The following is a 57,671-nucleotide window of genomic DNA, read 5'->3' as shown; positions in this document are numbered from 1 at the left end:
CGCTTGATGGTCGGCCATCGCGATGTCGCTGACACACGCCAGGCCAAAACCACCGCCGAGCACCGCGCCTTGCAGCACCGTGATCACCACTTGCGGGGCATGTTGGGTTTCTTCGAGCAAGGCACCGAACGCGCGGTTCAACTCACGGTAAGCCGTTGCACCTTGAGCCCGAGCACCGGCCATATCCTTGATGTCACCTCCGGCGCAAAAGTGCCCACCGGCACCGCCGATGACCAACGCCCGAGTCGCCCGGTCATCACGCACCGCCGCCAGTACCGCGCGAAGTTCACTGACCATCTGCAAACTCATGGCGTTGCGACTTTCCGGCCGATTGAGGGTGATGTGCAGCACGCCGTTATGCGGTTCGAGCAACAAGGTCTGGCACACCGGCAGGCTGCTCATTTCTTTTTCCCCGGCAGGATGCCCATGAGTTTGCAGATGATCCCCAGCATGATTTCGTCGGCGCCGCCGCCAATCGACACCAGCCGTACATCGCGGTAGGCGCGGGCCACCGGGTTGTCCCACATGAAACCCATGCCGCCCCAATATTGCAGGCAACTGTCACTGACCTCGCGACCCAATCGGCCGGCCTTGAGCTTGGCCATCGACGCCAGGCGGGTGACATCCTGACCTCTGACGTATTGCTCGGTGGCCTGGTAGACCAGCGCCCGCAGGCATTCGATTTCGGTTTGCAATTCGGCCAGGCGAAAGTGAATGACCTGGTTGTCGATCAATGCACTGCCGAAGGTTTTGCGTTCCTTGCAGTACTCGATCGTGCTGTCGACGCAGTTCTCCAGCCCTTTGATCATGTTTGCCGCGCCGAACAGGCGTTCCTCCTGGAATTGCAGCATCTGCATCATGAACCCGGCGCCTTCATGGCCGATGCGGTTGCGTTGCGGCACGCGCACGTTATCGAAAAACACCTGGGCGGTTTCCGAACTGCGCATGCCGAGTTTGTCCAGGTGCGAACTGAGGCTGATGCCCGGCGTGTTCATCGGCACCATGATCAGCGACTTGTTGATGTGCGGTTTGTCGTCCGAGGTGTTGGCCAGCAGGCAAATGAAATCGGCGCTCGGCGAGTTGGTGATCCACATCTTGCTGCCGTTGATCACGTAGTCGTCGCCGTCCTTGCGCGCGCGGGTCTTCAAACCGGCGACGTCGGAACCGGCACCGACTTCGGAAACCCCGATGCAACCGACCTGTTCGCCGGTGATCGCCGGGCGCAGGAATTCGTCGCGCAATTCATCGGAGCCAAAACGCGCCAGGGCCGGGGTGCACATGTCGGTCTGCACGCCGATCGACATCGGGATGCCGCCGCAATGAATGGTGCCGAACTCTTCGGCGGCGACGATCGAGTAGCTGTAATCGAGCCCCATGCCGCCGAATTTTTCCGGTTTGGAAATCCCCAGCAGGCCAAGGTCGCCGGCCTTGCGGAAGACCTCGTGGATCGGAAAGCGTCCGGCCTTTTCCCACTCCTCGACGTGCGGATTGATCTCGTGATCGACGAATTGGCGGACGGTGCGGCGCAGTGCTTCATGTTCCTGGGTGAAGATCATTTTTTATTATTCTCCTGATCGCCCTTAGAAGCGGGCGGCACCAAAACTGTTGGCTTGCAAAAGCCGCACCTCGGCCTCGTGACAGATGTCCAGCAGGTAACCGAGCAAGGTCCGGGTATCGCGCGGATCAATCAACCCGTCGTCCCACAGATTGGCACTGCCGTAAAGCGCCGTGGACTGGCTGTCGAGTTTCTGCGCGGTGACCTGTTCCAGCATGTCGAGCATTTTCGGGTCAGGCACCAGGCCGTCCTTGGCCTGCTTCGCCTCGGTAACGATCCGCAGCACCTTACCGGCTTGCGCGCCGCCCATCACGGCGGTGCGGCTGTTGGGCCAGGCGAAGATGAAGCGCGGGTCGAGACCACGGCCACACATCGCGTAGTTGCCGGCGCCATAGGAGCCGCCGACGACGATGGTCAATTTCGGTACTCGGGCGTTGGCCACCGCTTGAATCATTTTGGCGCCGTGCTTGATCACCCCTTGCTGCTCCGACTCGGTGCCAACCATGAACCCGGTGGTGTTGTGGAAAAACAGCAGCGGCGTCTGGCTCTGGTCGCACAGCTGAATGAACTGCGCAGCCTTGCTCGCACCTTTGGGGGTTATCGGGCCGTTGTTGCCGATGAAGCCACAGGCGCGGCCCTGGATTTTCAGGTGACCGCAGACGGTTTGCTGGTCGAACTCGGATTTGAATTCAAGGAAGTTCGAGCCGTCGGCAATGCGCGCGATGATTTCGCGCACGTCGTAGGGCTTTTTCGGATCGTCCGGGATCAGGCCCAACAGTTCATCGATGGGGTAGAGCGGTTCTTCCCGGTGGCGGTCGGGGCGCGGGGGCAGTTGTTCGTTCCACGGCAGCAGGCTGACGATTTCGCGTACCTTACGCACGCCGTCGGCATCGTTTTCGGCCAGGTATTCGGCGGTGCCGGCAGTTTGCGCGTGCATTTCGGCGCCGCCCAGCTCTTCGTCGGTGGCGACTTCACCGGTTGCTGCTTTTAACAGCGGGGGACCGGCGAGAAACAACTTGGCCTTGCCGCGCACCACCACCACGTAGTCCGACAGCCCCGGTTGATAAGCGCCGCCCGCGGTTGCCGAGCCGTGGACCACGGTGATCTGCGGCAGGCCCATGGCCGACATCCGCGCCTGGTTGGCAAAACTGCGCGCACCTTCGACGAAAATGTCGGCTGCGTAATTGAGGTTGGCGCCACCGCTTTCAGCCAGCGTGATCACCGGCAGTTTGTTTTCCATGGCGATCTGTTGCAGGCGCAGGGATTTTTTCAAGCCACTGGGGGAAATGGTCCCGCCCTTGATCGCACTGTTGTTCGCCACTACCAGCACTCGCACGCCGGACACGTAACCGATCCCGGCGATCAAGCCGCCACCGGCCGAGTTGCCATCCTTGTCGTCGTGCAATTTGTACCCGGCCAGGCTGGCCAGTTCGAGGAACGGTGCGCCGGGGTCCAGCAGCAAATTGAGGCGCTCGCGGGGCAGCAGTTGACCACGCTTGTCGAACTTGGGTTTGGCTTCGGCGGCCTTGTTCAACAGATTCTGTTCGAGCTGGCGGACCTGTTCGATACCCACCAGCATCGCCGCGCGATTTTGTGCGAATGCTTGGCTGTGGGGATCGAGTTGCGACTGAATCACCGGCATGGGTTATTCCTTATCCTTGAGGACATCCGGCAAGTACGCACGATGAAAGCCGTTGTACGACTCACTGTTGGTCGCCTTGTGAATCGGCCACGCACGCCCGCCGAGACTGGCGGCGCCATCGATGCGCAAGGTGCTGCCGCTGACAAACGCCGCTGCCGGGCTGAGCAGGAACACAATCGCCGCGCTGACTTCCGATTCGGTGCCGATGCGCTTGAGCGGTACGTGTTCGCGCAAGGTCGGAATCACTGCCTTGAACGCGCCTTCGTAAGTGTCCATGCCGCTGGAGGCGATCCAGCCTGGTGCTACGGCGTTGACCCGCACCCCGGCGTAACCCCACTCGAACGCGGCGGTTTTGGTCAGGTTGTCCATCCCTGAACGTGCCGCGCCAGAGTGGCCCATGCCGGGCATGCCGCCCCACATATCGGCGAGCATGTTGACGATGGCACCGCCGTGCTTGCTCATGGACTGGTTGAACACTTCCCGGGCCATCAGAAAGCCGCCGACAAGATTGGTGCGCATCACGGTTTCGAAGCCCTTCTGATTGATCGAGGCCAGGGGCGACGGGTATTGCCCGCCGGCATTGTTGACCAGACCGTGAATCGGCCCGTGCTTGCGGATCAGCTCGCTGACCAGATGTGACACCGCTTCTTCTTCGCGAATATCGCAGGTGCTCCAGTCCGCCATGCCGCCGTCTTCGGCAATTTCGGCGGCGACTGCTTTGAGCTTGTCGGCCTTGCGCCCCACCAGCAGCACATGGGCGCCGAGGGCCGCCAGTTCGTGCGCGGTGCAGCGCCCGATGCCACTGCCGCCTCCGGTGACGATGATGGTTTGCCCTGCAAACAGGTCGGCTTTGAAAATCGAATCGTAGGCCATGGCGGCAGTCCCCTAGTTAACCTGGTCGGCGATGCGCTGCGGCACCGGAATCTGGATGTCCAGCAGTTGCTGGGCGAACGCCTTGCCTTGCGGATCGATTCGCAGGCTGGCGACACCGCCGCCGCCAAGGGCGTTCTCCAGGAGGAAATTCAGGCTGTGGGTGGCGGGCAAATACCAGCGCTCTACACGTCCATGGACCGGGTCGAGAACATGGCTCATCCAGTCGACGAGCACGGCCGGGGTCAGGGCTTCGGCGATCCATGGCAGATATTCGGGCTCGCGGGGCATGACGCCAATGTTGCTGTGGTTGCCCTTGTCCCCCGAACGCGCGACCGCGAGTTTGACCAAAGCCACGCTGGCATCGGCCAGTCCCTTGGGTTTGGGTGGTTCGAACGGCACCGGCAAGTCGGCGGTATCGAGCACATCCAGCGTGGGCAGGGCGCACGGGTGGCGTTGCCCCATGAAATCAATTTCCAGCGTGCAAGCGGTTTTGTCGATCAGGAACGAGAACAGCCGGATGAGCGGATAAACCGTTGGCCGGCCGCCGACAATGCCGGTCAGCCCTGGTGCCATGCCAGTAGCGGCCTGGGCGATTTCCCGGGAGAACACGATCAGTGCCTGTTTATTCGGATGCCGTACCGCGAGTTTTATCACCACTTCGCGGGTGTCCTGACGTTGGCCGTGAGGGCCGTAGGTGGCTTCGCTACCGAGCAATTCGATGCTGACGTCGCTGTAGGGCGCCCAACCGCGTTGGCTGAAGATTTCGGAGGTTTTGTTGATGATTGCTTCACTGACCCGGCGAGCCTTGTCGACCGCGTCGATGCCGGCGATCAGGCAACTGGCGGTGCAACGGAAACCGTCCGGGTGGGTGGCGCTGACCTTGTACTGATCGGTCGGTGGCAAACCTTTCGCGCCGTGCACCTGCACCGCGTTTTTACCTTGCTGTATGAGTTTGACTTGCGTGAAATCGCAGACCACGTCGGGCAGCAGATAGGCCCGCGGATCGCCGATTTCGTAGAGCATCTGCTCGCCCACCGTCAGCGGCGTGACCAGGCCGCCGGAACCCTCGGGTTTGCTGACAATGAACTGGCTGTCGGCGCTGACTTCGACGATGGGGAACCCGATGTGTTCGTAGTCGGGCACTTCGCGCCAATCGGTGAAATTGCCACCGGTGCATTGGGCGCCGCATTCGATGATGTGACCGGCCAGCGCCGCCTGGGCCAACTTGTCATAGTCGTGCCACGACCAGCCGAACTCATGCACCAGCGCGGCGCTGACCACGGCGCTGTCGACCACGCGCCCGGTGATCACGATGTCCGCCCCCAGTCGCAGGGATTCGACGATGCCCGGTGCGCCGAGGTAGGCGTTGGTCGAGACGCACATTACAGGTAACGACGTACCGTTGAACATTTCGTGGAGGCCAAGCGAACTCAGTCGCTTGAATTGCGGTTGCAGGTCGTCCCCGAGCAGCACGGCAATTTTCAGGGCGACGCCGGCCTTGTCACATGCTGCTTGCAACGCGGCAGCGCAGGCCCGTGGATTGACCCCGCCGGCATTGCTGATCACGCGGATTTTTTGTTCTGAAAGTTGGTTGAGCAGGGGACTGAGGACTTCGATGAAGTCATTGGCGTAGCCGGCCTGGGGATCTTTCATCCGTGCGCCGGCCATGATCGACAGGGTGATTTCCGCCAGGTAATCGAAGACCAGGTAGTCCAGGCGTCCGCCTTCCACCAGTTGCGCGGCGGCGGTCGAGGTGTCGCCCCAGAACGCGCTGGCGCAACCGATGCGAATAGTTTTTGGCGCAGTCAACGGCATAACCACCTCCGACAGAAGTGCATCGAGACTACCAAGCAAGCGCTTGGTCTGTAAATGGCTGAAATATCTTCTGCCCGAGCGCTTGCTTGGTTGCTGGCAGCAGCTTAAATTGCCCGCGCTAGCTCACGAAATTGCAGGAGCGACCCTGCTCGCTCCTGCATGAGTGGCGTATTGGATTGATCGACTGTAGGAGAGATCGGGTGGACGAGCAAAAAGCCCTGAAGGTCATGCGCGAATTGGTCGACAACGGGCAATTGACCGATCCGGACAGCGCCCGTGGCAAGCTGCTGCAGGTCGCGGCTCACCTGTTTCGCAACAAGGGCTATGAACGCACCACCGTGCGCGATCTGGCGGGTGCCGTGGGCATTCAGTCGGGAAGCATTTTTCATCACTTCAAAAGCAAGGACGAGATCCTGCGGGCAGTGATGGAAGAGACCATTCGCTATAACACCGCGCTGATGCGTGCGGCCATTGCCGACGCCGCCAACGTGCGCGAGCGGGTGCTGGCGCTGATCCGCTGCGAATTGCAGTCAATCATGGGCGGCAGCGGCGAGGCCATGGCGGTGCTGGTCTACGAATGGCGCTCGCTGTCCGAAGATGGTCAGGCCAAGGTCCTGGCGTTGCGCGATATCTATGAAGACATTTGGCTGCAAGTACTGGGCGAAGCCAAGAGCGCAGGTTTCATTCGTGGCGATGTGTTCGTCACTCGACGTTTCCTTACCGGGGCACTGTCCTGGACTACCACCTGGTTCCGAGCCGGTGGCAGCATGAGCCTCGACCAGTTGGCCGATGAGGCGCTGGTTCTGGTGCTGGAGGAAAAATAAAGCGTGTGTGTTGGTCGGCAGGAAACTGGCTAACTGGGCGAAACCGCCTAGCTTGAATGGATTGATGCCGTACTTTGGGGAGTGGGTTGTTTCATGTCTTTGCCAATTCGGACGGCTACGCGTTTTTTGCTGGCGGCGCTTGTAGCGTTATGGATGCTGCCGTCCCAGGCTGCACAACGGGTGCGCATTGGTGCCGCACACTTTCCGCCGTATACGGTGCGCCCGGAAAACGGTGCGGACACGGGCTTGCTGCCGCAGTTGGTCGAGGCGCTCAATGCCCTGCAAAGCGACTATCAATTCGTGTTGGTGCCCACCTCCATTCCTCGACGTTTTGGTGACTTCAAGCAGGGTCGAATCGACATGGCGATCTTCGAAAATCCTGCCTGGGGTTGGGAGAACGTGCCTCACAGCATTGTCGACATGGGGCTTGAAGACGCCGAGATTTTTGTCGCGCAACGTCAGCGCGAAGGCGAGCCGATTCGTCAGCAAGGCTATTTTGATGACCTCAAGGGCAAACGCCTGGCGCTGTTCAGTGGCTATCACTACGAATTTGCCAACTTCAACGCCGATCCAAAATTCCTCGCGCAGAACTTCAACGCCACACTGACGTATTCCCACGACAGCAACCTGCTGATGGTGCTGCGCGGGCGCGCTGATATCGCCCTGGTTACGCGCTCGTACCTGAGCGATTACTTTCTGCGCAACTTGAAAGTCGCCGATGAGCTGCTGGTGTCCGAGCGTATCGATCAGGTCTACCACCATTACGCGATCTTGCGCCCGGCCTCGCCAATCAGCAGCGAGGTTTTCGGCAAGTTGCTGAAGGGGTTGCGGGATAATGGCCAGATGCTGAAGATTTTCGATCCTTACAAAATCGCGGTGGTGCCGGTCGCCGGTAGCTGAGATTGCACCGCAGATCGCGTATTGACTGACTTCTCTTAAATTTCCCGCCTCGGCTCACGTCACTTCGTTGAACTGTCGATTGATTCTCGTGAGCCCGACCCATGCCCAATCTGAATGAACTGGCTGCCCTTGTCTTGCCGACAGGCAGCAGTCTTGTCGCTGATGAAACCGAAACCCGGCTGAGCCTTAGCCTTGACGACCAACTGCTGATCCAGCTGCGGCTGACCCGCGATCCCGAGTTGGCTGTGCAATTGGAGGCGCGTTTCAATCGCCCCGACAGCCGTGCTCTCTGGGCCGCTTGTTATTGGTTGTTTGCCCGTGACCCTGCGTGCCGGCGCCTGACCTGGCAGCTCGATGAGTACCCGACCGAGGCACTACTCAGCGGGTTGCTGATCCTCACGCAGGTGCGCGGCCAGTTTTACTGTGAGCGCAGCTTGTTCTGGCAATTGCCGCAACCCTGGTTGAGCCAGCCGCTGACCAACAGTTATCCGCAGCACAGGGTCATCAGTGGCGGCAAGCGTCATCCGTTACGAGCGATCAAGCCGCGAGGTGAGGTTTATCGGCGTTTCGATGTGCAACTGGGCGCCTGGATTTCCCTGCGCACGCTGGATATCGATCTGGACCTGGCACGTTTCAATCGCTGGCAGAACAGTCCGCGAGTGGCGAGTTTCTGGCAGGAAGAGGGCAGTCTCGAACAGCATCGCGAGTACCTGAGCAAGCTCGAAGCGGACCCGCATACGGTCACGCTGATCGGTTGTTTCGATGATCAGCCGTTCGCTTATTTCGAAGCCTACTGGGCCAAGGAAGACCGCATCGCGCCGTTCTACGAGGCGGGCGATTATGACCGCGGCATTCACATGCTGGTGGGTGAAGAAAATCACCGTGGCCCGCACAAAGTGGCGAGCTGGTTATCGGCGCTGGTGCATTACCTGTTTCTCGATGATCCACGCACTCAGCGAGTGGTTGCCGAGCCGCGTGCCGACAACGCCAAGATGATCGGGTATATGCAGGACCAGCGATTCCACTGCGAGAAAGAGTTCGACTTCCCGCACAAGCGCGCCGCGCTGATGGTGTTGGGGCGTGAGCGGTTTTTCGAGCGGTGCAGTCTGGCCTGAAAAGCAAAGATCGTCCGAACGCGGCCCGAGCCTTCGGACGATCTTTTTTATGGAACCGACGCCGTCTCAGCGGCGGGCCACGCTATCCGCACGATTGCCCGACACCTTGCGGCAATGCACCAGCGCATCACGAATCATGAAGTTCACCAGGGTCGGCGAGACGCCGAGTTCCTTGGCGATGTCCTTCTGCGGCACGCCGTGCAGGCGATACATCTCGAAGGCATAGCGGGTTCGGCTCGGCAGTTCGGTCAGTGCATCGGCGATGTTTTCCAGCGTCGAAAAATTGATGTGCGACGTTTCTGGCGATGCGCCCTGAATCACCACATTCAGGCCTTCCTCTTCAGGGCCGGAATACTTCTGCTCGAGTGCTTGCTTGCGGTAGTGATCGATCGCCAGGTTGCGCACGATCTGGAACAGATAGCTGAGCTGCGCCTTGAACGAGGAGGTGATCTGCGGCGCTGATTGCAGACGGAAAAACGCGTCCTGCACCACATCTTCAGCACGCGAGCGGCAGCCGGTGATGCGGGCTGCAATCTTGACCAGAATCAGTCGATTGTCGACGAAGGCCTGAAGTAGCGGCGAATCGCACCTGCTTGTGGAGACTTGTTCCGTCATGGAAATCACCTTGCTGCCAATAGGTTGGTGGGACGACAAAGGGATCGGGGCCGTCCTACACATCGAGCGACAAATTATGTTGAATGATAATGATTGTCAATTGAGAAAGAGAAGTAATGCGCCGCAAAGGTGCAGAGTGAGAACTGCGACACGCTGACACACCCCGGCCTGGTTGGCGTTCAAGCCTGCCGACTAATTATTTCAAGACGTCATCCGTTCTCATTGGTGAATGGATCCGGGCTGCAGCCCCGGACACAACTGCATTGCCAATGCCTTGCGCGGTCGGCGAAGACCGCGTCCTGCGCGCCCTTGAATGGGGCGTGACGTCACAAAAATCGATTCCATTTGCAAGCCGAATTCAGGCAGGAAACCTCATGACTGACGCGTTCGAACTCCCCAGCACACTGGTCCAAGCCCTCCAGCGCCGCGCGGCCCTGACGCCGGACCGGGTGGCCTTGCGTTTTCTCGCCGAAACCCAGGATCAGGCTGTGGTGCTCAGTTATCGCGAGCTGGATCAGCGGGCGCGGACCATTGCCGGTGCATTGCAGGCCGAGGCCGATTTTGGCGATCGCGCGGTGTTGCTGTTTCCGAGTGGCCCGGATTACGTCGCGGCGTTTTTCGGTTGCCTGTATGCCGGCGTGATCGCCGTGCCGGCCTACCCGCCGGAATCGACGCGCCGTCATCATCAGGAGCGTTTGCTGTCGATCATCAGCGATGCCGAGCCGCGCCTGTTACTGACCAGCGCCGGCCTGCACGATGCGTTGCAGCAAATTGAAGGAGCGCCGCCGCTGCTGTGTGTCGATACCCTCGACAGCACAATGGCCGAACGCTGGGTCGCGCCGGACCTGCAAGATGATCACATCGCCTTCTTGCAATACACCTCGGGTTCCACCGCGTTGCCGAAAGGCGTGCAAGTCAGCCACGGCAACCTGGTGGCCAACGAGTTGCTGATCCGTCACGGTTTCGGCATCGATCTGAACCCGGACGACGTCATCGTCAGCTGGCTACCGCTGTACCACGACATGGGCCTGATTGGCGGGCTGTTGCAACCGATTTTCAGCGGCGTGCCGTGCGTGTTGATGTCGCCGGCGTACTTCCTGGGTCGGCCGCTGCGTTGGCTGGAAGCCATCAGCGAATACGGCGGCACCATCAGCGGCGGGCCGGATTTTGCCTACCGTTTGTGCAGCGAGCGAGTCAGCGATTCGGTATTGGAGCGGCTTGATCTGAGCGGTTGGCGCGTGGCTTATTCCGGGTCCGAGCCGATTCGTCTCGACACCCTTGAGCGTTTCGCCGAGAAGTTCGCCCCAAGCGGTTTCACAACGGACAGCTTCATGGCGTCCTATGGCCTGGCAGAAGCCACACTGTTTGTGACCGGTACTCCGTGTGGTCAAGGCATTGGCAACCTGCGCGTAGACGATCAGGCCCTGGCGCACAATCGTGCCGAGCCGGGCGACGGCAGCGCAATCATGAGCTGCGGCATCAGTCAGCCAGATCATGCGGTGTTGATCATCGAACCCGCATCGCTCACCGAACTGGCGGACAACGCGGTCGGCGAAATCTGGGCCACCGGGCCGAGTATCGCCCACGGTTACTGGCGCAACCCCGAGGCGTCCGCCAAGACGTTCGTTCAACACGCCGGCCGCACCTGGCTGCGCACCGGTGACCTGGGCTTCCTGCGCGACGGCGAACTGTTCATCACCGGGCGCCTGAAAGACATGCTGATCGTGCGCGGGCATAACCTTTATCCACAGGACATCGAGCAGACTGTCGAGCGTGAAGTGGAGGTGGTGCGCAAAGGCCGCGTGGCCGCGTTCGCGGTCAATATCGAGGGTCAGGAAGGCATCGGTATCGCAGCGGAAATCAGCCGCAGCGTGCAAAAAATCCTGCCACCTGACGCCTTGATCAAAGCCATTCGCCAAGCCGTGGCCGAGGCGTACCAGGAAGCGCCGAGTGTCGTGTTGTTGCTCAATCCCGGCGCGTTGCCCAAGACCTCCAGCGGCAAACTGCAACGCTCGGCGTGCCGCAATCGCCTGGCGGATGGCAGCCTCGACAGCTATGCGCTGTTCCCGTCGTCCACTGGCGGGAGTGAAGGCAAGACTGAATCCGCTTCAGACCTGCAAAACCTGATCGGCCAGATCTGGTGCGAGCAATTGCAGGTCAAGCAGGTCGGCTTTGATGATCACTTTTTCCTGCTCGGCGGTAACTCCATCGCGGCCACCCAAGTGGTGGCACGTCTGCGTGAAGAACTCGGTCTGGAGTTGAACCTGCGCCTGTTGTTCGAAGCGCCGACTCTCGGTGCATTCGCTGCCGCCGTGGCCCGGCAACAACAGGATGGCGGCCTCGCCCAAGGTGCGATCACCGCGTTATCGCGTCATGAAGCGATGCCGCAATCCCTGGCACAAAACCGTCTGTGGATCACCTGGCAACTCGACCCACAGAGCAGCGCCTACAACATTCCCGGTGCCTTGCGCCTGCGCGGCGAGCTGGACGAAGACGCGTTGCGCGGCAGTTTCCAGCAACTCATCGAGCGCCACGAGTCCCTGCGCACGCGGTTTTTCGAGCGTGATGGCGTGGCGCTGCAACAGGTCGATGCGGCTGGCGCATTCAACCTGCAAATGATCGACATCAGTGGCTTGCCTTTGGCCGAGCGTGAGGCTCGCGCGTGGCAGATCCGCGAGGACGAAGCTCGCACCCGGTTCGATCTGGAAAACGGTCCGCTGCTGTGGGTGATGTTGGTTCGCCTTGATGACGAGGACCATCAACTGCTGGTGACGATGCACCACATCATCGCCGATGGCTGGTCGCTGAACGTGTTGATCGACGAGTTCTCTCGACTGTATGCGGCGGCGTCCCAAGGCCAGTCAGCGACGCTGGCACCATTGCCGACGCAATACGCCGATTACGGCAGCTGGCAGCGCCAATGGCTGGCGCAAGGGGAGGGTGAGCGACAACTGGCTTACTGGAAAACCCAGTTGGGTGACGACCATCCGACGTTGAACCTGGCCACCGATCACCCGCGTGCGGCGCAACAAATGCACAGTGCCGCCCGCCACACCGTGCGCCTCGACGCGAATCTCAGCGACGCGATTCGCCAGACCGCCCAGGCCCACGAAGCCACGTCGTTCATGCTGTTGCTCACCGCGTTCCAAACGCTGTTGCATCGCTACAGCGGTCAGCGCGACATCCGCATCGGTGTGCCGAATGCCAACCGTCCGCGCCTGGAGACCCAAGGCCTGATCGGCTTTTTCATCAACACCCAGGTGCTGCGCGCCGAGGTCGATTCGCGGCTGCCATTCGTTGAGTTGCTGGCGCAAACCCGTCAAGCGGCGTTGGGCGCACAAGCCCATCAGGACTTGCCGTTCGAACAACTGCTGGAGGCCTTTCCGCAGGCTCGGGAACAGGGACTGTTCCAGGTCATGTTCAACCACCAGCAACGCGACCTCGGCGCATTGAAACGCCTGCCGGGCCTGCTCGCCGAAGAGTTGCCGTGGCACAGTCGCGAGGCCAAGTTCGACCTGCAATTGCACAGCGAAGAAGATCGTAACGGTCGCTTGAGCCTGTCGTTCGACTACGCCAGCGAACTGTTCGACGCCGCGACCGTCGAGCGTCTGGCCGAGCATTTCAGCAACCTGCTGCGAGCCATTAGCGCGCAACCGCAAACCGCTGTCGGCGACCTGCAACTGCTGACCGGGTCTGAATTCAACCAGCAAGCTGACTGGGCCGTTGCACCGTGCACACCCGCCAGCCAATGGCTGCCGGAGCGGCTCAACGAACAAGCGCGCCAGACCCCGGAACGCATCGCACTGCTGTGGGACGGCGGCAGCCTGGACTTCGCCGAACTGCACACCCGGGCCAATCGCCTGGCTCACTACCTGCGTGACAAAGGCGTCGGTCCGGATGTCTGCGTGGCCATCGCAGCGGAGCGTTCGCCGCAACTGCTGATCGGCCTGCTGGCGATCATCAAGGCCGGTGGCGCCTACGTGCCGTTGGACCCGGACTATCCAGCCGAGCGCCTGGCCTACATGCTCAGTGACAGCGGCGTCGAGTTGCTGTTGACGCAAACCCAACTGCTTGATCGCCTGCCCGCCACCGACGGCGTCAGCGTGATCGCCATGGACGCGCTGCATCTGGAGAGCTGGCCCAGCCATGCGCCGGGCCTGCATTTGCACGGCGACAACCTCGCGTATGTGATTTACACCTCCGGTTCCACCGGCCAACCCAAAGGCGTCGGCAACACCCATGCGGCCCTCGCAGAGCGGCTGCAATGGATGCAGGACACCTATCGCCTGAACGACAGCGACGTGCTGATGCAAAAGGCACCGATCAGTTTCGACGTGTCCGTGTGGGAATGCTTCTGGCCGTTGATTACCGGCGCACGCCTGCTGATTGCCGGGCCCGGTGAACACCGCGACCCGCACCGCATCGCGCAGTTGGTCCAGCAATACGGCGTGACCACGTTGCACTTCGTGCCGCCACTGCTTTCGTTGTTCATCGACGAGCCGCTGACCGCCGAAAGCACCAGCCTGCGCCGCGTGTTTTCCGGTGGCGAAGCCTTGCCCGCCGAGCTGCGTAACCGTGTGCTGGCGCAACTGCCGGCGGTGCAGTTGCACAACCGCTACGGCCCGACCGAAACCGCGATCAACGTTACCCATTGGCACTGCACCACAGCCGATGGCGAGCGCTCGCCGATTGGCCGGCCACTGGGTAACGTGATCTGCCGCGTGCTCGATAGCGATCTGAATCCGGTTCCGCTCGGTGTGCCGGGTGAACTGTGCATCAGTGGCATCGGTCTGGCCCGGGGTTATCTGGGCCGTCCAGGCCTGACCGCCGAACGTTTCGTGGTCGATCCATTGGGCGATCAGGGCACGCGCCTGTATCGAACCGGCGACCGTGCGCGATGGAGCGCCGATGGCGTGATCGAATACCTCGGTCGCCTCGATCAGCAGGTCAAATTGCGTGGTTTCCGCGTTGAACCGGAAGAAATCGAAGCGCGACTGCTGGCCCAGCAGGGCGTTGCCCAGGCCATTGTGCTAGTGCGCGAAACCTCGGCCGGTGGGCAGTTGATCGGCTACTACACCGCCACCGATTCCACCGAAACTGAAGAAGCGCAAACCCTAAGACTGAAAACTGCGCTGGCAGCCGAGCTACCGGAATACATGGTCCCGGCGCAGCTGATGCGCCTGGAACAAATGCCCCTCGGCCCAAGTGGCAAACTCGACCGCCGCGCCTTGCCGGAACCGCAGTGGCAGGTGCGTGAACACGTCGAACCAGTGACTGGATTGGAGCAGCAAATCGCCGGCATCTGGCGCGAAGTGCTGGGCCTGGCGCAAGTCGGCTTGCGCGATGACTTCTTCGCCCTCGGCGGTCATTCGCTGTTGGCCACGCAAATCATTTCCCGCACCCGTCAGGCCTGCGACGTCGAGTTACCGCTGCGTGCACTGTTCGAGAACAGTGAACTGGGCGCGTTTGCCGAACAGGTTCAGCTGATCCAGCTCAGCGGCAAAACCAACCAGCAGCCACCCATCGAGAAAGTCGACCGCAGCCAAGCGGTGCCGCTGTCCTATTCCCAGCAGCGCATGTGGTTCCTCTGGCAGATGGAACCGGACAGCCCGGCCTACAACGTCGGCGGCATGGCGCGGCTGCGCGGGGTGCTGGATGTCGGGCGATTTGAAGCGGCGCTGCAAGCGCTGATCCTGCGTCACGAAACCCTGCGCACCACGTTCCCGAGTATCGACGGTGTGGCCCGGCAACAGGTGCGTCCGGATGCCGGAATGCAGATGGAATGGAAAGACTTCTCGGCGCTGGACGTCGCAACCCGCGAACAACGGGTGCAACAACTGGCCGACTTTGAGGCGCACCAGCCGTTCGATCTGGAAAGCGGCCCGCTGCTGCGCGCCTGTCTGGTCAAGACCGCCGAGCAAGAGCATTACCTGGTACTGACCCTGCATCACATCGTCACCGAAGGTTGGGCGATGGACATCTTCGCCCGGGAGCTCAGCGCACTCTACGAAGCGTTCGTCGATGATCGAGAATCGCCGCTGGCACCGCTGCCGGTGCAGTACCTCGATTACAGCGTCTGGCAGCGCAACTGGCTGGAGTCCGGTGAGCGTCAGCGCCAGCTCGATTACTGGACCGCGCAACTGGGCCGCGAACACCCGTTGCTCGAATTGCCCAGTGATCGTCCGCGTCCAGCGGTGCAAAGCCATCAGGGCGAGTTGTTCCGTTTCGACCTCAGCGATGAACTCGCTGCGCGAGTACGCGCCTTCAATGCACAAAACGGCCTGACCCTGTTCATGACCATGACCGCCGCGCTGGCCGTGTTGCTTTACCGCTACAGCGGCCAGACCGACCTGCGCATCGGCGCACCCGTGGCCAACCGGATTCGCCCGGAAAGCGAAGGACTGATCGGCGCGTTCCTCAATACCCAGGTGCTGCGTTGCCAGCTCGACGGGCAGATGTCCGTCGGCCAATTGCTGGAGCAGGTGCGCCACACGGTCATCGAAGGCCAGTCTCATCAGGACTTGCCCTTCGACCATTTGGTGGAAGCCTTGCAGCCGCCACGCAGCGCCGCCTACAACCCATTGTTCCAGGTGATGTGCAACGTGCAGCGCTGGGAATTCCAGCAGAGCCGCACCCTGGCCGGCATGACCGTCGAGTACCTGGCCAACGATGCCCGTGCGACCAAGTTCGACCTCAACCTGGAAGTCACCGACCTCGACCATCGCCTGGGTTGCTGCCTGACCTACAGCACCGATCTGTTCGACGAACCGCGCATTGCGCGCATGGCCGCGCATTGGCGTAACGTGCTGGAAGCGTTACTGGCCGATCCGCAACAGCGCCTGAGTGAGTTGCCGTTGCTGGAGGCCAGCGAGCAGCAAACCCTGCTCGACAGTCTCGGGGTCGAGCCGGGCGAACATCGTCTGGATCAGTGCATTCATCAGCTGTTCAGCGAACAGGCTCTGGCGCGTAAAGAGGCACCGGCGCTGACCTTCGCCGGGCAAACCCTGAGTTATGCCGAACTCGACAGCCGCGCCAATCGCCTCGCTTGGATGCTGCGCGAACGCGGTGTCGGGCCGCAGGTTCGCGTCGGTCTGGCACTGGAGCGTTCGCTGGAGATGGTCGTCGGCCTGCTGGCGATCCTCAAGGCCGGCGGCGCTTACGTGCCGCTGGACCCGGAGTACCCGCTCGACCGCTTGCATTACATGATCGAAGACAGCGGCATCGGCTTACTGCTCAGCGATGCGGCGATGTTCGAAGCGCTGGGTGAACTGCCAGCGAGCGTAGCGCGCTGGTGCCGGGAAGACGATGCCGCCGAACTGGCCAATTACCCGGCCACCGAGTTGCCGTTTATCAGCCTGCCGCAACATCAGGCGTACTTGATCTACACCTCGGGCTCCACCGGTAAACCGAAAGGTGTGGTGGTGTCCCACGGTGAAATTGCCATGCACTGCCGTGCGGTGATCGAGCGTTTCGGCATGCGCGCGGACGACTGCGAGTTGCATTTCTATTCGATCAACTTCGACGCCGCCACTGAGCGTTTGCTGGTGCCGCTGTTGAGTGGCGCGCAAGTTGTCCTGCGTGCCCAGGGCCAATGGGACGCTGAAGAAATCTGCGGTCTTATCCGCCGTCACCACATCAATATCCTGGGGTTCACTCCGAGTTACGGCAGCCAGTTGGCGCAATGGCTGGCGACGAAAAATGAAACCCTCCCGGTGCGCATGATCATCACCGGCGGCGAAGCGCTGACCGGCGAGCACCTGCAGCGGATTCGCGCGGCGTTTAAACCGGACCTGTTCTTCAACGCCTACGGCCCGACCGAAACCGTGGTCATGCCGCTGGCCAGCCTGGCCCCAGATGTATTGGAAGAAGGCGTGGGCAGCGTGCCGATTGGCAGCGTGATCGGCGACCGCGTGGCCTACATTCTTGATGCCGATCTGGCCTTGGTGCCACAGGGTGCGACTGGCGAGTTGTATGTCGGCGGTGCCGGTCTGGCCCAGGGTTATCACCAGCGTCCGGGAATGACGGCCGAGCGTTTTGTCGCCGACCCGTTTGCCGCCCATGGCGGACGTCTGTACCGCACCGGCGACCTGGTGCGCCAGCGCGCCGATGGGTTGGTTGAATACCTCGGGCGCATCGACCATCAAGTGAAGATTCGCGGTTTCCGCATCGAATTGGGCGAAATCGAAACCCGTCTGCTGGAACACGAATCGGTGCGCGAAGCCGTTGTCTTGGCCCTCGATGCACCGAGCGGCAAGCAATTGGTTGGTTATCTGGTCACCAACGTTGCGGAACAGGACGAAGCGCAGCAAAACGCATTGCGCGAAGCGCTCAAGTCGCACCTGAAAACGCAGCTGCCGGATTACATGGTGCCGACGCACCTGATCCTGCTGGCCAGCATGCCGCTGACCGGCAACGGCAAGCTCGACCGCCGCGCACTGCCGGCGCCCGACCCGGAGCTGAACCGTCAGCACTATGTGGCGCCGAGCAACGAACTGGAGCTGACGTTGGCGCAGATCTGGTGCGAAGTGCTGAACGTCGAACAGGTCGGCCTCAACGATAACTTCTTCGAACTCGGTGGCGATTCGATTCTGTCGATTCAAGTGGTCAGTCGTGCGCGGCAGCAGGGCATCCACTTCAGCCCGCGGGATTTGTTCCAGCACCAGACCGTGCAGACCCTGGCCGCCGTGGCCACCCGCAGCGAGCAGGTGACAGCCGAGCAAGGTCTGCTCACCGGCGAATCACGCCTGACGCCGATCCAGCACTGGTTCTTCGACACCGAGATCCCGCAGCGCCAACACTGGAACCAGGCCTTGTTGCTGGAGCCGACAACGACACTGGAACCGCATCGCCTGGAGCAAGCGTTGCTGGCAGTGCTGGAACAGCACGACGCCTTGCGCCTGCGCTTCAGCAAAATCGGTGGTCAATGGCAGGCCCAACACCAGGCAATTTCCGAGGTGCCGGTGCTCTGGCAAGTGCGCGTTTCGTCCATGGACAAATGCGCCGCACTGTTCGCCGATGCCCAGCGCAGCCTCGACCTTGAAGAAGGGCCGTTGATGCGGGTGTTGCTGGTTGACGGTCCCGAGGGCCAGCAACGACTGTTCTTCGCCATTCACCACTTGGTGGTGGACGGCGTTTCATGGCGCGTGCTGCTGGACGATCTGCAGACGGTGTATCGCCAACTCGACGCCGGGCAATCGGTAAAATTGCCGGCGAAAACCAGTGCCTTCAAGGACTGGGCAGCGCGCTTGCAGGCGTATGCCGGCAGCGAGTCCCTGCGTGAAGAACTGAGCTGGTGGCAGGCGCAATTGGCCGGGCCGAACGCCCAGTTGCCCTGTGATCGTCCCGATGGCGGCCGGCAGAACCGGCATGCGCATACCGTCAGCGTGCGCCTCGACAGCGGGCGCACCCGGCAACTGCTGCAACAGGCGCCGAGTGCCTATCGCACTCAGGTCAACGACCTGCTGCTGACGGCATTGGCCCGAGTGCTTTGCCGCTGGAGCGGGCATGAATCGGCGTTGATTCAACTGGAAGGCCATGGCCGCGAAGCACTGTTCGACGAAATCGACCTGACCCGCACCGTCGGCTGGTTCACCAGCGCGTATCCGTTGCGCCTGACGCCAGCGAACATCGAGGAAGCCGCCGGGCAGGGCGCTTCGATCAAGGCGATCAAGGAGCAACTGCGCGCCGTACCGCACAAAGGCCTGGGTTATGGCGTGCTGCGTTATCTGGCCGATGACCTGAGCCGGCAGTCAATGGCCGCGCTGCCAGTGGCGCCGATCACCTTCAACTACCTCGGTCAGTTCGATCAGAGTTTCGGTGCCGACGCGTTATTCCTGCCGCTCGATGAGGCCATCGGCGTGGCCCACGATCCGAGGGCACCGCTGCCCAACGAGTTGAGCGTCGACAGTCAGGTCTACGGCGGTGAACTGGTACTGCGCTGGACCTTCAGCACCGAACGCCACGACCCGCAAACCATCAACGAATTGGCCGATGCTTATCTGGGCGAATTGCAGAGCCTGATCGAGCATTGCCTGCGTGACGACGCGGGTGGCCTGACGCCATCCGACTTCCCGCTGGCGAAACTGAACCAGACGCAACTGGATGCGCTGCCAATTGCAGCCGCCCTCATTGAAGACGTTTACCCGCTGACCCCGATGCAGGAAGGCATGCTGCTGCACACCTTGCTCGAACCGGGCACCGGCCTCTACTACATGCAGGATCGGTATCGCATCAACAGCGAACTTGATCCGCAGCGTTTCGCCCAGGCCTGGCAAGCGGTGATCGCCCGTCACGAAGCCTTGCGCGCGTCGTTCTGCTGGAACGTCGGCGAAGACATGTTGCAGGTTATCCACAAGCCGGGCAGCACGCCGATCGAATACCTGGACTGGCGCGATATCGCCGAAGCCGAGCAAGAACCCAAACTGCAAACGCTGCTCAAAAGCGAGCGCGAAGCCGGGTTCGATTTGCTCAACCAGGCCCCGTTCCACTTGCGTTTGATTCGGGTCGGCGCGGCGCGTTACTGGTTCATGATGAGCAACCACCACATCCTGATCGATGCGTGGTGCCGCTCGCTGCTGATGAACGATTTCTTCGAAATCTACAGCGCCCTCGGCGAAGGTCGGGAAGCGCAGTTGGCTGTGCCGCCACGTTATCGCGACTACATCGGCTGGCTGCAACGCCAGAGCCTGGCCGAAGCACGGCAGTGGTGGGAAACCAACCTGCAAGGCTTCGAACGGACCACGCCGATCCCGAGCGACCGGCCGTTCCTGCGTGAGCATGCCGGTGACAGCGGCGGCATGCTCGTGGGTGATCGCTACACCCGACTCGATGCCCGTGACGGTGCGCAACTGCGCGAACTGGCGCAGGCTCATCAGCTGACCATCAACACGTTCGCCCAGGCGGCGTGGGCCTTGGTGCTGCGGCGCTTGAGCGGTGATCGCGACGTGCTGTTCGGCGTCACCGTGGCCGGACGCCCGGTAGAAATGCCGGAGATGCAGCGCACCGTCGGCCTGTTCATCAACAGCATCGCGTTGCGGGTGAAGATGCCTGAAGACGATCAGCGTTGCAGCGTGCGCCAGTGGCTGAGCGGTTTGCTCGACAGCAACATGCAACTGCGCGAGTACGAATATTTGCCGCTGGTAAGCATCCAGGAACACAGCGAGTTGCCTAAAGGCCAGCCGCTGTTTGATAGCCTGTTCGTGTTCGAAAACGCCCCGGTGGAAGTCTCGGTGCTGGACCGTGCGCAAAGTCTTAACGCAACCTCGGATTCGGGCCGTACCCACACCAACTTCCCGCTGACGGCGGTGTGCTATCCGGGCGATGACCTGGGCTTGCACCTGTCCTACGATCAGCGTTACTTCGACGAGTCCACGGTCGAACGCATGCTTGGCGAGTTCAAGCGTCTGTTGCTGGCGCTGGTCGAAGGGTTCCACGGTGATATGGCGGACTTGCCATTGCTGGGCGCTGAGGAACAGGACTTCCTGATCCACGATTGCAACCAGAGCGAACACGCTTACCCGCTGGAACAGAGCTATGTTGCGTTGTTTGAGGCGCAAGTGGCCCGGCATCCGCAGCGAATCGCCGCCAGTTGCCTGGATCAACAGCACAGCTACACCGAGTTGAACCAGCGCGCCAACCGACTCGGCCATGCGCTGGTCGCGGCGGGTGTCGGGCTCGATCAGCCGGTGGCGCTGCTGGCTGAGCGCAGCCTCGATTTGCTGGGCATGATCATCGGTAGCTTCAAGGCTGGCGCGGGTTATCTGCCGCTGGACCCAGGCCTGCCGAGTCAGCGCCTGAGCCGAATTATCGACCTGAGCCGCACGCCGTTGCTGGTCTGCACTGAAGCCTGCCGCGAACAAGCCGTCGCGCTGCTGGAAGAATTCGGTGGTGCCAATCGGCCTCGATTGCTGGTCTGGGATGAGGTGCAGGCCAGTGATATGTCGATCGCCAACCCTGGTATTTACAGTGGCCCGGACAATCTGGCCTACGTGATCTACACCTCCGGTTCCACCGGTTTGCCCAAAGGTGTGATGGTCGAACAGCGCGGCATGCTCAATAACCAGTTGAGCAAAGTGCCGTACCTGCACCTGAGCGATGCCGACGTCATTGCGCAGACCGCTTCGCAAAGCTTCGACATTTCCGTGTGGCAGTTCCTCGCCGCACCGCTGTTCGGCGCGAGGGTGGACATCGTGCCGAACACCATCGCTCACGACCCGCAAGGCTTGCTGGCCCATGTTCAGGGCCAGGGCATCACCGTGCTGGAAAGCGTGCCGTCGCTGATTCAGGGCATGCTCGCCCAGGAACGCATGGGCCTCGATGGCCTGCGCTGGATGTTGCCGACGGGTGAAGCGATGCCGCCGGAACTCGCGCATCAATGGCTGCTGCGTTATCCGGACATCGGCCTGGTGAATGCCTACGGTCCGGCGGAATGCTCGGACGACGTGGCGTTTTTCCGCGTCGACATGGCGTCAACGCGCAGCAGTTATTTGCCGATTGGTACGCCGACCGATAACAACCGTTTGTACCTGCTCGACGGCGCGCTGGAACTGGTGCCGCTGGGGGCGGTGGGCGAGTTGTGCGTGGCCGGCACTGGGGTTGGGCGCGGTTATGTCAGCGATCCGCTGCGCACGGCGCAGGTGTTTGTACCCAACCCGTTTGGCGCGCCGGGGGATCGTCTGTATCGCACCGGCGACCTGGCCCGTCGTCGCAACGACGGCGTGCTGGAATACGTCGGGCGTATCGACCATCAGGTGAAAATTCGCGGCTACCGCATCGAACTGGGTGAGATCGAAGCGCGTCTGCATGAACAACCGGAAGTCCGCGAGGCAGCGGTTGGCGTGCAGGAGGGCGTCAATGGCAAACACCTCGTCGGCTATCTCGTAGCCGCTGATACATCGCTCAATCCAGCTGAACGTTTGGAGCGCATCAAGCAACGCCTGCGCGCCGAACTGCCGGAATACATGGTGCCGCTGCACTGGCTATGGCTGGATAAAATGCCGCTAAACGCCAACGGCAAACTGGACCGCAAGGCCCTGCCGGCATTGGAGATCGGCCAGTTGCAGAGCCAGGACTACCAGGCACCGCGCAATGAACTGGAGCAGACCCTGGCAGGCATCTGGGCTGAAGTGCTGAAGGTGGAAAAGGTCGGCGTTCGCGACAACTTCTTCGAGCTGGGCGGGCATTCGTTGCTGGCTACGCAGATTGCCTCGCGGGTGCAGAAAGCCTTGCAGCGCGATGTGCCGCTGCGAGCGATGTTCGAATGCAGCACGGTGGAGGAACTGGCCGTTTACATCGAAGGCCTGGCGGCCAGTGATATCACCGAGGAGAAAGTGGATCGGTTGAATGACCTGATGGCGGAGCTGGAGGGGTTGTAGTTTTTTAGCGGCTGGAAGGCCCCATCGCGAGCAGGCTCTCTCCTACAATGGATCTGTGTTCACAGGTCGAATGTGGGAGCGAGCCTGCTCGCGAAGACGGCTGTACAAACGCGTACATTTTCCCGATTGACTACATGCCGTCAGCCACTCAGCCTTCGGGCTCCACTTTATTGCGCGGAGTCACTTGATGCCCTTCGTAACCATAGACGGCCAACCCCTTCACTACATCGACCAAGGCACTGGCCCGGCGGTTTTGCTGGCCGGCAGTTACCTGTGGGACCAAACCATGTGGGCGCCGCAGATCGCCGCGTTGTCGCAACAGTATCGGGTGATCGCCCTGGACCTTTGGGGCCACGGTGAATCCGGGCCGTTGCCTGCCAGCACAACGTCGCTGGACGACGTAGCGCGCCAGGCATTGGCGTTGCTCGATCATCTGCATATCGATCGTGTGACGCTGGTCGGCCTGTCGGTCGGTGGCATGTGGGGCGTGCGGCTTGCGCTGTCGGCACCGCAACGGCTCAACGGCCTTGTACTGATGGACACCTATGTCGGTGTCGAGCCGGAACCGACCCGTCAGTACTACTTTTCACTGTTCAAGATGATTGAAGAAACCGGCGTGATCTCGCCGCAACTGCTGGATATCGTGGTGCCGATTTTCTTCCGTCCGGGTATCGATCCGCACTCGGCGCTGTATCAGGGATTTCGCGCCAAACTGGCCGCGCTGCCTGCTGAACGCCTGCGCGACAGCATTGTGCCAATGGGGCGGATTACGTTTGGACGGGATGATGTGTTGCCGCGATTGGGTGAGTTGAATGCGGCCAATACGCTGGTGATGTGTGGGGATCAGGACAAACCACGGCCACTATCGGAAGCCCATGAGATGGCCGAGTTGATCGGCTGCCCATGTGTACTGGTGCCGGAGGCGGGGCATATTTCAAATTTGGAGAATCCGGGGTTTGTCACAGCGACGTTGCTGGCATTTTTGACTGACAGAAATCCGCGTCGCGGTTGAGAAAAAGATCGCAGCCTGCGGCAGCTCCTCCATTGGAATGCTGCCGCAGGCTGCGATCTTTTGATCTTGCTTATTTGGGCCCAAGAATCTTCGCCAACTTATCCGGTGACGGTGCACCTTGTTGCTGTTGCAACTCGCCCTTGTCATCCATATAGAAAATCGCCGGCGTGGCTTGCAGTTCAAGCTCTTCCATCAACTGCATGTTCGCCGCGAGTTTCGCCTGAATCGCCGGCGGCACTTCTTTCATGGCCTTGAGCGAACTGCTCTTGCCAGCGGCTTCGTGGTCTTGCAGGGCCTTTTGCGGGTCCTTGGCGGCGAGCAGCGCAGCAGATTTGCCCGGGCTGTCTTCACGAATAATGCCGACCATTATGTGCCGCAACTGCACCTTGCCGGCCTTCACCCATGGTCGTGCCTGTTCCCAGAACATGTTGCAGTAAGGGCAGTTCGGGTCACTGAACAGGTAGACGACACGTGGGGCATTCTTGTCGCCGTCACCGATCCAGTTGCTCGCTTCCATCTTGCCCCAGACTTCCTTGGCCATTGGCGCATATACCAGTTTTTGCAACGGCGCACTGCTCAGGTCGTTGCCTTCGGCGTCGTACAGATTGCCCAGCAGCACATGCTTGCCATCCGGGGTCAGGTACAGCGCCATGCCACGGCTTTGAAATTGCGCCGCATAACCGCGCAAGCCGTCGGGAGCGTCGAACTGGCCGACGATTTTCGCGCCTTTGGCTTCAATCTTCTTGATCGCATCGGGCAACTCTTCAGCCTGCACCGACGGCAGGTGCAGCAGAGCGGCACCCAGGCTCAGGGTCAGCAGGTGGCGGAGGCGGTGCATGGCAGTTTCCTTGAAGAGGTGGCAGGTGCGGTGTCGAAGTTTTCCAGAGCGCGAGCGAGGCTGGCTTGCGACAGTTCACCCAGATGGCTGCCCAACAGGCGACCTTCTGGGCTGTAGAAAAGAGTAGTCGGCAAGGCCATGGAACCGACGGCCTGGCCCAGGCGGCCGCCGCCGTCGAACAGCACGTTAGACAGGCTCAGCCCCTGGGTTTCCAGGAAGGTGCTGACGCTTTGCATGCTTTCGGCCTGATTGACGAACAGAAAGGTCAGATCGGGGCGCTGTTGCTGGGCGTTTTCCAGCACTGGCATTTCCCGGCGGCACGGCGGACACCAGGTAGCCCAGAGATTGATCACCAGCGGGCCGCCCTTGTAATCGGCCAGTTGCACGGTTTCACCTGCGGCGTTACGCAGGGTGATTTCCGGCAGGCGCGTACCTTGTTCGTAAATGCTCAGGGAGAAGGTCGCCAGCAGCCAGAACGCCAGACCGCTGGCCACGCCAAAGCCCAGCGGGCGACGCAAACCGGGGCGGCGCCAGGCACGGTAAACAGACGCGAGCACCAGAGCAATCACCCCCGGCCAGGCAAGAAAGCCACCGTCGCGCAGGTCGATGATCTGCCACGGGTCATTGCGATAATGCATCCAGTAAACGCCGACGAAACTGACTCGCGCCGCCAGCATCCCGATCAGGAACAGACTGAACAACGCCGACTCGGGATTTTCACCACCGCGCTTGGCCACCCGCCAGCCGACAAACGTCGCCAGCGCCAATGCACTGATCAGCAAAAGGTGGTTAAGCGCGATGGCAAAAGTGCCGAGGGTGAATGTCAGCATTAACGAGCGTCTCGGGTGGTGGTCCAGCGTTGCAGGAATGTGCCGGCATCAACCTCGCCGGTGATGCGCTGGCTGCGCCGCTCTTCGCCGTCGGCACCAATCCACAGAAAGCTCGGTGGCCCCGGCACTTTATAGCGGCCGAGCAATTCGCGGCTGGCGGCATTGTCGGCGGTGACATCCAGCCGGAGCAAGCGCACATCGCTCAGGGCTTGCAGTACCTGCGGCTGACCGAACACCTGTTTTTCCATGATCTTGCACGACACACACCAGTCGGCGTAATAGTCCAGCAGTACCCATTGGCCTTGAGCCTGCGCCGCATCGAGTTCCCGTTGCAGGGCGGCGGGCTCCTTGATGGTGGTGAAGGCGTCGTGACCGGTTGGAACCGCCGCAATGGCCGAATTGGAGGCACGGAAAACCTGCAACGGTTTGAACAGATCATCACTGCCACCGGCGGCACCGATCATCAACAGGCTGCCCCACACACCGAGCAGCAGCGAACTGGCACCGAACAAGTGGGCGATGCGACCGAAACCTTCCGACTGTTTCCAGGCGCTGTAAGCGGCGATCAGCAACAGCGCCCCACACAAACCGACCCACAACGATTCATCCAGCACAGGACGTAGCATCAGCAATGCCGTGGCCAGGAACAGGAAACCAAACGCGCCTTTGAGCAAATTCATCCAGGCGCCGGGTTTGGGCAGGAAACGGTTGCCGACAGTCACCAGCAACAACAACGGCACGCCGATGCCGATGCCCATGGCGAACAGAATCAACCCACCGTGCAGCGCATTGCCGCTTTGTGCGATGTAGAGCAGCGCACCGGCCAGTGGCGCCGTCATGCAAGGGCCGACCAGCAGACCCGACAACGCCCCCAGCACACCTGCGCCGATCAGGCTGCCACCGCGTTGATTGCGTGAAACGTTCTCCAGGCGGTCACGCACGGCCACCGGCAATTGCAGTTCAAAGAAACCGAACATTGGCAACGCCAACAGAACGAAAATCGCCGCGAAACTGCCCAGCAGCCAAGGGTTCTGCAATAGCGCCTGCAGGTTTGCACCCAACGACGCCGCGAGCACGCCCATTGCCGCATAGACCAGCGCCATGCTCACCACATAACTGCCGGCCAAGGCGAAACCGCGCTTGGGCGAAGCACCGCTGCCAACGATCAGCCCGGCCAGGATTGGCAGCATTGGCAATGTGCATGGGGTAAACGCCAGCAGTAAACCCAGACCGAAGAACACCAACAGGCTCCAGCCCAATGCGCGCTGTTGCAGGCCACTGGCTAACGCTTGGTCCGGCGCTTCAACAACGGGATTGGCGGTGCTGTTGTTGCCAAGGTCTACAACTTGAGTCTGCGGTGGATAACACAAACCGGCATCGGCACAGCCCTGGAACCCCACCTTGATTTGGCCGTTGGCGCCTGCCGGAATCTTCAGCTCCAGGCCCTGGCGATAGACCTGCTGCTCACCGAAATACTCGTCGCTGTGGGCTTCGCCCTCCGGCAGCACCGGATGCTGATCAGCAGGCAAGCCATCAAATTTGAGACGCTTCTGATACAGGTAATAGCCATCGGCAATCTGCCAGAACAGCTGAGTCTCCCCGGACTCGAGGCGCTCGGAGGTAAAAATGAAAGCTTTGCCGACGGGAAGAAAGTCGGGTTTGGTCTCAAACGGATTGGTTCCCGCCTGGGCCAGACCCGAGATCAAGAGAACAAAAAGTAAAAACAATCGACGCATGGATAAGCCTTGGCTCTGTGCTGATGGGGAGCACAATGGGCGGCGGCGATTAACCGATGATTAACCGGTGGGGTTGAGCGATGGGGCCCGATTCTGGGTGAACGGGCCTGCGCGAAGGGTCAGTCGTCCAGCAAACCGGGCCAGGACTCTTCGTCCACATTGATCGGGCCGGACTCTGCTCGGTTCCTTTGGATGTTGTAGCGTATGTATTGGTTGTTGGTCAGGAAAATATAGTAATAACTGTCGGCGAAAGTCCGGTCGTTTTGGACGGCCGTTATAATTCGATCTTTGTAGTGAGAAAGTCCCGGCCAAGAGTTGGCGTCGATCTTTTCGAGGAGTATGTGTTTTCTTTTATAGTCGAAGGCAACCGAGTGCCCGTCGTTCATGAGGAATCGAAATGCCTGGCTATGGCCAACGAGTTGCCACCAGGTACCCGCCACGATTCGATTAAAATAGGGAAGTAGTGGTGCCCATAACGTTTTCGAGACTGGATACAGGCCCCTGACTTCATCAAGATCCTGATCGAATTTGCAGACCATTGGCACGCCTTTGTCATAATAGAAAAGCCATAAAACATCGTCATCAATGGCTCCTACCGTGTCGGGTGCAATGCCGGTGGTGGCGAATCCGAAGCGCAGGTTTTTGACATGAGTGTGGAATCTGCCCCAATTGCTTTCTTTGACTTCCACGGGATGTCCGTCTGCAACCCGATTGGCACCTATATCAAAGCGGCTATAGGTATTGCTGTCTTTGAAGAAGAAATAACAACGGTCTTTACCGGAGCGCCAATCAACGGCAACGACGTTTTTAAGTGCTGGCATCATCTGATTCCTTTCAGATAAAAGAAGTATGAAAAGTATTGGGTGTTTACTGTTTTATGAACTTCGCTTTCCGAAGTTGGTGTGAGGTTAGCTTTCTTTGTGGAAGTTTTTATAGGCATTTTTAATGGCTGTTTGTTTCTTCTGGATAACACGCTTAACGGTTGGATTAACCGCAGCCAAGAAGCAGCAGGCCAACGAAATGTTCCGGTGCTGTTCGTCCGTCGGTGCGCTTGCCATAATTGCGGCTTAATCCACAGCTGTTTGACTCACGTTTTTACACATGGAGCTCCCATGCACGTACTGGTTTGCGAAGACGATGAGTTGATCGCCAGCGGCATTGTCGCCGGCCTGACTGCCCAGGGCCTGACGGTCGAGCATGTGGCCACGGCGTCTGCCGCCCGGGCGATGCTCAAGGTCGCCGAGTTCGATGTGATAGTGCTCGACCTTGGCTTGCCCGACGAAGACGGCCTCAAGTTGCTACAGCAGTTGCGCCACAACGGACTGGAGTTGCCGGTGCTGATTCTCACGGCCCGGGACTCGGTGACCGATCGCGTCGACGGCCTGCAGGCCGGTGCCGACGATTACTTGCTCAAGCCTTTCGATCTGCGTGAGCTGGCTGCACGCCTGCACACACTGCTGCGGCGGGTGGCGGGGCGCAGCGTCAATCTGATCGAACACGGCGCGCTGACCTACGACCCGAGCAGTCGCGAAACCACCCTCGGCGGCCAACCGGTGGACCTGTCGCGCCGCGAACAGTCGCTGCTGCAGGCCTTGCTGCATAACCGTGGCCGCGTGCTGTCCACCGAGCAACTCAAGGACAGCGTCTACGGGTTCAACGACGAACTGGAAAGCAATGCCCTCAACGTCCATATCCATCACCTGCGGCGCAAACTCGGCAACGGCATTGTCGAGACGGTGCGCGGCCTGGGTTATCGCCTGGGCCCGGCTGATGGCGGAGAACAACAGAAGTGATGAGTTTGCGTTTACGCCTGAGCCTGACGCTCGGCGGCGCGTTTGCCTTGATCTGGGCCCTGGCAGCAGCCTGGATGCTCAGCGACCTGCGCAACCAAATGATGTTTTCCCTCGATCAGCGGTTGGTCGCTTCGGCGCGAATGGTCGCCGGGTTGATGGAGCAATTGCCGCCGGTGCCGAGTAAAGGCGAGGGCACGCATTTCAGCGCAGAACAATTGAATATTCCTGGTGGCATGGCCTGTCAGGTCAGTTCGTTGCGCGGGGAAATTCTCGCCCGCAGTCATAGCGATCCGGGGCAGCCCCTGGAAGCCGAGAAAATGGGCTTCCACGATCAAATGATCGACGGCGCACCGTGGCGCAGTTTCACACTGGCCCGCGGCGATCTGCGCATTACCACCGCTGATCGGCAGATCGAGCGTGAAGCCTTGAACATGTCGATCCTGCTGGCCGCTTCGGTGCCGGTGGGCGTGGCGTTGCTTGGTTGTCTGTGCCTGCTCTGGCTGGGCATTGGCCAGGGGTTGGCACCGCTCAACCGCATGCGTGACGCCTTGATGCGCCGCAGCCCCGACTCGCTCGAACCGTTGCAGGTGCAGCCATTGCCCAGCGAGCTGCAACCGTTGCTGGACACGCAGAATCAGCTGTTCCAGCGCATCGGCAAGACCATCGAACGCGAGCGTCGCCTGACCGGTGACGCCGCCCACGAGCTGCGCAGTCCGCTGACCGCGATCAAGACCCACTTGCAAGTGGCGCGCATGACCGATGGCGCGGCCCGGGATCAATCCCTGGCCCGGGCCGAGGAGGGCGCTGATCGCTTGCATCGGACTCTTGAGCAATTGCTGTTGCTGGCGCGCGTAGAGGGCAGTCTGTCGTTCGATGACGGTGTGCAATGCAGCGCCGAACAAGTGGCGAAACTGGCCATTCAGGACACCGCTGGCGGTGATCGCCAGCGCATCAGATTTCAACTGCCGGCCAAGGTTTCGCCCGCCCCCGTGCAAATGCCCGCAGTGCTGTCGATTGCCGCGCTGCGCAACTTGCTGGACAACGCATTGCGCCATACCCCCGGTGAAGGCGCAGTGGAGTTGAGCCTGCAAACCACCGGCAATCGCGTGCAGTTTGTGGTGCGCGATCACGGGCCGGGCATTGCCGAAGATGACCTGCAACACCTGACCCAACGCTTCTGGCGCAATGGCCAGAGCACCGGCTGCGGCCTCGGGCTGGCAATTGTTCAGGCCATCGTTCAACGCTGCGGCTGCACCCTGCGTTTTGACAGTCGACCGGATGGTTTGCGAGTGGAACTGACCATGCCGTTGCAACCGGTCTGAGCAACACCACACCCCCTGTAGGAGCTGCCGAAGGCTGCGATCTTTTGATCTGTTTCTGAAAATCAAAGTCAAAAGATCGCAGCCTTCGGCAGCGCCTACAGGGGGGATGTGTTGTACATCAAAAGTAACGTCTCTCCATTAGGCCACCTGTCGACATCGCGCTATCGTCCCTCGCAGCTTTGACTCAATGGATTGAGGTAACAGCGCCATGGATGACCCGATACACATCTGCAAGGCCACCCCGGCCGACGCCGGCATCATCAGCCGCATCATAGAGCGCTCGATCCGCGTCGGTTGCGCGCTCGATCATCGCAACGATCCGCAAACCGTTGCTATCTGGACCCACAACAAAACGATTGAACACATCCAGCCCTGGCTCACCGACCCACGGCTGTATCTGAACATCGCCCTGTTGCAGGACAAACCGGTGGGTGTCGCCATGGCTGCGATCAGCGGCAAGGTGGCGTTCTGTTACGTCCAGCCGGAATGGTTTCGCCGGGGAGCCGGGCAGGCTCTGGTGCAAGACCTCGAAGCCTGGTTGATGGGGCAGGGCTTGTACCGGGCACAACTCAACAGCACCAAAACCAGCGAGGCGTTTTACCGGCATCTGGGTTACCAGCCATGCGCCCGAACCTTCATGGTCGCGGGGCTCCATGCCATTCCCATGCACAAAGGACTACCGCCCCCCTCATAGAAAGCTGATCGAGGGTCTAAATCCTTGAGGCGCTGATGCGTTTCCAGAACAGGAAAACCTGCAAGTGCGCCCCGTGACCGGAACGCGCACCTGCCCGGTGTGCAGTTTTGGTCACTATCCACAGCGTATTGAGGGGTCGAGAGATGTCAGTCGCTACCAGCCTTATCGAAGAGCCGCCGGCCCGGGTCGCCCCGACGCCTGCCGAGACGCTTTATCAGTTCAATGAATCGCCGTTGCTGGCCCGTCAGAGCCAGCAGGAATCCAACGCCCGCAGCTACCCGCGACGCATTCCCCTGGCGCTCAAGCGTGCCAAGGGTTTGTATGTCGAAGACGTCGAAGGTCGCACGTTCATCGACTGTCTGGCCGGCGCCGGAACTCTGGCCCTTGGGCATAACCATCCAGTGGTGATCGAAGCCATTCAGCAAGTGCTGACTGATGAATTGCCGTTGCACACGCTGGACCTGACCACACCGGTCAAAGATCAATTCGTTCAGGACCTGTTCGGCCTGCTGCCACCGGCGCTGGCTGCCGAAGCGAAAATCCAGTTTTGCGGCCCCACTGGCACCGACGCTGTAGAAGCTGCGCTGAAGCTGGTGCGCACCGCCACCGGACGCAGCACTGTGGTGTCGTTCCAGGGCGGTTACCACGGCATGAGCCAGGGCGCGCTAAGTTTGATGGGCAGCCTGGGACCGAAAAAGCCTTTGGGCGCGTTGCTCAGCAGTGGCGTGCAGTTCATGCCGTACCCTTACGATTATCGTTGCCCGTTCGGCCTGGGCGGCGCGCAAGGGGTGAAGGCCAACCTGAGTTACCTGGAAAATTTGCTCAACGATCCCGAGGCCGGCGTGCAATTGCCAGCGGCGGTGATCGTTGAAGTGGTGCAGGGCGAGGGCGGAGTGATCCCGGCCGATCTTGGCTGGCTGCGTGGTTTGCGCCGGATCACCGAAAAGGCCGGCGTGGTCCTGATCGTCGATGAAATCCAGAGCGGATTCGCCCGCACCGGCAAAATGTTCGCCTTCGAGCACGCCGGGATCATTCCGGATGTGGTGGTGATGTCCAAAGCCATCGGCGGCAGTTTGCCGTTGGCGGTGGTGGTTTATCGCAACTGGCTCGACACCTGGCTGCCGGGCGCGCACGCCGGGACCTTCCGCGGCAACCAGATGGCGATGGCTGCCGGTTCTGCGGTGATGCGTTACCTGGTCGAGCACAAGGTGTGCGAACACGCCGCCGCCATGGGCGAACGTCTGAGCGAACACCTGCGCATCCTGCAGCGGGACTTCCCGCAATTGGGGGACATTCGTGGTCGTGGGCTGATGCTTGGCGTCGAACTGGTCGATCCGACCGGCACGCCGGATGCGTTGGGTCATCCGCCAGTGTTTGCGCACCTGGCGCCACTGGTGCAGCGCGAGTGCCTCAAGCGCGGCTTGATCCTCGAACTGGGCGGTCGGTATGGCGGCGTGGTGCGTTTCCTGCCACCGCTGGTGATTACCGCCACGGAAATCGACCGCGTGGCCGAGATATTCGGCCGGGCCATGGCGGCAGCCACTGCCAGCCTCTAAATTTTCCGGCCCTCGGAACGTTCCTTCTACATAGCGGCTGCACGCAATGTTGCAGCCCACCCTACAGTGATGGAGAAACAGCATGACTTCAGTATTCGACCGCGAGGACATCCTCTTTCAAGTCGTGGTCAACCACGAAGAGCAATACTCGATCTGGCCTGATTACAAGGCGGTGCCGGAGGGCTGGCGTACCGTGGGTAAAAGCGGGCTGAAAAAGGAATGCCTGGCTTACATCGAGGAAACCTGGACTGACATGCGTCCGCTGAGCTTGCGCCAGAAGATGGACGAGCAGGCGGCTGTGGCTCACTAAAGTCACTGCGCACAAAAAACCCGCATTCAGCGGGTTTTTTAACATCAAAAGATCGCAGCCTGCGGCAGCTCCTACATGGAATGCACCCTGTAGGATCTGTCGCAGGCTGCGATCTTTTGACCTTAGGCCGAAGGCCCTCCGTCCAGCCCCTTGATGACCAAATCCACATTCCCTTCCAGTTCTGCCACCGGGTCTTCGGCATCGGTGCTCAACACCACCAACCGACTCCCGGACTCGCTGATCACTGCTTTCAGCGCATCGGATGGCTGACGATGATGCAGCACCACCGCGACGTTATTCTCCTTGAGCATCGCGGCCAATTCTTTCAGCGCTTCAGGCGTCCATTCAGCATCCGGCCGGGCATCAAGGCCGACCAGCTCCAAGTTAAGACCACCGATCAGATAACCGAAGTGATCGCTCAGGCTCATCACGCTAAGGTTATCGGTGGCCGCCAGACGCGCTTCGCTGTCGGCGCTGAGCTTGAGCAAACGTTGCTTGAGCGCTGCCAGATTCGCCTCAATGGCAGGTTTGGCCGCAGGTGCCAGACGCACCAGGTCCGCCGCCATCACGTCCGCCATCCTTCCCATGTTATTGCTGGCCAGCCACGGTTGGCTGTTCAAACCATCAACCTTGTTGCCCGGCTGCACGGCAATGCCGGGCAGGGCGCCGTCGACCGGGCGAGCGGCGTCGACTTCGATGATGCGGATGTTGCTGCGCCGCGCGATCGGGTACAGCGGATCATCCGGCCACAGCGAGCGCAGGCCAATCACCGCGTCGGCGTTGGTCGCCAGTGTGGCCAGTGCCGGGGCGCCACGACCGGTGAAGTAAGCGGTCTGACGACTGCCGGGCAGATTCGCCGGGGCGGCGCGTTCGAGGCTGACGTCGGTGCCTTTGAGCAGCACTTCGCCCAAGCCATAAGTGACTGGCAAGGACGCCAGCACGCGCAGCGGTTTGGCGTTGTCAGACGCGAATGTGGTGTGGGCCAACCCGCACAGGGCGATGGCGAAGGTCAGTTGTCGCAGAGAGAATGGCATTTATCCAAGGTTCCCTTTCAGGCTGGGGACGACACCGCGCGCGATGGCGGACAGGGCAAAGGCGATACCGGCCACCAGAATGATCGCGGCGCCGGACGGGATCGGCAGGTCAAAGACAATCGGCGCAAGAATCCCGCACAGTGTGCTCACCGTAGCGATCAGCACCGAACACCAGAAAAAGCCTTTCAGCGATTGGCTGAGCAAACGTGCCGCCGCTGCCGGAATGACCAGCAAGGCACCGACCAGAATCGCACCGATGACTTTCACTGCGGCAACGGTGATCAGGGTCACCAGAATCACGAACAGGTAATCCAGGGTTTTCACCGCCACACCGCGCACCGCCGCCAATTGCGGGTTGAAGCTGGCGAGCATGATGCGGTTGTACAGCGGCAAGGCCAGCGCCATCACCAGCGAACCGACGATGGCCAGCACCAGCAGGTCATTGCCGTTGACTGTCAGCACCGAACCAAACAGCACGTTCTCCAGAATGTGCACGTTGATCTTGCCCGCCAGAATCAACAACAGGCTCGCGCCCAGTGCCAGGGACACCGAGAGGAACACACCGATCAAGGTGTCCGGCGCCAGGCCGGTGCGGTTGCGCAGGTAATTGAGCAGGATGCCGAACAGCAGACAGTAGCCGAACAGGCTGCCATAAGGCCCGGTGTAGGGTTCGCCGAGCAGGATGCCGATGGCCACGCCGGTCAGCGCCGCATGACCCACGGCTTCGGAGAAAAACGCGAAGCGCTTGACCACCACCAACGTGCCCAAACCGCCCAGTACCGGGCCGATGAGCAATCCGGCGAGCAGCGCGTTGACGACAAATCCATAGGCCAGCGCCTCGGGCAGGTAACCCGAGGAGGCCCAGCCTTGCACCATCAAACGAAAGGCTTCGTAGCTCATCAGGCAAGGCTCCGTGGATGGGTCGAAAACAGCGTCAGCAGACGATCCGGGGTCAGTGCCTGTTGTGGCGTGGCGTCGAACAGCACCCGGCGATTGAGGCCGGTGACGTGATCGGCCAGACGCCCCACGGCTTCCAGATCGTGCTCGATCCACAGTACGGTGATGCCGCTTTGGCGCCAGTCACCAAGCAGGCGTTCGAACACCTGAATGCCGGCCTCGTCGAGGGCCGACATCGGCTCATCGAGCACCAGCAACTGCGGCGCCGGAATCAACCCTTGCGCCAGCAACACCCGCTGGCGCTCGCCGCCAGACAGAGCACCCATGCGTCGCTTGCGTTTGTCCTGCATGCCGACCCGTTCCAGCGCCTCGCCAATCGCCGCCGCGTAGTGCTTGCTCAATCCGAGAAACGCCGGGCGTCGCTGGCACATCGCGGCCATGAAATCATCGACGGTCATTGGCAGGCCACGGTCGAATTCCAGTGCCTGCGGCACGTAGCCGATGGTGCCGGGATTGCCCGGCCATTGCAGGGTCAGACGGCCCTGATGAGGCATCTGCCCGAGCAAGGTCTTGATCAGCGAACTCTTGCCGCCACCGTTGGGGCCGACCAGTGCATGCACGCTGCCGGGATGAACCTTGAAAGTGACGTTGTCGAGGATCGTCGTGCGGCCCAGTGTCAGGCTGACATCTACAAAATCCAGCGTCGGCCCGGAAACCTGTGGGAGCGAGCCCGCTCGCGACAGCGGCGTGTCAGTCGACGTATGTGTAACGGCTGAATCCGTCCTCGCGAGCAGGCTCGCTCCCACAGGGGATTCGTTGAGGGTTTCTTTTGCGGTCATGAACCGGACTCCTGAATCGCCCGCACCACGGTGTTGAGGTTGCCGGTCATTTCCTTTTCATACTTGTCGGCGGTGTATTCGCCGTAGGAAATGTGCGACAGCGGATACAGCTTCACCCCGGATTCACGCTGGATGGTGTCGACGTAGGTGGACGGGAAATCCATCTCCGAGAAGATCACCTTCACGTCCAGTTCGCGCAGTTGGTCGATGGTCTTCTTCAGTTGGCTCGGGCTCGGCTCGATACCGTGGGCCGGTTCGACCACGGCGGTCACTTCCAGGCCGAACTCGCGCAACAGGTAATCGTAGGCTGCGTGCACCGTGGCCACCCGCAGTTCGGCGTTTGGTGCCTGAGTCAGTTTGGTCAGGGCGTCGGCGCGCATCTTGCGCAGGCGCTTGCCATAGGCGCGGGCATTTTCGGTGTAGGTTTTGGCATTGGCCGGGTCGAGCTTGCCCAGTTCTCTTGCGATGTTATTGACCTGGGCGATGGAGGCGCTGATCGACAGGAAGGTATGCGGGTTGACCACTTTGCCGGCACCGCGCGCGGCAACGCCGGTAGCGGCCAGCAGCGGTACGTTTTCGTTGGCTTCGATCACCGGGATGTTCGGGGTTTCGCTGGCGGCGATCATGCGGTCGGCGAAGTCGTCATGACCAACGCCGTTGAGCACGATCACGTCGAGCCCGCTGATGCGCTTGATGTCCTCGGCCCGTGGTTCATAGGCGTGAGGGTTGAAACCGGCCGGAATCAGTGGCACCACATCGGCCTTGTCGCCGACGATGTTCGCCACGTAGCTGTAATAAGGATGCAGGGTGATGCCGATGCGCAGGCGCTTGGCCTCGTCGGCAATGGCCAGGGGAGTCAGCAGGCAGGCCAGCAGGCCGATCAGTGCCAGGCGCAGTACAGAGCGTAGAGATGAAATGGGCATGGGAAAGCGGTCTTCTCTCGGATGAAGGCGAGGGTTCAGTGCCGGTGCTGGCGGGTCACGCCGGCATCGAATTGTGCGACGATCTGCTGCCAGCCGGCGCTTTCCAGCGCTGCATCGGTGAGATCGCGCGGCGCGATAATCGTTTTGTCGCGACTCAGCCAGATGTCCGGGGCATCGTCGCCAGCGGTCAGTCGCATCAAAAACGAGCCGGCCACGGTCGGTGTCTGGCTCTGTCCGAAATAGGCCTTGGCGTCGAGCAGCTGCCAGGCATGACCGCCGCGACTGACTGAGCTGGCGTCCTGCGCAAACGGCGCAAAGCCTTCGTCGGCGAGGGCTTCGGGTGTCGGCAGGGTTTGCTGTTCCCGACGCAACAGGTGGATCTCGTCCAGCGTCACGCGCAAGTCGGCGTAGATGCCTTGCTCGGATGCACTGAGGTCGCGTCGGGCGTCCAGTTGATGGCTGCTCACGCTGCTTACGTCCTGGGACTCGTGGCGCCAGGTGACCACTGAACCTGCCACCACCAGAATCATCAGGCACAACAGCAAGACGTAGAGGGTTTCATGGCCGGCACCGGCCGGGCGGACAACTTGCGTGGTTGGGCTACTCATGGCGCTTCGATGTCCGCTTGGTCAATCTCGACGACGTGGCCGGGGCCGGCGTCGAACAGTACGTAGAACTCGGCACCGGGTTTCTTGAAGGTCAGGGTCGAGTCAGCGCCAAGCTTGCCCGGCACGAGGATGGTTTCGTCGTAGCCGATCACATCGAGGGTCACGCCCGGTGCGCCGCTGCCGTCAGAGAACCCGCCGATGCATTTGATCTGCTCGGCGTCGATGGCTTTGCATTCGCACATTGGGTTGTGGGCCTGGGCGCTGGTGCTGAAACCGGCGCAGAGCACCAGCAATACGGCGCCCAGAGGACGAATTGCGTTGATCATGGTTGACCTCCTTGTGAGTTCAGCCAAGCGAGGGTGGCAGGTGAGGCCTGGCGCAGAGGAATAGATGCCTGGTGCATGGAGCCGTCCCAGCCTTCCATGGTGATCCACAGTTCGGCGTCGGCCTTGGTCTTTTCCGGGACCGGCAACATGGCGCCCATGCGGTATGGCGTGCCGAAGAAAATCACGCCGGCGGCACGCAGGCTGCGGGGTTTGCCGATGCGCAGGTATGTGGCCTTGACCTGCTCGCGGCAGCTGTCGCACAACGCTGCGTTAAAGCTCTTCATGTAGCCGGCCGGACCGTCGAGCTGCGGTGCTTCATTGCGAAACTCAGCCAGGCGCACGCTCCACGGACCGACCTGGATGTCGCCGATTTCCCGTTCACCGAGGCCGGTATCACCGCGAAACAGTGCGGCATCGGCGAAGTATTTGGGCATGAATCCCAGCGGCACCAGCAGCAGCAGAACGTTGATGTAGAAGCGCCATTTGTGCCAGAAACGACTCAAGGTCGACCCCAGTTTTTCCGCAGCGAACAGGCTCATTGGCTGACCTCCGTGGCGTCTTGCCTGACGGCCGGAGTGGTCTGGTTGCGCGGGCGCTTGTTGCTGCGCTTGAGGGCGTTGGCCGTGGCCAGGGCAGTGCGTTTGGTCCAGATCAACAGACCGCTGAGGACCATCATGCTCAGCAGCAGGCCGAAGAAGAACCAGATCAGCTTGATCCAGATCCCGCCAAAATCGCCGGTGTGCAGCGGTCGCATGGATTCAGTGACGAACTCAAGGCCAGAGCGGTCCGACAGCAGGCGCGTGGCCGCGATGTCACCGGTGTACGGGTTGATGTCGGCGGTCTGGTACATCAGCGGATACCAACTGCGCCCGCCCACCGACAGGTAGCTGTAGGCGTTGGCCGGCAGGCTGACAAAACTCTCGTCCAGGCCGGGGATGCGTTCCTTGGCCTCGCGGATCGCCGCTTCCAGGCTGATCATCGGTGCCGGTGAACCATCGGCGGTCAGCGGCACGCTTTCACGCGGGACCACGGCGGCGACCGGTGCGGTGGAGATTGAAATCTGGTTATCGAACATGAATGCCTGAATCAGAAACCAGGTGCTGGTGATGGCAATCACCGCGATAAACCAGATCGACCAGATGCCACTGAGGCGGTGGAAATCACCCCAGAAAATCCGCGCACCGTGACGGACGCGTAGCGTCGGGCGGAAGAAGCCCTTCCAGAATTTTTTGTACACCACCAGCCCGGTCACCAGCGACGCCAGCAACGGCAGGCTGAGGAACGACACCAGATACCAGCCCCAACTGTAACCATTGGTGAACGGCACCAGCCACCAGCCATGCAGGGCGCGGGTGAACGCCTGGAAGTTGAATTGCGGCGCGGGGCCCTGAATAGCACCCGTGTAGGGATTGACGTAGACCGTCAGCGAACGGCCGTCGGGGTAGCTCACCCTCACATCCAGGGCAAAGTGCGACTCATCGGGTCGGCTGATTTCTTCGATCAGGGTGTCGGGTTCGGCTTTCTTGATCGCGGCGACGATCTGGTCATAGTTGAGTCGTGGCGCATCGTCCGAAGGCTGGCTGGCGCGCATTTGCGGGTTGGCCAGCCAGACGATTTCCTGGCTGACCACCGCCAGCGTGCCGGTTACACAGACGATCAGGACGAAAAACCAGATCGGCAGCGCCAGCCAGCTATGGACCAGAAACCAGAGTTTGGAACGGGATTTCTTCGACATGATTTAGGGTCTTGTTTCGATGAGAAGGCCTCTGCTACGGGCTTCGCAGCGACGAGGTCGACGAAAGTCCAGTCGTGGCTTTTGCCTACGCGAAAGGACTGCATCTAAATAAGACGGATGAGCACGGGAAATCCCGAAGGGGGATATGAAAGAAAATGTTTCGTGGTTTTATCGGGGATAAACAGATGGTGAGTGAGGGCCCCATCGCGAGCAAGCTCGCTCCCACATGGGACGGTGTACACCGATCAACTGTGGGGGCGAGCTTGCTCGCGATGGCGGCCTATCAGACAACGAAGCACTCAACCTTGCTGAAACATCTCCTTCGCCCGCTGTTCAATCTGTTCCTGAGTCAGATCCTCCTTGCGCGTAGCCAGGAACCACAGATGCCCGTAGGGATCTTTCAAAGTCCCGGAGCGATCGCCATAAAACTGATCCTTGACCTCCGATACGACGGTACCGCCGGCCTCAATCGCCTGTTTATAGGACTTATCCACATCGGTCACATACAAATGCAGACCCACGGAAGGCGAAGTGTCCGGATTGCTCAACGGCCCTTGATCGCACGGTGTGCCCAACATGATCGGGCAATCGCCGATGCGCAGTTCGGCGTGGCCAATGCCACCGTCGGGCATCGACAGGCGCATGATTTCGATGGCGCCGAAGGCTTTTTTGTAGAACTCGATGGCTTCGGCAGCTTTTTGAATGCCCAGGTACGGGGTGATGCTGTGATAGCCCTCTGGAATGGGTTTGACGCTCATGATCGTTCTCCCTGAATTAATTATGCGTTGAAGATCGGTGATCCGGCGGACCAAGTGTAGGAGCTGCCGAAGGCTACGATCTCTTGATTTTGACTTTCAGCATGTTTCAAGTTCACAAAAAGATCGCAGCCTGCGGCAGCTCCAACAGGGGCGAATCGAACACTTGCGTCGTTGTTCAGCCATCAACAGCGAAGCAACAGATTGTCCTGCTTTGCCATCGTCAAACCCCTCGAAAACACTTAAACCGCCCGTAAACACTGACCCACGCACTCAGGCACAGAAGCTGCAATGACCTTCGATAAACACTGGTATCGAGAGTCTTGTATGTCCGAATCTGCCGTTTATCCGATCAATCCGCCTGCCGCCCATCGGATCGCCGACGAAGCTGACGCCCTGCGCGTGGCCGAGCGTGTCGCCGCGATCCTGCTGGAGCACGCCGCCGAACGTGACCGCAGCCGCCAGGTGCCCGCTGAAATCGTCGATCTGTATTCCAACAGTGGCCTGTGGGGCATCAGCGTGCCGAAAGAGTTCGGCGGCGCGCAGGTGTCCTACGCCGTGCTGGCGCAAGTCATCGCGATCATCTCGGCAGCCGATCCGTCCCTGGGACAGATCCCGCAAAACCACTACTGCCTGCTGGAGGACATTCGCCTGCAAGGCACCGCGGAGCAGCAGGCGCATTTCTTCGGGCTGGCGCTGCAGGGCCATCGTTTTGCCAATGCCTTGTCGGAAACCGGCGGCAAAAATGTGCAGGACATTCAGGCAACCATCCGTCGTTATGGCGACGGTCATGTAATCAACGGGCGCAAGGGTTACTGCACCGGTTCCCTTTACGCTCACTGGCTGGCGGTGCTGGCGCTGGATGAAGAGCAGAAAGGTCAGTTGGCCTTTGTCGAACGCGGCACCGAAGGACTGGTGATCGTCGACGACTGGGACAGCATCGGTCAACGCACCACGTCCAGCGGTACGGTTTTGGCTGAAGACCTGCACGTCTCGGCGTTCAACCTGTTCCCGACCTATCGCTCCTATGAAAACCCGACCCTGGCCGGGCCGTTCGCTCAGTTGACTACCGCCGCCATCGACGCCGGCATCGCTCGCGCGGCCCTGCGCGACACCATCGCTTTCGTTCAGCAGTTCGCCCGACCGTGGATCGATGCGGGCGTGGAAAATGCCAGCGAAGACCCATTAACCATCATTCAGGTCGGCGGCCTGGAAATTCGCCTCGAAGCCGCCGAAGCCTTGCTTGAACGGGCCGGTTGGGCGCTGGATGCGGCGCGTCCGGCACCGGATGAAGACAATGTTGCACGGGCCTCTTTGGCTGTCGCCAAGGCCAAGGTCTTGACCACCGAAATCGCCATCGAAGCCAGCAACAAACTGTTTGAGCTCGGCGGCACCCGTTCGACCTTGAAGAAGCACAACTTCGATCGGCACTGGCGCAATGCCCGGGTTCACACCCTGCATGACCCGGTGCGCTGGAAATACCACGTGGTCGGCAACTGGCTGCTCAATGGCGTGAAACCACCGCGCCATGACTGGTCGTGACCATGGCCGAATTGTTCAAGAACATTTATTGGGCCGATATCGGCCAGGCCTGCCTCGACACCCTGAGCATGCTCGGCGCGGCCCTTGGTTTTACCGTGTTGCTGGGCCTGCCGCTGGGCGTGCTGCTGTTTCTTACTGGCAAGCGCCAATTGCACGAGGCCGTCGGGATTTATCGGGTGCTGTCGGTGATCGTGAATATGCTGCGTTCGTTGCCGTTCATCATTTTGCTGATCGTGTTGATTCCCCTGACCACCTTGCTGGTGGGCACCTCGCTGGGTGTGCCGGGGACCATTCCACCGTTGGTGGTCGGCTGCACGCCATTTTTCGCACGGTTGGTGGAAACCGCATTGCGCGAAGTCGATCGCGGCGTGGTGGAAGCGACCCAGGCCATGGGTGCCAACACTTGGCAGATCATTCGTTTCACGCTGCTGCCCGAGGCCCGTGGAGGGTTGTTGGCGGCCGTCACGGTGACCGCGATTGTGCTGGTCGATTACACGGCGATGGCTGGTGTGATCGGTGGCGGCGGGCTGGGCGACCTGGCGATCCGCTACGGCTACCAGCGTTTCCAGACCGACGTCATGGTCGTCACCGTGGTGCTGTTGTTGGTGCTGGTCCAGGCCCTGCAAATGAGTGGCGACCGTCTGGTGGCGCGTTACAGCCACCGCTGAAGATTTCATTGAAAACAACCACAAAACCGGCCCCACGTCCGCCCCACGACGGCCACCAAAATCTGCCTTGGAGCACAACATGAAGAAGACCCTGGCCATTCTGGCTGCCTTAGTTTCGTTGAGCGTTCACGCCAATGAAAAACTCACCGTCGGTGCCACGCCGGTGCCGCACGCGGAGATCCTCGAATTCGTCAAACCGACCCTGGCCAAGGAAGGCGTGGATCTCGATATCAAGGTCTTCACCGACTTCATCCAGCCCAACCAGCAACTCGCGTTGAAGAACCTTGATGCCAACTACTACCAGTACCGGCCGTTTCTCGATGACTACAACAAAACCCGTCATACCAACCTGGTGCCGGTGGTTGGCGTGCACATCGAACCGTTCGGCGCTTATTCGACCAAAATCAAAAACATCTCTGAGCTGAAAGACGGCGCGAGCGTATCGATCCCTAACGACCCGGTAAACACCGGTCGGGCACTGGTGCTGCTGCACGAAGCCGGGCTGATCAAACTCAAGGACCCAAGCAACACCCTGGCGACGCAGCGCGACATCGTTGAAAACCCCAAGCACCTGAAAATCCGTGAACTGGAAGGGGCGCTGCTGGCGCGTTCGGTGAGTCAGGTCGACCTGGCGTTCGTCTTCGCCAACTACGCGCTGGAAGCGGGGATCGACACCAACAGTGCGTTGATCGTCGAGAAGGGCAAGAGCCTGTACATCGAATTCCTGGTCGCCCGGCCAGACAACATCAACGACCCTGGCCTGCAGAAACTGGCCAAGGCGTTGAACTCTGATGAGGTGCGGCAGTTCATTTTGACCCGTTATAAAGGGCAGATTGCGCCGGGGTTCTAAGCTTCAATCGGGCCTGAGGACGCCTTCGCGGGCAAGCCCGCTCCTACAGGATTGCGTGTCTAAACCTGTAGGAGCGAGGCTTGCCCGCGAAGGCCGCGCCACAATTTCGGATCTGTTCCCCAATCATCGACAAATGCCGGATTAAATCGACAACTGCATCAAACGCTCGCCTCGCACGTTTTCCGCAGGCCGGCGCTTGTTCACCGCCAGTTCGCCGATCTTGATCAGGCGGGTGCGGGTCACGTTGCGGCTCAGCCCCAGCAGGGCGGCGGTGTGTACCTGGTTGTAGTGGCTGAAGCGATAGGCTGCCCGCAGCAAGGTGTCTTCGACTTTCTCATGCAGCGCGCCGGCCTGTTCCTCGAAGAGCTTTTGAAATGCCCGATCGAGCAACGCTTCGACGGAGTCGTCGACCTGGCCGTGATGGTCATCCGCACGCTCGATGCGCATGTTCGACAGGCGCAGATCGTCACGTTCGATGATGCCGTTACGGCAAATCAGCAGCGTGTGGTGAATGACGTTTTCCAGTTCGCGGATATTGCCCGGCCAACTGTAGCCGCGCAGTTTCAGTTCGGCCTCCTTGCTGATGGTGATAGTGCCGTAGCCGAGGCGCTGACTGTAGGCGTCGATGAAGTGGCGGGTCAGCGGCAGGATGTCGCCGGGACGGTCGCGCAGCGGGCTGAGCTCCAGGCTGACCACGTCGAGACGGTAATAAAGGTCTTCGCGAAAATGCCCGGCGTTGATGGCTTTTTCCAGTTGCACGTTGGTCGCCGCCAGCACGCGCACGTCAATGGGAATGCTCTTGCGCGACCCCAGGCGCACCACTTCGCGCTCCTGCAACACCCGCAGCAACTTGACCTGAATCGCCATTGGCAAATCGCCGATTTCATCGAGGAACAGGGTGCCACCGTCGGCCTCTTCAAACCACCCGGCCTTGGCGCTCAGGGCGCCGGTGAAGGCACCTTTCTCATGACCGAAGAGCTCGGCCTCGACCAGGGATTCGGAGAACGCGCCGCAGTTAACTGCCACGAACGGCCGGTTGCGCCGGGCGCTGAGGTTATGAATATGTCGCGCCACCAGCTCTTTGCCGGTGCCGGTTTCGCCAATGATCAGCACACTGGCTTCGCTCGGTGCGACTTGTTGCAAGTGCGCGAGCAAGGCCTGGGATTTCGGGTCCTCGAACACCTGGGCCGTGGCGCGGATCGACGTGGCCAGAGCGGGCGAGGGCGGTAAGGTCAGCAATTGCATGGGGGCACGCTCCTTGAGGGCAGGCTATGAATAGAAAGTCGGAATCGGCAGGATCTGGTTCAACGCCCAGTCACCCAGTTCTTGAATTTTGTAATCCACCGGGTCATGCAGGGTTTGCGTGCGCAGGTTGCGCCAGTGGCGGTCCAGGCGCAGTGAGGCATGGGTCGAACGCGCCCCGGTCACCTCGAACAAACGGTTGCACAAATCCAGGCCATTGCGCGTTGCCGCGACCTTGGCCGTGGCAATGGCGGTGGCCAAGTGGCCGCGTTCTTCGGCGCTGAGATTCGGGCCTCTGGCCCACGCCTTGTCGAGCAAGTCGGCGGCCCGTTCCACCAGCAGCCGAACGCCTTCGAGGGCGACCCAGAACTCACCGTAATGGCCGAGCACATAAGGGTCCTGGCTCACAGTCTGAGCACTGGATTTATGCCACGGACGGGTTTCGGTCAGGGTGTATTGGCGCGCTTCTTCGAAGGCGCCTTCGGCGATGCCGAGGAACATGTGAGTAAACGTGAGCTGGGCGATCAGCGGGCGCAGGCAGGCGAATGGCGTGCTCAACGGGCCTGGATCAAGCAGCAGTTCCGATTCCTCGACCCGCACCCGTTCGAACGTGGCGCTGCCGCTGTCGGTCTGGCGCTGGCCCATGTTGTTCCAGTCGTTGTGCAGCGTGATGCCGCTGCGACCGCTGGGGATGGCGGCAATGAGCAACTTGCCACCGGCGCTTTCGTCCACCGCCGAGGCGATCAGCATCTGCGAATCGCTGGCGCCGGAGCAGAAGCTTTTCTTGCCGGAAAACTCACGCCAGCCACCGAGGTTTTTCACCACGGTGCGGGTGTCCAGCGGGTTGAGGGCATTGCCCCAGAACCAATTCTTGCGCGCGGTTTGTTCAAACCACGGTTGCCATTGTTCGGGCCGGGCGAACAGGCGCACGGTGGCGAGCATCAGGTGATGAAAGCCGAACACGTGGGCAATCGAACTATCGACCTTGGCGAACTCACGGACGATGTTCAAGGTGTCACTCCAGCTCGCGCCGAGGCCACCGAACTGGGTGGGAATGCTCAAGGCGAGCAGGCCGCTGTGGCGCAGGGCATCGCGCTCGGCCTTGGGCGTACCGCCGCGTTCGTCGCGCTCAACGGCGGTCAAGGCAAACTCGGCCGCCAATTGGCGGGCGGTTTGCAACGGAGAAATCAGGGCGCTTTGCGGCTTGGCAGTCACGCGGGAGTTTCCTTTATATCGATGGACTCCTGTAGGAGCTGTCGAGTGAAACGAGGCTGCGATCTTTTGACTGTGAACTTAAAAATCAAAAGATCGCAGCCTCGTTTCACTCGTCAGCTCCTACAAAGGGGCGGGGAGGTTCAGGCTTTGGCGTGAGCGGGCAACACATCATTGGCGATCATTTCGCCAAACGGCCCGGTCAGGTTGGTGACACCACGCCCGGCAAGGCTGGCATACGGCTCGGGCAGCAGCGGGAAGACCAGCTCGGCAAAGCGATACGCCTCTTCGAGGTGCGGGTAGCCGGAGAAGATGAAGCTTTCGATCCCCAAGTCCGCATACTCTTTGATCCGCGCCGCGACTTGCTGCGGATCACCCACCAATGCGGTCCCCGCGCCGCCACGGACCAGGCCAACACCGGCCCACAAGTTAGGCGCGATCTCCAGATTGTCTCGACGCCCGTCATGCAAGGCAGCCATGCGCCGCTGGCCTTCGGAGTCGAAGCGCGAAAACGATTTTTGCGCGGCAGCGATGGTCTCGTCGCTGATGTGCTCGATTAATTTGTCCGCCGCTTTCCAGGCTTCTTCGGCGGTCTCGCGAACGATCACATGCAAGCGAATCCCGAACTTCACCGTGCGCCCATTACGCGCGGCTCGTTCACGGACATCGGCAAGCTTTTGCGCCACGGCGGCCGGTGGTTCGCCCCAGGTCAGGTAAACATCGACCTGCTCGGCGGCCAGGTCATGCGCGGCATCGGACGAACCACCGAAGTACAGCGGTGGATAAGGTTTCTGCACGGGCGGATACAACGCCTTGGCGTTCTGTACCCGCAGGTGTTTGCCTTCGAAGTCCACCGATTCGCCTTGCAGCACCCGGCGCCAGATTTTCAGGAATTCGTCGGTGACTTCGTAGCGTTCGCTGTGATCGAGGAAACTGCCGTCGCCACGATTTTCATCGGGGTCGCCGCCGGTCACCACATTGATCAGCAAGCGGCCGCCAGATAGCCGGTCCAGCGTCGCGGCCATGCGCGCCGAGACGGTCGGTGAAATGATCCCCGGCCGGATTGCCACCAGATAACGCAAGCGTTCGGTCAACGGCACCAGCGCCGAAGCGATCACCCACGAGTCTTCGCAGGAACGCCCGGTGGGAATCAGTACGCCGTGGTAGCCGAGGCTGTCGGCTGCCTGGGCCACTTGTTTCAAATAATTCAAGGTCACCGGGCGCGCACCTTGAGTGGTGCCCAGGTAATGACCGTCGCCGTGGGTCGGCAGAAACCAGAAAACATCCATGAAGAGATCCTTAAGCGATTTTCAGCAGATGGGTAGGGTGCACACCGAACAACGGCGCGGCGCGTTCTGCAGCAAGACGGATGCGTGCCTTCAAGGGTTCACTGGTTATTTGGTAATTGGCGAAATCGGCTTCAGTGGCATACACGCCAATCGGCAAGGTCAACGCCTGGAAGAAACTGAACAGCGGTCGCAGTTGATGATCGAGCACCAGCGCGTGGCGTTCACTGCCACCGGTGGCGGCCAGCAGTACCGGCGTGTTGATCAGTGCATTCAAATCGATCAAGTCGAACAGATGCTTGAGCAGGCCAGGGTAGGAACCGCGATACACCGGTGCGGCAACGATCAGCAGGTCAGCGTTTTCGATCGCTTGCAGTTCGGCTTCGATGTCCGCGCTCAGTTCCTGGCGGGACAGCGCTGCGCCCAAAGGTCGGGCGATGTCACCGAGCTCGATCAGTTTGCTCTCGATCGGCAGTTGCTCGGCCAGTTGTGCCAGCAGGGCTTGAGTCAGCACCAAAGTGCGGGAGGGGCGCCAGGTGCCGCCGGAGAGGGCAACGACTTTCAATGGACGCGACATGATCAGTTCCTTTTTAAACAGTTGCTGTGGGAGCAGTGAGTCATCACTGGGCTTTACCCCTTTCAGCAAGAGCTGTACCAATCCCTGAGGGCCATGTTTTACGGGGCTTTCAGCGCGTTGATCAGTCCGCGCTGTTGATTTTCTAGGGCTGTTTGTTGAATGACTGTTGCCTGGCAAACAGTTGCCTGCGCAACAGTTCGTGAGGCGATGGAGCTGTTATAAAGGTTCTTTTATATTCCTCAAAATACCGTAAAAAGATATTTATAGATCTTTATAGAATAATAGATGTCCCCTGTAGGAGCTTCCTAAGGCTGCGATCTTTTGCTCTCGGCTAACCTCAATACCCACTATCGAGCGTGTTGATTTCTGCTGCTCGAATGCCCGGCGTAGCCTGTGTTCATTGCCCCGAACCCAGATTGCCAGGACGCCAGAAATGAAAACGCTGATCGCCACTTGCCTGCTGCTGACCCTTTCCGTTCTCGCCGGATGCGCCAGCCAAAATTCCCCTGAACTGCGGCCCTACACCGCTGAAGAAAGCAAGGAATTGGCGCTGGAGGCGTTGAACCGTCGCGGCTTGTCTTTCGACGAATACCACGCCAGGAAAGCCGAATTGCTCGGTGAGCCGCAAAAAACGTTCAGTTTCGATAAGCAAGGTGAGATGAACGTCGGGCGTGCTGTACAGCTTCATGGTCGTCCAAGCTAAGCGATAACTGTACTGCTCGAAGTTTTGTGCAACTGTCCGTGGGTTTCCCCCGCGCGGTGCGATAGGGTCAATGCCTGCCGACCCTGATGGACTGCCAGCCATGACACTCTCCCTCGACCTGCTGATGGGCTTCGCCCTGTTTGCGCTCGTCACCTCAATCACGCCCGGCCCGAACAACACCATGTTGCTGGCATCCGGGGTGAACTTCGGCTTTAACCGCACCATTCCCCATATGCTTGGCGTCACCTGCGGTTTCTTTGTCCTCGTGGTGGCGGTGGGTTTTGGCCTGGGCGCGGTGTTCAAGGCTTATCCGTTGCTCTATACCGCACTACGCTATGCCGGCGCCGCGTATCTGTTGTACCTGGCGTGGAAAATCGCCCATTCCGGGCCGGTGTCGGACGTGCAACAGGGTCAAGCCAAACCGATCAGCTATCTGGGGGCTGCCGCGTTCCAATGGGTCAACCCCAAGGCGTGGATCATGGCCATCGGGGCTATCAGCACCTACACGCCAATGCAGGGCTACTTCACCAATGTCGTGGTGATCGCTGCCGTTTTCGCCATCATCAACCTGCCCAGCGTCGGCCTTTGGGTAGGCTGCGGCACGCTGCTGCGCAACGTCCTAAAGGACCCGCGCTGGTTGCGCCTGTTTAATTGGGGCATGGCCGCGCTGTTGGTGGCTTCGCTGTATCCGATATTGCTCGAAAGCTTTAAATGACGCATGGCTTCAACCGGTCGCCCGATGCCTGTTAAGCTCGCTTTTCAGGAGCGTTCCTACGCACTTTTAATGAAGTTGTACTTCTTTAACGGCATCCGATCAGGTATTGGTAACGTTCTGAAAACCGGACGCAGCTCATAAGGCTGCGTCATGCCGTTTCAGTTACGAGCTTCCTGATCCCGGAACACGCTCTGCGAGTCTTTTTATGAATAAACGTCCGTTGTATTTCGACTACGCCGCCACCACACCGGTGGATGAGCGAGTCATCAAAGTCATGGTCGAGTGTCTGGGTTTCAGCGGCAATTTCGGCAATCCCGCGTCCAGTTCCCACGCCTTCGGCCAGCAGGCCCGGCAAACGGTTGAACAAGCGCGGCGCCAGGTCGCAGAACTGGTCGGTGCACAGGCCGAACAGATGGTCTGGACCTCCGGCGCCACTGAATCCAACAACCTGGCGCTCAAGGGTGTCGCTCAGGCTCGCGGCGTTGCCGGCGGCCACATCATCACCAGCCAGATCGAACACAAGGCGATTCTCGATACCGCAAAGCAGTTGCAGGACGCCGGTGTCGCGGTGACGTATCTGGTGCCGGACGCCGATGGCTTGATTACGCCGCAAGCCGTCAGCGAAGCCATGCGCGAGGACACCTTCTTGGTGTCGCTGATGCTGGTCAACAATGAACTGGGTACGGTCAACGACATTCCGGCCATCGGCCAAGTGGTGCGTGATCGCGGCGCGTTGTTCCATGTCGACGCGGCGCAGGGCGCGGGCAAGGTGGCAATCGACCTGGCGCAATGGCCGGTGGATCTGATGTCATTCTCGGCGCACAAACTCTACGGGCCCAAAGGCATCGGCGCGTTGTATGTCGGCCCACGCGCGCACCAGCGTTTGCTGGCGCAGATTCACGGCGGCGGTCACGAGGGCGGCCTGCGTTCCGGCACCCTGGCGACCCATCAGATTGCTGCCATGGGCGCGGCGTTCGCCTTGGCGGCAGCTTCGTTCGATGAAGAGAAAGCCGTGATCGTGCGCCTGCGTGAGCGTTTGCTCGATCAATTGCTGAGCATTCCCGGCGTGCGCTTGAATGGCAGCCCGACCCGACGCATCCCTCATACCCTGAGCCTGACCTTCAGCGAAGGCGAATTCAATTCGGCGGCGTTGCTCGTGTCGATCGCGTTTTCCGCGACCTCGGCCTGCAATTCCGCGAGTAATGCGCCATCCCATGTGTTGCTGGCCCTGGGGCATGACGCTCGCTCGGCGAGTCGCACCATTCGCTTGAGCCTGGGGCGTTTCACCACCGAGCAAGATATCGATCAAGCGGCACAACTGATTAAAGCGGCCTGCGCCAGTGCTCCGGCATTCTGGCAGTAGCGCCTTAAAAGCGCCGACACCGATCGGCACTACACAATAATGATGAGTGGTTAGCAGGAGTCATGATGAGTACGCAGTCTTCGATCAATGGATCGGTGCCCCAGCGCCTGGCGCAAACCCGTGAACTGATGAGCCGCGAGGGCATTCATGCCCTGTTGGTGCCGTCGGCCGACCCGCACCTGTCCGAATACCTGCCGGGTTACTGGCAAGGGCGCCAGTGGTTGTCCGGTTTCCATGGTTCGGTCGGCACCCTGATCGTGACCCCGGATTTTGCCGGTGTCTGGGCCGACAGCCGTTATTGGGAACAAGCGACCAAGGAACTCAAGGGCAGCGGTATCGAACTGGTCAAGCTGCAACCGGGCCAGCCGAGCCCGCTGGACTGGCTGGCGGAACAAACCCCGGAAGGCGGCGTTGTCGCGGTCGATGGCGCGGTCATGGCCGTGGCTTCCGCACGTACGCTGGGCAGCAAGCTCGAAGAGCGCGGTGCACGCCTGCGCACGGACATCGATCTGTTGAACGATGTCTGGGGCGATCGCCCGAGCCTGCCGAATGAGCCGATCTACCAACACTTGCCACCGCAGGCAACCGTCAGCCGCGGCGAAAAAATCGCCAAATTGCGCGAGACGCTGCAGGCGCGTGGTGCCGACTGGCACTTCATTGCCACCCTCGATGACATTGCCTGGCTGTTCAACCTGCGCGGCGGCGACGTCTCGTTCAACCCGGTGTTTGTTTCCTTCGCCTTGATCAGCAAAGACCAGGCGACCCTGTTCGTGGCGCTGAGCAAAGTCGATGCCGAGTTGCGTGCTGTCCTTGCACAGGACGGCGTAACGCTGCGCGATTACAGTGAAGTGTCTGACGCCCTGCGCGCTGTGCCGAATGGCGCGAGCCTGTTGGTCGATCCGGCGCGTGTAACGGCGGGGTTGCTTGAGAACCTCAACAGCGGCGTCAAGTTGATCGAGGGCTTGAACCCGACCACCCTGGCCAAATCGCAAAAAAGCCTGGCCGATGCCGAGCACATCCGTCAGGCCATGGAGCAGGACGGCGCGGCGTTGTGTGAGTTCTTCACCTGGTTGGATTCTGCTTTGGGTAGCGAGCGCATCACCGAACTGACCATCGACGAAAAACTGACCGCCGCCCGTGAGCGTCGTCCGGGTTACGTGTCTCTGAGCTTCAACACCATCGCCGCGTTCAACGCCAACGGCGCGATGCCGCATTACCATGCCACCGAGGAAGAACACGCCGTCATCGAAGGCGACGGTCTGTTGCTTATCGATTCTGGCGGCCAGTACCTCGGCGGCACCACGGACATTACCCGCATGGTGCCGGTCGGTACGCCGACTGCCGAGCAGAAACGCGATTGCACCCGGGTGCTTAAAGGCGTGATTGCCTTGTCCCGGGCGCAGTTCCCGAAAGGCATTCTGTCGCCGCTGCTGGACTCGATCGCCCGGGCGCCAATCTGGGCTGAAAGCGTCGATTACGGTCATGGCACCGGTCACGGCGTGGGTTACTTCCTTAACGTTCACGAAGGCCCGCAGGTCATCGCCTATCAAGCCGCTCCAGCACCGCAAACCGCGATGCAAGCGGGCATGATCACCTCTATCGAGCCGGGCACTTACCGTCCGGGTCGCTGGGGTGTGCGGATCGAAAACCTGGCGATGAACCGGGAAGCAGGCAATAGCGAGTTTGGCGAATTCCTGAAGTTCGAAACGCTGACCTTGTGCCCGATCGATACTCGTTGCCTGGAGTCGTCGTTGCTGACTGAAGAGGAGAAACAGTGGTTCAACGCGTACCACGCCGAAGTGCGCGAGCGCTTGAGCCCGTTGCTCGAAGGTGCAGCGCTTGAGTGGTTGAACACTCGCACGGCAGCTATTTGATCGGTTGCAGTTCAGGCGCTGATTCCAGCGCCTGGCTCATGTAATCGACAAAAGCTTTGACCCTGGCGGATTGGCGACGATTCGCCGGGGACAAGGCATGCATCGGCAGCGACTGCGCCTCGTATTCCTGCAAAATCACCTTCACTCGCCCGGCTTTCAGATCCTCGCTGAACAGCCACACTGGCGACAACGCAATCCCCAATCCCCCTAACACCAACTCGCGGATCGCTTCGGAGCTGTTGCTTTGTGCATTGCCCTTGATGCGAACTTCGTGACGTTGAGTATCTCGTTGGTAGGCCCACAGGTTCTGGCTGCTCAGCAGATTGAATAGCAGGCAGTTGTGCTCGCTCAGTTCTTCGGGTGTTTGCGGCTGGCCGTGTAGCGCCAGGTAATCCGGCGTAGCAACGGTCACCCGGTGGGTGGTGCCGACATGGCGGGCGATCAGGCCGCTGTCGTTCAACTCGCCGATCCTGAATGTCACGTCCAGGCCCTCAGTGACCAAATCCAGATTTTGATCGCTCAGTTGCAGGTCGATCTGAACCTCTGGATGGCGCTTGAGGAATTCCGGCAGTCGAGGGGCGATCTGCAAGCGCCCGAAACTGACCGAGGAACCGACTCTCAGCGGTCCCGCGATGATTTCCCGGCCGGACTGAAAGCTGTGCTCGGCGGCGTCCACGGCGGCAAGGATGTGTCGGCATTCGCTGTAGTAACGCTGGCCTTCATCGGTCAGGGATAACTTGCGAGTGCTGCGGGTGATCAGCTTTCCACCTAGCTCGGTTTCCAGTGCTTGTAGCACTTTGCTGATGGTCGGTTGGCTGGTCTGCATTTCTCGGGCGACGGCGGAAAAACTGCCGCGTTCGACTACTCGCACGAAAATCGCCATTGCGCTGAGTTTGTCCACAGGGGTTCTCATTGATTCCAAATTGGCATGGTTACTATAGCTATTTGAGGTCTTATCGGCATGAGTGGGTGGGCGGAAGATTGGTCCTACAACCTCTTCTGACGGGAATATGCGAAATGACTGACTCACTGCAAATGCGCGCTCTGATTGTTGACTCGGCCAATGCGCCGCTACGCTTGGCCTCCATTGCGCGGCCAGTGCCTGAAGCGGGGCAGGTGTTGGTTCGCATCGCGGCCAGCGGGGTAAACCCATTGGACGGAAAAATCCGTTCGGGCCAGGCTGCTCATGCCCGTCAACCACTTCCGGCGGTGTTGGGCATGGATATGGCGGGAGTCGTCAAGGCATTCGGTGAAGGCGTGAGTGGATGGGCACTGGGTGATGAGGTTTATGCCATGGCCACGGGAATCGGCGGTGCCCAGGGTTCGCTGGCTGAGTACGCCGTGGTCGATGCGCAACTGTTGGCGCGCAAGCCGGCCAACCTGAGCATGCGCGAAGCGGCGGGGTTGCCGTTGGTATTGATTACGGCTTGGGAAGGCTTGGTCGACCGGGCTCGGGTGCACGCGGGCCAGAAAGTGCTGATTCACGGTGGAGCGGGTGGCGTGGGGCATGTTGCGGTGCAAATTGCCTGCGCATTCGGCGCCGAAGTATTTGCCACTGGGTCGGCGCGGCAGCAGGCAATCATCGAAGGCCTGGGCGCGACCTTTATTGACCGTCAGACTTTGGTAGAAGCCTATGTGGCTGAGCACACAGGCGGGGAGGGCTTCGACATTGTCTATGACACAGTGGGTGGTGAAACCCTGGATGCATCGTTCAAGGCTGCGCGGGTTTATCACGGTCATGTGGTGAGTTGCCTTGGTTGGGGCGAACACAGCCTCGCGCCATTATCGTTTCGCGGGGCCACCTATTCCGGTGTGTTCACGTTGTTGCCTTTATTGACAGGAAAGGGGCGTGAGCATCATGGGGAAATTCTTCATCAGGCCGCATTGTTGATCGAAGCGGGCAAGCTGAAACCGATTGTTGATCCCCGCAGGTTTACCCTGCAAACCGCCGAAGCCGCCCATGAGCTGCTCTTGTCGGGAGCGGCGCAGGGGCGGTTGGTCATCGAAATTTAACTGAGTGCTTCGAGGACGAAGTCCAGCCGGTCCTGGCCGAAGAACAGCTGATTATTGACAAACATGCTAGGGGCACCGAAAACGCCGCGTTGAACCGCTTGCTCGGTATTGTGCTTGAGTGCGGCTTTGACTTCCTCATCGGCGGTCAGGGCCAGCACTTGGTTGGGATCGAAGCCGCTTTGGATCAGCACTGCCGCAACAGTTACCGGTTCATCAAGGCTGCGGCCATCCACCCAGAGCGCCTTGAACAGGCAATCGATGAATGCGGCGAAGCGTTCGGGATGGCGCAACTGCATGCCGGTGACCGCGCGCATGAGCATCAGGGTATTGATCGGAAAATGTGGGTTGAATTTCAGCGGTACGCCGTACCGTTTGGCGTAGCGGTCGAGGTCCTGAAACATGTAGTGACCCTTGGCCGGAACGGTCGCCGGGGAAGCGTTGCCGGTGGCTTTGAAGACGCCTCCGAGCAGGATCGGAATGTAGATCAACTGGCTGTCGGTTCGCTCACAGATCTTTGGCAACTGAGTGTACGCCAGGTAGGTGGCGGGGCTGCCCAGATCAAAATAGAACTCCACGGTTTTGCTCATGGTCGATGCGCTCTCTGCTTATTGTTGTGGGGGAGGGCTTACCAGCGTTCGCTCCAAGGGCGCAGATCCAGCTCGAAGGTCCAGGCGTCGCGAGGCTGACTGTGAAGGTACCAATAGTTCTCGGCAATGTGCTCTGGATTGAGAATGCCATCCTGGTCTTTGGTCGCGTACTTCTCGGGGAAGCTGTCGCGGATGAAATCGGTATCGATGGCGCCGTCGACGACGACATGGGCGACGTGGATATTCATCGGTCCGAGTTCACGGGCCATGCTCTGCGCCAGCGCACGAATGCCGTGCTTGGCACCGGCAAATGCCGCAAAGCCTGCGGCACCGCGCATCCCGGCGGTGGCGCCAGTAAAGAGGATCGTACCGCGTTGCCGCTTGGCCATACGCTTGGCTACTTCACGGGCATTGAGAAAACCTGAGAAACAGGCCATTTCCCAAATCTTGAAATACTTGCGGGCTGTTTCTTCGAGAATGCTGCAGGGCACGTTCGCGCCGATGTTGAAGACGAATGCCTCAATGGGGCCGATCTCGCTTTCGATCTGCTCGACCAACGCAACCACATCTTCTTCCTTGCGTGCATCGCAGGCAAAACCGTGGGCCTCGCCGCCATTGGCCTTGATGGCATCAACCAGGGGCTGGAGCTTGTCCGCACTGCGGCGGGTGACACAGGCTACCAATCCTTCCTGGGCAAAGCGTTTGGCAATGGCGCCACCTGTGGCATCCCCGGCACCGACAACCAGTACGACTTTCTTGTTATTCATGGGTAGATCCCTTTGCTAAACGATCGTTAACTGAACGAACGTTATGCTACGATCCGGTGAACGTCAACACTGAGGGAAGGCAATGCGTTACTCGGCCAATCACAAGCTGGAAACCAAAGAAAAACTGCTGCAGAGCAGCGCGGTGTCGGCCAAAAAATCTGGTTTTTCCACGGTGGGGGTCGACGGCTTGATGAAAGCGATCGGCTTGAGTGGTGGCGCCTTTTACAGCCACTTTTCATCGAAGGACGAACTGTTTGCGTCAATCGTCGAACGAGAACTGCGCCAAAGTCTGGAGCGGTTGGGGGTTGGTCAGGATCGTGACAAGCTCGAGCGCTGCTTGAAGCATTACCTGAGTATCGCCCATGTCGAAAACCCGGAAACCGGTTGCGCATTACCGGCATTGGGCGCGGAGATTGCCCGTTCGGATGTGACGGTCCGCCAGCAGGCGGAACACTGGATTTGTCAGCTTCAGGAGAGTTGGGCGCGGGTATTGGAAAGTGACAGCCTGGCGTGGGCGATTTTGTCGCAATGCATCGGGGCATTGGTAGTGGCGCGTATGCTCGCCACTCCGGAGCTTCAGCGTACGGTACTGAAGTCCAGTTACGATGAGATCGGTCGCCAGATTGCAGGTCCAAGGACCTGACAAGGCGGCATCAACCTATTTGCAGATGACGATCATGCTTCGACTGGTATAGCCGGCAGGGTTCAGGCCAAATGGATAATCCCCTGGCTCTTCCACCGCATCCCCTGATTTGGCAATGACTTTATAACCCTTGGGGGCGCAAGAGTTGGCAGCGCTGTCGTAGCACTTGTCCCACGAGGAAGACAGTCCCGAGCAGTTGATGTGCAGGCCTTTCTTGCCGTGTTTCGTTTGCGTTTTCGATGTCGCCGCGCACCCCGTAACTGCAAGTACGGCGATCAATATCAAAATTCGTTTCATTGCTGTCCTTGTAGCGTCCCCGGATCTTGCGCCCGGGTTTGGCTGTATTCGCTTTCGCATGAAGCGTTCTGATATCCCTTTCCTGAAAATGTCCATGTTTGAGACTGGGTTGCCGGCCTAAACATGGCCTAAATGCGCGGTAAATACCAGAGCCTCGTCAGATCCCGTTTCAATCCGCCGCAATGGCAGGCTTGGCGGCGCTGCCCATTGTCATGGTGGCGCCCACGGATGCCAAAATGATGCAGAGGATCGCCATCCACTGCGACAAGGAGAGGTATTCATGGAGAAACAGCAATCCCGAAAGCGCTCCGATGGCGGGTTCAATACTCATTAATGTGCCGAATGTCCTGGCTGGCATCCGCGTGAGGGCGACCATCTCCAGTGTATAGGGAAGTGCTGTGGACAGAATGGCGACGCCAATGGCAATTGGGATCAGTGAAGGCGTCAGCAGCGCGGCGCCCGCATGAACAATGCCGATGGGGGCTACGAACAGTGCGGCAATCATCACTCCGAGCGCGGCGGTCTGCACACCATTGTCAGCACCGGCCTTTTGTCCGAACAGAATATACAGCGCCCAGCAGACGCCAGCGCCTAACGCGTAACCGGCACCCAACAGATCAATGCCTGCTGTTGTTGCTCCCGTCGGTATCAATAGCAGCAGTCCGACGGCCGCCAATGCAATCCATAAAAAATCGATCGCCCGGCGTGAGGCATAAATGGCAACGGCAAGTGGCCCCGTAAACTCCAATGCCACCGCGATCCCAAGGGGAACGGTGCGCAAGGACATATAGAAGAGGAAGTTCATGCCACCCAACGCCATGCCGTAGACGATCACCGTGCGCAGGGATTTTGCGGTGAGCTTCGCCCGCCAGGGGCGCAACAGCAGAATCATGATCACGCTGGCAAAGATCAAGCGCAGGGTGGTGGTGCCCTGAGCCCCGATAATAGGGAACATGCTTTTGGCCAGCGAAGCTCCGGACTGGATCGATGCCATGGCGATTATTAGCAGGCCGACCGAGAACAGGGTCGAGGCAAGACTGCGAGGCTGATCATTCATTGAGTGGCATCGTCCGAAGTAGGAATCTTGAGTGTTGTTCTTGGTGTTGGGCAATATACTGCGCAATCATCGCTGACGCGTCTATATATAAGCAGCGATTTTGCCCATCTGATAGAAAAACCAAATCAGTGCTTGACGGCAGATTCTGGAGGCCTATAATTCGCCCCACTTCCGGCGCAGTCGAAACGGAAAACTCCTTGGTAAACAAAGAGTTACGCAGTTTTCGGCAGCAAGTTGCTTCAGGTCATCGAAGCCAAAAGGAAGTTGAAAAAGAGGTGTTGACAGCAGCGAGTAACGCTGTAGAATTCGCCTCCCGCTGACGAGAGATCTGAAGCGCAAGTGGTTGAAGTTGTTC

Annotated in this window: 47 protein-coding genes (1 of these 47 running past the window's edge); 19 read left to right on the top strand and 28 right to left on the bottom strand. The window is 60.2% G+C overall.

Annotation, left to right across the window (positions count from 1 at the left end; translation table 11 throughout):
* The 5 genes in view from KUF73_RS21585 to KUF73_RS21565 are tightly spaced (at most 24 nt apart) and all read right to left on the bottom strand, a layout consistent with a single transcriptional unit that may run on beyond the window.
* Positions 1–402, bottom strand: partial view of an enoyl-CoA hydratase/isomerase family protein gene (locus KUF73_RS21585; protein ID WP_218440057.1) — the 5' portion only. The gene continues 396 nt to the left of window position 1, outside the view; the window shows 402 of its 798 coding nt (coding positions 1–402); it begins with the start codon at positions 400–402; its stop codon lies beyond the left edge, outside the window.
* The gene (gene atuD / locus KUF73_RS21580; protein WP_218440056.1) at positions 399–1,556 is read right to left on the bottom strand and encodes a citronellyl-CoA dehydrogenase; all 1,158 of its coding nucleotides are present in this window, start codon (positions 1,554–1,556) and stop codon (positions 399–401) included. Before atuD ends, KUF73_RS21585 begins: the two co-directional genes overlap by 4 nt.
* Before the next feature lie 24 nt (positions 1,557–1,580).
* A complete protein-coding gene (atuC, locus tag KUF73_RS21575) occupies positions 1,581–3,197 on the bottom strand; it encodes a geranyl-CoA carboxylase subunit beta (RefSeq protein WP_218440055.1) in 1,617 nt (538 codons plus the stop codon).
* Positions 3,198–3,200: 3 nt separating this feature from the next.
* Complete coding sequence (locus tag KUF73_RS21570) at positions 3,201–4,070, bottom strand: SDR family oxidoreductase (RefSeq protein ID WP_218440054.1); 870 nt, start codon at positions 4,068–4,070, stop codon at positions 3,201–3,203.
* A gap of 12 nt (positions 4,071–4,082) precedes the next feature.
* On the bottom strand, positions 4,083–5,885 hold the full coding sequence (locus KUF73_RS21565) for an acyclic terpene utilization AtuA family protein (protein WP_218440053.1): 1,803 nt from the start codon (positions 5,883–5,885) through the stop codon (positions 4,083–4,085).
* 200 nt (positions 5,886–6,085) lie between these two features.
* Between KUF73_RS21565 and KUF73_RS21560 the strand changes: the two genes are divergently transcribed.
* From KUF73_RS21560 to KUF73_RS21550, 3 genes are all read left to right on the top strand, one after another.
* A complete protein-coding gene (locus tag KUF73_RS21560; protein WP_218440052.1) occupies positions 6,086–6,709 on the top strand; it encodes a TetR/AcrR family transcriptional regulator in 624 nt (207 codons plus the stop codon).
* A gap of 93 nt (positions 6,710–6,802) precedes the next feature.
* Positions 6,803–7,609 carry an ABC transporter substrate-binding protein gene (locus tag KUF73_RS21555; protein WP_218440051.1) on the top strand — a complete coding sequence of 269 codons (807 nt, stop codon included), beginning with the start codon at positions 6,803–6,805 and terminating at the stop codon, positions 7,607–7,609.
* A gap of 101 nt (positions 7,610–7,710) precedes the next feature.
* A complete protein-coding gene (locus tag KUF73_RS21550) occupies positions 7,711–8,724 on the top strand; it encodes a GNAT family N-acetyltransferase (protein ID WP_218440050.1) in 1,014 nt (337 codons plus the stop codon).
* 66 nt (positions 8,725–8,790) lie between these two features.
* Here KUF73_RS21550 and KUF73_RS21545 read toward each other — a convergent pair whose 3' ends face one another.
* Positions 8,791–9,339 (bottom strand): RNA polymerase factor sigma-70, encoded by a 549-nt coding sequence (locus KUF73_RS21545; protein ID WP_218440049.1) that lies wholly within the window; start codon positions 9,337–9,339, stop codon positions 8,791–8,793.
* Positions 9,340–9,713: 374 nt separating this feature from the next.
* Here KUF73_RS21545 and KUF73_RS21540 point away from each other — a divergent pair, with 374 nt between their 5' ends.
* Entirely contained in the window at positions 9,714–22,712 is a 12,999-nt protein-coding gene (locus KUF73_RS21540) for a non-ribosomal peptide synthetase (RefSeq protein ID WP_218440048.1), read from the top strand.
* A gap of 187 nt (positions 22,713–22,899) precedes the next feature.
* Complete coding sequence (locus KUF73_RS21535) at positions 22,900–23,724, top strand: alpha/beta fold hydrolase (protein WP_218440047.1); 825 nt, start codon at positions 22,900–22,902, stop codon at positions 23,722–23,724.
* Between the two features lie 70 nt (positions 23,725–23,794).
* Here the strand turns inward: KUF73_RS21535 and dsbG are convergent, their stop codons facing one another.
* The 4 genes from dsbG to KUF73_RS21515 all read right to left on the bottom strand — a co-directional run bounded on the left by dsbG (position 23,795) and on the right by KUF73_RS21515 (position 27,949).
* Complete coding sequence (gene dsbG, locus KUF73_RS21530; protein WP_218440046.1) at positions 23,795–24,562, bottom strand: thiol:disulfide interchange protein DsbG; 768 nt, start codon at positions 24,560–24,562, stop codon at positions 23,795–23,797.
* A complete protein-coding gene (locus KUF73_RS21525) occupies positions 24,538–25,392 on the bottom strand; it encodes a TlpA disulfide reductase family protein (protein ID WP_218440045.1) in 855 nt (284 codons plus the stop codon). Before KUF73_RS21525 ends, dsbG begins: the two co-directional genes overlap by 25 nt.
* Positions 25,392–27,128 carry a protein-disulfide reductase DsbD gene (dsbD, locus tag KUF73_RS21520; RefSeq protein WP_218440044.1) on the bottom strand — a complete coding sequence of 579 codons (1,737 nt, stop codon included), beginning with the start codon at positions 27,126–27,128 and terminating at the stop codon, positions 25,392–25,394. Before dsbD ends, KUF73_RS21525 begins: the two co-directional genes overlap by 1 nt.
* A 119-nt stretch (positions 27,129–27,247) precedes the next feature.
* Positions 27,248–27,949, bottom strand: coding sequence for a hypothetical protein (locus KUF73_RS21515; protein ID WP_218440043.1), 702 nt, complete (start codon positions 27,947–27,949; stop codon positions 27,248–27,250).
* Positions 27,950–28,240: 291 nt separating this feature from the next.
* On the opposite strand from KUF73_RS21515, the gene KUF73_RS21510 reads away from it, so the two are divergent.
* The 5 genes from KUF73_RS21510 to KUF73_RS21490 all read left to right on the top strand — a co-directional run bounded on the left by KUF73_RS21510 (position 28,241) and on the right by KUF73_RS21490 (position 32,803).
* On the top strand, positions 28,241–28,921 hold the full coding sequence (locus tag KUF73_RS21510) for a response regulator (RefSeq protein WP_218440042.1): 681 nt from the start codon (positions 28,241–28,243) through the stop codon (positions 28,919–28,921).
* The gene (locus KUF73_RS21505) at positions 28,918–30,243 is read left to right on the top strand and encodes an ATP-binding protein (RefSeq protein ID WP_218440041.1); all 1,326 of its coding nucleotides are present in this window, start codon (positions 28,918–28,920) and stop codon (positions 30,241–30,243) included. The genes KUF73_RS21510 and KUF73_RS21505 overlap by 4 nt, the downstream gene beginning before the upstream one ends.
* Positions 30,244–30,451: 208 nt before the next feature.
* Positions 30,452–30,937: a GNAT family N-acetyltransferase gene (locus KUF73_RS21500; protein ID WP_218440040.1), complete on the top strand. Its 486-nt coding sequence runs from the start codon at positions 30,452–30,454 to the stop codon at positions 30,935–30,937.
* Positions 30,938–31,080: 143 nt separating this feature from the next.
* Positions 31,081–32,493 carry an aspartate aminotransferase family protein gene (locus KUF73_RS21495; protein WP_218440039.1) on the top strand — a complete coding sequence of 471 codons (1,413 nt, stop codon included), beginning with the start codon at positions 31,081–31,083 and terminating at the stop codon, positions 32,491–32,493.
* Between the two features lie 82 nt (positions 32,494–32,575).
* Positions 32,576–32,803: an MbtH family protein gene (locus tag KUF73_RS21490; RefSeq protein ID WP_128608950.1), complete on the top strand. Its 228-nt coding sequence runs from the start codon at positions 32,576–32,578 to the stop codon at positions 32,801–32,803.
* A 122-nt stretch (positions 32,804–32,925) separates the two neighbouring features.
* On the opposite strand, the gene KUF73_RS21485 is transcribed toward KUF73_RS21490, so the two are convergent.
* The 9 genes from KUF73_RS21485 to KUF73_RS21445 form a co-directional block, all read right to left on the bottom strand.
* The gene (locus KUF73_RS21485; RefSeq protein WP_218440038.1) at positions 32,926–33,837 is read right to left on the bottom strand and encodes a metal ABC transporter solute-binding protein, Zn/Mn family; all 912 of its coding nucleotides are present in this window, start codon (positions 33,835–33,837) and stop codon (positions 32,926–32,928) included.
* The gene (locus tag KUF73_RS21480; RefSeq protein ID WP_218440037.1) at positions 33,838–34,737 is read right to left on the bottom strand and encodes a metal ABC transporter permease; all 900 of its coding nucleotides are present in this window, start codon (positions 34,735–34,737) and stop codon (positions 33,838–33,840) included.
* The gene (locus KUF73_RS21475) at positions 34,737–35,573 is read right to left on the bottom strand and encodes a metal ABC transporter ATP-binding protein (protein ID WP_256345669.1); all 837 of its coding nucleotides are present in this window, start codon (positions 35,571–35,573) and stop codon (positions 34,737–34,739) included. Before KUF73_RS21475 ends, KUF73_RS21480 begins: the two co-directional genes overlap by 1 nt.
* A complete protein-coding gene (locus KUF73_RS21470; RefSeq protein WP_218440036.1) occupies positions 35,570–36,496 on the bottom strand; it encodes a metal ABC transporter substrate-binding protein in 927 nt (308 codons plus the stop codon). Before KUF73_RS21470 ends, KUF73_RS21475 begins: the two co-directional genes overlap by 4 nt.
* 35 nt (positions 36,497–36,531) lie before the next feature.
* Positions 36,532–37,104 carry a DUF6162 family protein gene (locus KUF73_RS21465; RefSeq protein ID WP_218440035.1) on the bottom strand — a complete coding sequence of 191 codons (573 nt, stop codon included), beginning with the start codon at positions 37,102–37,104 and terminating at the stop codon, positions 36,532–36,534.
* The gene (locus tag KUF73_RS21460) at positions 37,101–37,430 is read right to left on the bottom strand and encodes a hypothetical protein (protein ID WP_218440034.1); all 330 of its coding nucleotides are present in this window, start codon (positions 37,428–37,430) and stop codon (positions 37,101–37,103) included. The genes KUF73_RS21465 and KUF73_RS21460 overlap by 4 nt, the downstream gene beginning before the upstream one ends.
* On the bottom strand, positions 37,427–37,969 hold the full coding sequence (locus KUF73_RS21455) for a thiamine pyrophosphate-binding protein (protein ID WP_218440033.1): 543 nt from the start codon (positions 37,967–37,969) through the stop codon (positions 37,427–37,429). Before KUF73_RS21455 ends, KUF73_RS21460 begins: the two co-directional genes overlap by 4 nt.
* Positions 37,966–39,165 carry a PepSY domain-containing protein gene (locus KUF73_RS21450; protein ID WP_218440032.1) on the bottom strand — a complete coding sequence of 400 codons (1,200 nt, stop codon included), beginning with the start codon at positions 39,163–39,165 and terminating at the stop codon, positions 37,966–37,968. The genes KUF73_RS21455 and KUF73_RS21450 overlap by 4 nt, the downstream gene beginning before the upstream one ends.
* Before the next feature lie 299 nt (positions 39,166–39,464).
* The gene (locus KUF73_RS21445; protein ID WP_218440031.1) at positions 39,465–39,923 is read right to left on the bottom strand and encodes a VOC family protein; all 459 of its coding nucleotides are present in this window, start codon (positions 39,921–39,923) and stop codon (positions 39,465–39,467) included.
* A 324-nt stretch (positions 39,924–40,247) separates the two neighbouring features.
* Between KUF73_RS21445 and KUF73_RS21440 the strand changes: the two genes are divergently transcribed.
* The 3 genes from KUF73_RS21440 to KUF73_RS21430 all read left to right on the top strand — a co-directional run bounded on the left by KUF73_RS21440 (position 40,248) and on the right by KUF73_RS21430 (position 42,980).
* Positions 40,248–41,462, top strand: coding sequence for an SfnB family sulfur acquisition oxidoreductase (locus KUF73_RS21440; protein WP_218440030.1), 1,215 nt, complete (start codon positions 40,248–40,250; stop codon positions 41,460–41,462).
* Between the two features lie 2 nt (positions 41,463–41,464).
* Positions 41,465–42,130, top strand: a complete 666-nt coding sequence (locus KUF73_RS21435) for a methionine ABC transporter permease (protein ID WP_218440029.1) — start codon at positions 41,465–41,467, stop codon at positions 42,128–42,130.
* Between the two features lie 79 nt (positions 42,131–42,209).
* Positions 42,210–42,980 (top strand): MetQ/NlpA family ABC transporter substrate-binding protein, encoded by a 771-nt coding sequence (locus tag KUF73_RS21430; protein WP_218440028.1) that lies wholly within the window; start codon positions 42,210–42,212, stop codon positions 42,978–42,980.
* A 141-nt stretch (positions 42,981–43,121) separates the two neighbouring features.
* On the opposite strand, the gene KUF73_RS21425 is transcribed toward KUF73_RS21430, so the two are convergent.
* The 4 genes from KUF73_RS21425 to msuE all read right to left on the bottom strand — a co-directional run bounded on the left by KUF73_RS21425 (position 43,122) and on the right by msuE (position 47,297).
* Entirely contained in the window at positions 43,122–44,225 is a 1,104-nt protein-coding gene (locus KUF73_RS21425) for a sigma-54-dependent Fis family transcriptional regulator (RefSeq protein WP_218440027.1), read from the bottom strand.
* A 24-nt stretch (positions 44,226–44,249) separates the two neighbouring features.
* Positions 44,250–45,437 (bottom strand): acyl-CoA dehydrogenase family protein, encoded by a 1,188-nt coding sequence (locus KUF73_RS21420; RefSeq protein ID WP_218440026.1) that lies wholly within the window; start codon positions 45,435–45,437, stop codon positions 44,250–44,252.
* A gap of 140 nt (positions 45,438–45,577) precedes the next feature.
* Complete coding sequence (gene ssuD, locus KUF73_RS21415) at positions 45,578–46,723, bottom strand: FMNH2-dependent alkanesulfonate monooxygenase (protein WP_218440025.1); 1,146 nt, start codon at positions 46,721–46,723, stop codon at positions 45,578–45,580.
* 10 nt (positions 46,724–46,733) lie between these two features.
* On the bottom strand, positions 46,734–47,297 hold the full coding sequence (gene msuE / locus KUF73_RS21410; protein ID WP_218440024.1) for an FMN reductase: 564 nt from the start codon (positions 47,295–47,297) through the stop codon (positions 46,734–46,736).
* A 433-nt stretch (positions 47,298–47,730) separates the two neighbouring features.
* Here msuE and KUF73_RS21405 point away from each other — a divergent pair, with 433 nt between their 5' ends.
* The 4 genes from KUF73_RS21405 to KUF73_RS21390 all read left to right on the top strand — a co-directional run bounded on the left by KUF73_RS21405 (position 47,731) and on the right by KUF73_RS21390 (position 51,952).
* Positions 47,731–48,000, top strand: a complete 270-nt coding sequence (locus KUF73_RS21405; RefSeq protein WP_218440023.1) for a hypothetical protein — start codon at positions 47,731–47,733, stop codon at positions 47,998–48,000.
* 100 nt (positions 48,001–48,100) lie between these two features.
* On the top strand, positions 48,101–48,715 hold the full coding sequence (locus tag KUF73_RS21400; RefSeq protein ID WP_218440022.1) for a LysE family translocator: 615 nt from the start codon (positions 48,101–48,103) through the stop codon (positions 48,713–48,715).
* A 205-nt stretch (positions 48,716–48,920) separates the two neighbouring features.
* Positions 48,921–50,078 carry a cysteine desulfurase family protein gene (locus KUF73_RS21395; RefSeq protein WP_218440021.1) on the top strand — a complete coding sequence of 386 codons (1,158 nt, stop codon included), beginning with the start codon at positions 48,921–48,923 and terminating at the stop codon, positions 50,076–50,078.
* 65 nt (positions 50,079–50,143) lie between these two features.
* A complete protein-coding gene (locus tag KUF73_RS21390; protein WP_218440020.1) occupies positions 50,144–51,952 on the top strand; it encodes an aminopeptidase P family protein in 1,809 nt (602 codons plus the stop codon).
* On the opposite strand, the gene KUF73_RS21385 is transcribed toward KUF73_RS21390, so the two are convergent.
* Positions 51,945–52,865 (bottom strand): LysR family transcriptional regulator, encoded by a 921-nt coding sequence (locus tag KUF73_RS21385; RefSeq protein WP_218440019.1) that lies wholly within the window; start codon positions 52,863–52,865, stop codon positions 51,945–51,947. The genes KUF73_RS21390 and KUF73_RS21385 overlap by 8 nt on opposite strands.
* 104 nt (positions 52,866–52,969) lie before the next feature.
* On the opposite strand from KUF73_RS21385, the gene KUF73_RS21380 reads away from it, so the two are divergent.
* Positions 52,970–53,965 (top strand): zinc-dependent alcohol dehydrogenase family protein, encoded by a 996-nt coding sequence (locus KUF73_RS21380; protein WP_218440018.1) that lies wholly within the window; start codon positions 52,970–52,972, stop codon positions 53,963–53,965.
* Here KUF73_RS21380 and KUF73_RS21375 read toward each other — a convergent pair.
* Together KUF73_RS21375 and KUF73_RS21370 are read right to left on the bottom strand one after the other, a co-directional pair.
* Positions 53,962–54,552 (bottom strand): 2-hydroxychromene-2-carboxylate isomerase, encoded by a 591-nt coding sequence (locus tag KUF73_RS21375; protein WP_218440017.1) that lies wholly within the window; start codon positions 54,550–54,552, stop codon positions 53,962–53,964. The genes KUF73_RS21380 and KUF73_RS21375 overlap by 4 nt on opposite strands.
* Before the next feature lie 38 nt (positions 54,553–54,590).
* Entirely contained in the window at positions 54,591–55,319 is a 729-nt protein-coding gene (locus KUF73_RS21370) for an SDR family oxidoreductase (RefSeq protein ID WP_218440016.1), read from the bottom strand.
* A gap of 82 nt (positions 55,320–55,401) precedes the next feature.
* On the opposite strand from KUF73_RS21370, the gene KUF73_RS21365 reads away from it, so the two are divergent.
* A complete protein-coding gene (locus KUF73_RS21365; protein WP_218440015.1) occupies positions 55,402–55,962 on the top strand; it encodes a TetR/AcrR family transcriptional regulator in 561 nt (186 codons plus the stop codon).
* 15 nt (positions 55,963–55,977) lie between these two features.
* Here KUF73_RS21365 and KUF73_RS21360 read toward each other — a convergent pair whose 3' ends face one another.
* Both KUF73_RS21360 and rhtA read right to left on the bottom strand, forming a co-directional pair.
* Positions 55,978–56,259, bottom strand: coding sequence for a hypothetical protein (locus KUF73_RS21360; protein ID WP_218440014.1), 282 nt, complete (start codon positions 56,257–56,259; stop codon positions 55,978–55,980).
* Between the two features lie 169 nt (positions 56,260–56,428).
* On the bottom strand, positions 56,429–57,316 hold the full coding sequence (gene rhtA, locus KUF73_RS21355) for a threonine/homoserine exporter RhtA (RefSeq protein ID WP_218440013.1): 888 nt from the start codon (positions 57,314–57,316) through the stop codon (positions 56,429–56,431).
* Positions 57,317–57,671 lie beyond the last annotated feature (355 nt).

The organism is Pseudomonas sp. PD9R (genome assembly GCF_019200975.1).
Classification (GTDB): Bacteria; Pseudomonadota; Gammaproteobacteria; order Pseudomonadales; family Pseudomonadaceae; genus Aquipseudomonas.
This window is presented reverse-complemented; position numbering and strand designations above follow the sequence as displayed.

Bases quoted from the DNA above. Each gene is read 5' to 3' on its own strand.
- dsbD (WP_218440044.1), bottom strand. From the start codon at position 27,128: ATGCGTCGATTGTTTTTACTTTTTGTTCTCTTGATCTCGGGTCTGGCC.
- KUF73_RS21540 (WP_218440048.1), top strand. From the start codon at position 9,714: ATGACTGACGCGTTCGAACTCCCCAGCACACTGGTCCAAGCCCTCCAG.
- KUF73_RS21405 (WP_218440023.1), top strand. From the start codon at position 47,731: ATGAAAACGCTGATCGCCACTTGCCTGCTGCTGACCCTTTCCGTTCTC.
- KUF73_RS21375 (WP_218440017.1), bottom strand. From the start codon at position 54,552: ATGAGCAAAACCGTGGAGTTCTATTTTGATCTGGGCAGCCCCGCCACC.
- KUF73_RS21475 (WP_256345669.1), bottom strand. From the start codon at position 35,573: ATGACCGCAAAAGAAACCCTCAACGAATCCCCTGTGGGAGCGAGCCTG.
- KUF73_RS21460 (WP_218440034.1), bottom strand. From the start codon at position 37,430: ATGATCAACGCAATTCGTCCTCTGGGCGCCGTATTGCTGGTGCTCTGC.
- KUF73_RS21430 (WP_218440028.1), top strand. From the start codon at position 42,210: ATGAAGAAGACCCTGGCCATTCTGGCTGCCTTAGTTTCGTTGAGCGTT.
- KUF73_RS21450 (WP_218440032.1), bottom strand. From the start codon at position 39,165: ATGTCGAAGAAATCCCGTTCCAAACTCTGGTTTCTGGTCCATAGCTGG.
- KUF73_RS21490 (WP_128608950.1), top strand. From the start codon at position 32,576: ATGACTTCAGTATTCGACCGCGAGGACATCCTCTTTCAAGTCGTGGTC.
- KUF73_RS21365 (WP_218440015.1), top strand. From the start codon at position 55,402: ATGCGTTACTCGGCCAATCACAAGCTGGAAACCAAAGAAAAACTGCTG.
- KUF73_RS21510 (WP_218440042.1), top strand. From the start codon at position 28,241: ATGCACGTACTGGTTTGCGAAGACGATGAGTTGATCGCCAGCGGCATT.
- KUF73_RS21360 (WP_218440014.1), bottom strand. From the start codon at position 56,259: ATGAAACGAATTTTGATATTGATCGCCGTACTTGCAGTTACGGGGTGC.
- KUF73_RS21370 (WP_218440016.1), bottom strand. From the start codon at position 55,319: ATGAATAACAAGAAAGTCGTACTGGTTGTCGGTGCCGGGGATGCCACA.
- KUF73_RS21400 (WP_218440022.1), top strand. From the start codon at position 48,101: ATGACACTCTCCCTCGACCTGCTGATGGGCTTCGCCCTGTTTGCGCTC.
- KUF73_RS21570 (WP_218440054.1), bottom strand. From the start codon at position 4,070: ATGGCCTACGATTCGATTTTCAAAGCCGACCTGTTTGCAGGGCAAACC.
- KUF73_RS21395 (WP_218440021.1), top strand. From the start codon at position 48,921: ATGAATAAACGTCCGTTGTATTTCGACTACGCCGCCACCACACCGGTG.
- KUF73_RS21495 (WP_218440039.1), top strand. From the start codon at position 31,081: ATGTCAGTCGCTACCAGCCTTATCGAAGAGCCGCCGGCCCGGGTCGCC.
- KUF73_RS21390 (WP_218440020.1), top strand. From the start codon at position 50,144: ATGAGTACGCAGTCTTCGATCAATGGATCGGTGCCCCAGCGCCTGGCG.
- KUF73_RS21440 (WP_218440030.1), top strand. From the start codon at position 40,248: ATGTCCGAATCTGCCGTTTATCCGATCAATCCGCCTGCCGCCCATCGG.
- KUF73_RS21385 (WP_218440019.1), bottom strand. From the start codon at position 52,865: ATGAGAACCCCTGTGGACAAACTCAGCGCAATGGCGATTTTCGTGCGA.
- KUF73_RS21380 (WP_218440018.1), top strand. From the start codon at position 52,970: ATGACTGACTCACTGCAAATGCGCGCTCTGATTGTTGACTCGGCCAAT.
- rhtA (WP_218440013.1), bottom strand. From the start codon at position 57,316: ATGAATGATCAGCCTCGCAGTCTTGCCTCGACCCTGTTCTCGGTCGGC.
- KUF73_RS21425 (WP_218440027.1), bottom strand. From the start codon at position 44,225: ATGCAATTGCTGACCTTACCGCCCTCGCCCGCTCTGGCCACGTCGATC.
- KUF73_RS21535 (WP_218440047.1), top strand. From the start codon at position 22,900: ATGCCCTTCGTAACCATAGACGGCCAACCCCTTCACTACATCGACCAA.
- dsbG (WP_218440046.1), bottom strand. From the start codon at position 24,562: ATGCACCGCCTCCGCCACCTGCTGACCCTGAGCCTGGGTGCCGCTCTG.
- KUF73_RS21435 (WP_218440029.1), top strand. From the start codon at position 41,465: ATGGCCGAATTGTTCAAGAACATTTATTGGGCCGATATCGGCCAGGCC.
- KUF73_RS21555 (WP_218440051.1), top strand. From the start codon at position 6,803: ATGTCTTTGCCAATTCGGACGGCTACGCGTTTTTTGCTGGCGGCGCTT.
- KUF73_RS21550 (WP_218440050.1), top strand. From the start codon at position 7,711: ATGCCCAATCTGAATGAACTGGCTGCCCTTGTCTTGCCGACAGGCAGC.
- KUF73_RS21465 (WP_218440035.1), bottom strand. From the start codon at position 37,104: ATGAGTAGCCCAACCACGCAAGTTGTCCGCCCGGCCGGTGCCGGCCAT.
- atuC (WP_218440055.1), bottom strand. From the start codon at position 3,197: ATGCCGGTGATTCAGTCGCAACTCGATCCCCACAGCCAAGCATTCGCA.
- KUF73_RS21445 (WP_218440031.1), bottom strand. From the start codon at position 39,923: ATGAGCGTCAAACCCATTCCAGAGGGCTATCACAGCATCACCCCGTAC.
- ssuD (WP_218440025.1), bottom strand. From the start codon at position 46,723: ATGGATGTTTTCTGGTTTCTGCCGACCCACGGCGACGGTCATTACCTG.
- KUF73_RS21455 (WP_218440033.1), bottom strand. From the start codon at position 37,969: ATGAGCCTGTTCGCTGCGGAAAAACTGGGGTCGACCTTGAGTCGTTTC.
- KUF73_RS21500 (WP_218440040.1), top strand. From the start codon at position 30,452: ATGGATGACCCGATACACATCTGCAAGGCCACCCCGGCCGACGCCGGC.
- msuE (WP_218440024.1), bottom strand. From the start codon at position 47,297: ATGTCGCGTCCATTGAAAGTCGTTGCCCTCTCCGGCGGCACCTGGCGC.
- KUF73_RS21525 (WP_218440045.1), bottom strand. From the start codon at position 25,392: ATGCTGACATTCACCCTCGGCACTTTTGCCATCGCGCTTAACCACCTT.
- KUF73_RS21565 (WP_218440053.1), bottom strand. From the start codon at position 5,885: ATGCCGTTGACTGCGCCAAAAACTATTCGCATCGGTTGCGCCAGCGCG.
- KUF73_RS21470 (WP_218440036.1), bottom strand. From the start codon at position 36,496: ATGCCCATTTCATCTCTACGCTCTGTACTGCGCCTGGCACTGATCGGC.
- KUF73_RS21480 (WP_218440037.1), bottom strand. From the start codon at position 34,737: ATGAGCTACGAAGCCTTTCGTTTGATGGTGCAAGGCTGGGCCTCCTCG.
- KUF73_RS21485 (WP_218440038.1), bottom strand. From the start codon at position 33,837: ATGCCATTCTCTCTGCGACAACTGACCTTCGCCATCGCCCTGTGCGGG.
- KUF73_RS21515 (WP_218440043.1), bottom strand. From the start codon at position 27,949: ATGCCAGCACTTAAAAACGTCGTTGCCGTTGATTGGCGCTCCGGTAAA.
- KUF73_RS21545 (WP_218440049.1), bottom strand. From the start codon at position 9,339: ATGACGGAACAAGTCTCCACAAGCAGGTGCGATTCGCCGCTACTTCAG.
- atuD (WP_218440056.1), bottom strand. From the start codon at position 1,556: ATGATCTTCACCCAGGAACATGAAGCACTGCGCCGCACCGTCCGCCAA.